The organism is Streptomyces lucensis JCM 4490 (genome assembly GCF_014650035.1).
GTDB classification, from domain to species: Bacteria; Actinomycetota; Actinomycetes; order Streptomycetales; family Streptomycetaceae; genus Streptomyces; species Streptomyces lucensis.
The window spans coordinates 1-56,740 of the sequence record NZ_BMUE01000024.1 but is presented as its reverse complement, the minus strand read 5'-3'; the positions used below and the strand labels follow the sequence as shown (position 1 = coordinate 56,740).

Below are 56,740 nucleotides of genomic sequence, written 5' to 3'. Positions count from 1 at the left end.
GTGGTGTGGCTCCCGCTGAACTCCGCCGGCGCGGGCGTCGCCTCCGACACCGGCGCGCAGCCCGGCTCCCTCGTCCGCATCGGCCCGGCGGCACTCGCCGAAGACGCCCCCAAGGAGGTGGAGGCATGAGCCCGTACCTCGCCGCTGAAGACCTCTCGATGTTCGGCACCGACCCCTGGTGGCTGGTCGTCGTCAAGGCCGTCTTCTGCTTCGCCTTCCTGATGGTGACCGTCCTGTTCTCCATCGTCTGGGAGCGCAAGGTCGTCGCCTGGATGCAGCTGCGCATCGGCCCCAACCGGCACGGCCCCTGGGGACTCCTCCAGTCGCTGGCCGACGGCGTGAAGCTGATGCTCAAGGAAGACGTCATCGTCAAGCGCGCGGACAAGGTGGTCTACGTCCTCGCACCGATCGTCGCGGCCATCCCGGCCTTCATGGCGATCGCGGTGATCCCCTTCGGCCCGGCCGACAACGAGGTCTCGGTCTTCGGTCACCGCACCGCGATGCAGCTGACCGACCTGCCGATCGCGATGCTCTACATCCTCGCGGTCGCCTCCGTCGGCATCTACGGCATCGTGCTGGCGGGCTGGAGCTCCGGATCCACCTACCCGCTCCTGGGCGGTCTGCGCTCCTGCGCGCAGATGATCTCCTACGAGATCGCCATGGGCGCCGCGTTCGCCTCCGTGTTCCTCTACTCGGGGTCGATGTCGACGTCGACGATCGTGGAGCAGCAGCAGGACCGCTGGTACATCCTGCTGCTGCCGGTCTCCTTCATCCTCTACATCGTCACCATGGTCGGCGAGACCAACCGCGCCCCCTTCGACATGCCGGAGTCCGAGGGCGACCTGGTCGGCGGCTTCAACACCGAGTACTCGTCCATCAAGTTCGCGATGTTCATGCTCGCCGAGTACGTGAACATGGTGACGGTCTCCGCCGTCGCGACCACCCTCTTCCTCGGCGGCTGGCGCGCACCCTGGCCGGTCAGCGGCTTCTGGGCGGGCGCGAACCACGGCTGGTGGCCGCTGCTCTGGTTCGTCGTCAAGGTCCAGCTGCTGCTGTTCTTCTTCATCTGGCTGCGCGGCACCCTCCCGCGGGTCCGCTACGACCAGCTGATGAAGCTCGGCTGGAAGGTCCTCATCCCGGTCTCGGTGACCTGGCTGATGCTCGTCGCGACCGTCAGGGCCCTGCGCAACGAGAACTACGACTTCGCCGACATCGCCCTCTACGTCGGCGGCGGTGTCCTCGCCCTGCTGCTGCTCTCCTTCGTCGCCGACATGTTCCGCGAGAAGGCGAGGACGGCGGAGCAGCCCGCCCCCCAGCAGCCCGGCTTCGACCCGATGGCCGGCGGATTCCCGGTCCCGCCGATGCCCGGACAGGAGCTGCCCCCGGTCCCGAGGCGCCGCCCGCGCCGCGAGCGGGAGCTGATCGTCAGTGGCGGACCGGACACTGTCAGTGACGGATCTACGGATGGAAAGGAGGCGTCCGATGGCTGAGGAGCCCACGGAGGCCGGGCAGTCCAAGCCCGGTTTCCAGAACCCCGTGGCCGGCTTCGGCGTGACCTTCAAGGCCATGTTCAAGAAGCGGCTGACCGAGCAGTACCCGGAGCAGAAGAAGACCACCGCTCCGCGGTTCCACGGACGGCACCAGCTCAACCGCCATCCGGACGGCCTGGAGAAGTGCGTCGGCTGCGAGCTGTGCGCCTGGGCCTGCCCCGCCGACGCCATCTACGTGGAGGGCGCCGACAACACCGACGAGGAGCGGTACTCGCCGGGCGAGCGGTACGGCCGCGTCTACCAGATCAACTACGCCCGCTGCATCCTGTGCGGGCTGTGCATCGAGGCGTGCCCCACACGCGCGCTGACGATGACCAACGAGTTCGAGCTGGCGGACTCCAGCCGCGCCAACCTCATCTACACCAAGGAGCAGCTGCTCGCCGGTCTCGAGGACGGCATGGTCGACACACCCCACGCGATCTTCCCCGGCACGGACGAACAGGACTACTACCGGGGCCTGGTCACGCAGGCCGCCCCCGGCACGGTCCAGCAGGTCGCCGTGTCCAAGGGGGAGGCCCCGCAGGAGGCGGCGTCCACCTCCGGCGAGGACGAGCCCGCCTCGGAGAAGGTGATCGGGCGATGACCGCACAGCATCTCGCCGCCTACACCACCTCCACCGGTGAGGCCTTCCAGTTCTGGGTCCTCGGCACCGTCGCGGTGGTCGGCGCCCTGTGCACCGTCTTCATGAGGAGGGCCGTGCACAGCGCGCTGTGCCTGGCCGGCACCATGATCGTCCTGGCGGTGTTCTACCTCGCCAACGGCGCCTACTTCCTGGGCATCGTGCAGATCGTCGTCTACACCGGCGCGATCATGATGCTGTTCCTGTTCGTGGTGATGCTCGTCGGCGTCACGGCCGCGGACTCGCTCAAGGAGACCATCAAGGGCCAGCGCTGGCTGGCCCTCCTGTGCGGTATCGGCTTCGGTGTGCTGCTGTTCGCGGGCATCGGCAACGCCTCCCTGACCGAGTTCAACGGCACCGGCCAGGCGAACGCGAACGGCAACGTGGAGGGCCTCGCGTCCCTCATCTTCACCAAGTACGTCTTCGCCTTCGAGATCACCGGCGCCCTGCTCATCACGGCCGCCGTCGGCGCCATGGTGCTCACCCACCGCGAGCGCACCGAACGCGCCCGGACCCAGCGCGAGCTGTCCGAACAGCGCGTCCGCGAGGGGAAGCACGTCCCGCCGCTGCCCGCCCCCGGTGTCTACGCCCGGCACAACGCCGTGGACATCGCCGGCCTGCTGCCCGACGGCACCCCCTCGGAGCTGACCGTCAGCAAGACGCTGCGCGAGCGCGGCCAGATCCGTGACGTGTCCGCGGAGGCGCTCAACGACCTGCGGGCGCTGGAGCAGCGCGCGGAGGAACGCCTGGAGCGCACGGCGATCGAACCGGCGACGTTCAAGCGGCCCGAGGAGGCGTCGAAGTGAACCCGGTCAACTACCTCTACCTCGCCGCCCTGCTGTTCACGATCGGAGCGACCGGCGTCCTGATCCGGCGCAACGCCATCGTGGTCTTCATGTGCATCGAGCTGATGCTGAACGCCTGCAACCTCGCGTTCGTCGCCTTCTCCCGGATGCACGGCAACCTCGACGGCCAGATCATCGCCTTCTTCACGATGGTCGTCGCCGCCGCGGAGGTCGTGGTGGGCCTCGCGATCATCGTGTCGCTGTTCCGTACCCGCCACTCGGCCTCGGTCGACGACGCCAGCCTGATGAAGCTGTAAGGGGTCGGAAGAATCGTGGAGAACCTGATCGCGCTGCTCATCGCGGCGCCACTGCTCGGAGCGGCCGTCCTCCTGGTCGGCGGCCGGCGGCTGGACGCCGTCGGCCACTGGATCGGCACGTTCCTGTCGGCCGCCTCCTTCGTGTTCGGCCTGATCCTCTTCGCCGACCTGCTCGGCAAGGACGCCGAACACCGCACGCTGACCCAGCACCTGTGGACGTGGATCTCGGTCGGCGGCTTCCAGGCGGACGTCACCTTCCGCCTCGACCAGCTGTCGATGACGTTCGTGCTGCTGATCACCGGCGTCGGCTCGCTGATCCACCTCTACTCGGTCGGGTACATGGAGCACGACGAGCGGCGCCGCCGCTTCTTCGGCTACCTGAACCTGTTCCTCGCGGCGATGCTGCTGCTCGTCCTCGCCGACAACTACCTGCTGCTGTACGTCGGCTGGGAAGGCGTCGGCCTCGCCTCCTACCTGCTGATCGGCTTCTGGCAGCACAAGCCCAGCGCCGCCACGGCCGCGAAGAAGGCCTTCCTGGTCAACCGCGTCGGCGACATGGGCCTGTCGATCGCGATCATGCTGATGTTCACCACCTTCGGCAGCTTCGCCTTCGGCCCGGTCCTCAGCCACACCGGTGACACCTCCGAGGGCAAGCTCACCGCCATCGGCCTGATGCTGCTGCTCGCCGCCTGCGGCAAGTCGGCCCAGGTGCCGCTGCAGTCCTGGCTCGGGGACGCCATGGAGGGCCCGACCCCGGTCTCGGCCCTGATCCACGCCGCGACGATGGTGACCGCGGGCGTCTACCTGATCGTCCGCTCCGGAGCCATCTTCAACGCCGCCCCGGACGCCCAGCTGGCGGTCACCGTGGTCGGCGCGGTCACGCTCCTGTTCGGTGCGATCGTCGGTTGCGCGAAGGACGACATCAAGAAGGCGCTGGCCGGCTCGACCATGTCGCAGATCGGCTACATGGTGCTGGCCGCCGGCCTCGGCCCGATCGGCTACGTCTTCGCGATCATGCACCTCGTCACGCACGGCTTCTTCAAGGCCGGACTGTTCCTCGGCGCGGGTTCGGTCATGCACGGCATGAACGACGAGGTCGACATGCGCAAGTACGGCGGCCTGCGCAAGTACATGCCGGTCACCTTCATCACCTTCGGCCTCGGCTACCTCGCCATCATCGGCTTCCCCGGCCTGTCCGGCTTCTTCTCCAAGGACAAGATCATCGAGGCCGCCTTCGCCAAGGGCGGCACCGAGGGCTGGATCCTCGGCGGCGCCGCCCTGCTGGGCGCGGCCATCACCGCCTTCTACATGACGCGCGTGATGCTGATGACGTTCTTCGGGGAGGAGCGCTGGCGCGACCGGCCCACGCGCTCCCCCGAGGAGCCGAGCGCCGAGCCCGCCGCGGCGCACCAGGGCGGGGCCGCGTCCGGTCACGCCGCCGCCGCGACGGGCGAGCCGCACCCGCACGAGTCCCCGAAGATCATGACGATCCCGATGGTCGTGCTGGCAGTCGGCTCGGTCTTCGGCGGCGCCTTCTTCAGCCTCGGCGACCGCTTCCTGCACTGGCTGGAGCCGGTCACCGGGCACAGCGAGGGCGACTCCCCGCTCAGCGCCGCCACCGTCACCGGCGCCACCATGGTGTGCCTGGTCGTCGGTGTCGCCATCGCCTGGGCCCAGTACGGCCGCAAGCCCGTCCCGGCCCTCGCCCCGCGCGGCTCGCTGCTCACCCGCGCGGCCCGCCGCGACCTCTACCAGGACGACTTCAACCACGTCGTCCTGGTCCGCGGCGGCGAGCACCTCACGCGCTCGCTCGTGTACGTCGACCACACCCTGGTCGACGGCGTCGTCAACGGCACGGCGGCCGGGTTCGGCGGCCTGTCCGGCCGGCTGCGCCGGCTCCAGAACGGCTTCGTCCGCTCCTACGCGGTCTCGATGTTCGGCGGTGCGGCACTCCTGGTCGCCGCGACCCTGCTGATGAGGGCGGTCTGATACCGATGTCCTTTCCTCTGCTGACAGCGACGGCGGCGCTCCCGGCCCTCGGGGCCGTCGCCACGGCCGCCGTACCGGCCGCACGGCGCACCGCCGCCAAGTGGCTGGCGCTGGTCGTCTCGCTCGCCACGCTCGCCCTGGCGGTCGTCGTCCTGGTCCGCTTCGACCCGGACGGCGCCCGCTACCAGCTCACCGAGTCGCACGCCTGGATCAGCGACTTCGGGGTGCGCTGGGAGCTGGGTGTCGACGGCATCGCGGTGGCGCTGGTCGCGCTCACCGCCCTGCTCGTCCCGTTCATCGTCCTCGCGGGCTGGCACGACGCCGACCCGCTGGAGACCGGCAGCCGCCGCTGGCGGCCCACCCAGGGCTTCTTCGCACTGATCCTCGCCGTCGAGGCGATGGTGATCGTCTCGTTCGAGGCCACCGACGTCTTCGTCTTCTACATCTTCTTCGAAGCCATGCTCATCCCGATGTACTTCCTCATCGGCGGCTTCGGGGACCGGGCCCACGAGCACGGCGAGAAGGCGGCCGCGACGCAGCGCTCGTACGCGGCGGTGAAGTTTCTGCTCTACAACCTGGTCGGCGGTCTGCTCATGCTGGCCGCGGTGATCGGCCTCTACGTGGTCGCCGGGAACTTCTCGCTCACCGAGATCGCCGAGGCGCGCGCGAACGGCTCGCTGCACATGGCGACGGACACCGAACGCTGGCTGTTCCTCGGCTTCTTCTTCGCCTTCGCGGTGAAGGCGCCGCTGTGGCCGCTGCACACCTGGCTGCCCAACGCCATGCAGGAGTCCACCGCCCCGGTGGCCGTGCTCATCACCGCGGTCGTCGACAAGGTGGGCACGTTCGCGATGCTCCGCTACTGCCTCCAGCTCTTCCCGGAGGCCAGCAAGTGGGCGACGCCCGTCATCCTCGTACTGGCGCTGATCAGCATCATCTACGGCGCCCTGCTCGCCGTCGGCCAGCGCGACATCAAGCGCCTGGTGGCCTACGCGTCGATCTCGCACTTCGGCTTCATCGTCATGGGCATCTTCGCGATGACCAGCCAGGGCCAGTCCGGCGCCACGCTCTACATGGTCAACCACGGCATCTCCACGGCCGCGCTCATGCTGGTCGCCGGCTTCCTGATCTCCCGGCGCGGCTCGCGGCTCATCGCCGACTACGGAGGCGTGCAGAAGGTCGCCCCGGTGCTCGCCGGCACCTTCCTGATCGGCGGCCTCGCCACCCTGTCACTGCCCGGCCTCGCCCCGTTCGTGAGCGAGTTCCTGGTGCTGGTGGGCACGTTCACCCGCCACCCGGCGATCGGCGTCATCGCCACCTTCGGCATCGTCCTGGCCGCGCTCTACACCCTCGTCCTGTACCAGCGGACGATGACCGGCCCGGTGAAACCCGAGGTCTCCGCGATGCCCGACCTGCGCGTGCGTGAACTGCTGGTCGTCGCGCCGCTGATCGTGCTGCTGATCTTCCTGGGCGTCTACCCGAAGCCCGTCACGGACATCGTCAACCCGGCGGTCAAGCAGACCATGTCCGACGTACACAAGAAGGACCCCAAGCCCGAGGTGGAGGCGGCCAAGTGAGCGCAACAGCCGTCCACAGCCTGTGGACAACCGCGGCCGACCCGATCTCGAAGATCGACGCGCCGAAGATCGAGTACGGACAGCTCTCGCCCACCCTGATCGTCCTGGGCGCGGCCCTGGTCGGGGTGCTGATCGAGGCGTTCGTCCCCCGCAAGTCCCGCTACTACGCCCAGGTGTTCACCGCCGTCGTGGCGCTGTGCGCCGCCTTCGCCGCGGTCGTCGCACTCGCGGCCGACGGGTACGGCACCACCAAGGCGCACGTCGCCGCCATGGGAGCGATCGCGGTCGACGGGCCGTCACTGTTCCTGCAGGGCACGATCGTGCTGGCGGGCCTGGTCGGCCTGTTCACCTTCGCCGAGCGGCGTCTGGACCCTCAGGCGCACGGCAACCGGGTCGACTCGTTCGCGGCACAGGCCGCGTCCGTGCCCGGCAGCGACAGCGAGAAGGCCGCCGTGAAGGCCGGGTTCACCACCACCGAGGTGTTCCCGCTGCTGCTCTTCGCGATCGCCGGCATGCTGGTCTTCCCGTCGGCCAACGACCTGCTGACGCTGTTCGTGGCGCTGGAGGTCCTCTCGCTGCCGCTGTACCTGCTGTGCGCGCTGGCCCGCCGCAAGCGGCTGATGTCGCAGGAGGCCGCGGTCAAGTACTTCCTGCTCGGCGCGTTCGCCTCGGCGTTCACCCTGTTCGGCATCGCCCTGCTGTACGGCTACGCGGGTTCGGTGTCGTACGGGCGGATCGCCCAGGTCGTGGACGGCACCGTCACCAACGTCGACCCGGCGCTGGCCGACACCATGGGCAACGACGCGCTGCTGCTGATCGGCAGCGCCATGATCGTGATGGGTCTGCTGTTCAAGGTGGGCGCGGTGCCGTTCCACATGTGGACGCCCGACGTCTACCAGGGCGCACCGACCCCGGTCACCGGCTTCATGGCGGCGGCGACGAAGGTGGCGGCGTTCGGCGCGCTCCTGCGGCTGCTGTACGTCGTCCTGCCCGGGCTGCGCTGGGACTGGCGGCCGGTCATGTGGGCGGTGGCGGTCGTCACCATGCTGGGCGGTGCGATCGTCGCCATCACGCAGACGGACATCAAGCGGCTGCTGGCGTACTCGTCCATCGCGCACGCCGGGTTCATCCTCGCGGGTGTCATCGCCACGTCGAAGGACGGCGTGTCGTCCGTCCTCTTCTACCTGGCCGGCTACTCGTTCGTGACGATCGGGGCGTTCGCCGTGGTCACGCTGGTGCGCGACGCGGGCGGCGAGGCCACCCACCTGTCGAAGTGGGCGGGGCTCGGCCGCCGGTCGCCGCTGGTGGCGGCCGTGTTCGCGGTGTTCCTGCTGGCCTTCGCCGGCATCCCGCTGACCTCGGGCTTCGCCGGGAAGTTCGCCGTGTTCAAGGCGGCGGCGGACGGCGGTGCGGCCCCGCTGGTCGTGGTCGGTGTGATCTCCTCGGCGATCGCCGCGTTCTTCTACATCCGCGTGATCGTGCTGATGTTCTTCAGCGAGCCGAAGGCGGAGGGCCCGACCGTGGCCGTCCCGTCACCGCTGACCATGGCGGCGATCGGCATGGGCGTGGCGGTGACGCTGGTGCTCGGTGTGGCGCCGCAGTACTTCCTCGACCTGGCCAGCCAGGCGGGAGTGTTCGTGCGCTGACGGCCGTACCGCGCGAGCGCGCGGTACGGCCGTACGGCCCCGGTTCCCGCTCGGGTGGGGAACCGGGGCCGCCGCACGCCGGGTGACGTGCTGGTCAGTGACCGGACATGCCCTTCATGGCCGAGGCAGGGCACTTCACCCTCGGGTTCCACTGGCGGAAGAGACCGTCGGGGTTCTTCTTGTACAGCCACGCGTGCAGGTCGTAGTGGGTGGGCATGCCCGGGTAGTGGCCGGCCATCGGGCCCTGGAAGGCCTGCCCGAACAGATGGGGCCGCTTCATGTTCCTGCCGGTGACCGGGACCACCCACTCCACGCCGACGAGTCGGCGCCCGCCTTTCCCGGTGGCCTCGTAGAGCAGGCCGGCGGGCCTGGCGGGGTCGAGGGAGCCGAAGAGGGACTCGTTGAAGTAGTGGAAGCCCATGCCCCCCTGGGGGCGCTCCAGACACAGGTGCGGCTCGTAGCCGGCGTCGGTCGCCAGCGGCAGGTACTTGTACCGCGCCGTCGCCGCGTACGCCGTGCCCAGCTGCCGGTCGACGGCGGCGTCGCGGCCGCCGGCGTGGGCGGACGCGGGCGCGGAGACGGTGAGGGCGCTGACGAGGGCGAGAGCGGTTCCGGCGAGGCGGCGGGCGATCATGGGACGAGGCTCCTGGGGGCAGGCGGGCGGGGTGGCTCGTGCACTCATGGCAGCCTTTCCCGGGGCGGGCGGCCTCTCCCGGAGCGGGACGGGCGGCCATCCGGAAGCGCCCCGTGGGTTGGGCCAGGGAGGCGTACCGATCCACCTGATCGGCCGCGGGGTCGCCGATATGACAAGCGCATCGCGCCTGTGGACAACGTTCGGGCGCTGTCGGCGCGGGCGCCTATGGTGGACGCAGTGGTCGACGGACGACCGACGGGGGACCAGACGATGGGCGCGACGGGCGGGATCAGCGACATGCCGACAGTGACCGAGGGGCCGGGCACGGCCGACAGCGAGACGCTGGCCACACTGCACCGGGTCTTCGGGTACGAGGCCTTCCGCGGCGAGCAGCAGGAGATCATCGACCACGTGGTGGCGGGCGGCGACGCCCTCGTCCTCATGCCCACCGGCGGCGGCAAGTCGCTGTGCTACCAGATCCCCGCCCTGGTCCGGCCCGGCACCGGCGTCGTGGTGTCACCCCTCATCGCCCTCATGCAGGACCAGGTCGACGCCCTGCGCGCCCTCGGCGTGCGGGCCGGCTTCATCAACTCCACGCAGGACTTCGACGAGCGCCGCCTGGTCGAGGCCGAGTTCCTGGCGGGCGAGCTGGACCTGCTGTACCTCGCGCCCGAGCGGCTGCGGGTGGACGCCACGCTCGACCTCCTCTCCCGCGGCAAGATCTCCGTCTTCGCGATCGACGAGGCGCACTGCGTCTCCCAGTGGGGCCACGACTTCCGGCCCGACTACCTCACCCTGTCCCTCCTCGGCGAGCGCTGGCCGGACGTCCCGCGGATCGCCCTCACCGCCACGGCCACCCGCGCCACCCACGAGGAGATCACCCAGCGGCTGCGCCTGCCGGCCGCCCGCCACTTCGTCGCCAGCTTCGACCGGCCCAACATCCAGTACCGGATCGTGTCCAAGGCCGACCCCAGGAAGCAGCTGCTCGCCTTCCTCCGGGAGGAGCACGCGGGCGACGCCGGCATCGTGTACTGCCTCTCGCGCAACTCGGTGGAGCGGACCGCCGAGTTCCTGACCGCCAACGGCATCGAGGCGGTGCCGTACCACGCCGGCCTGGACGCGGGCACGCGCGCCGCGCACCAGTCCCGGTTCCTGCGCGAGGACGGGCTGGTCGTGGTGGCGACCATCGCCTTCGGCATGGGCATCGACAAGCCGGACGTGCGGTTCGTCGCCCACCTGGACCTGCCCAAGTCCATCGAGGGCTACTACCAGGAGACCGGCCGGGCCGGCCGCGACGGCCTGCCGTCCACGGCCTGGATGGCGTACGGCCTGAACGACGTCATCCAGCAGCGCAAGCTGATCCAGTCCGGCGAGGGGGACGAGGCGTTCCGCCGCCGGGCCGCCTCCCACCTCGACGCCATGCTCGCGCTGTGCGAGACGGTCCGGTGCCGCCGCGGCCAGCTCCTCGCCTATTTCGGCCAGGACCCCGACCCGGCGGGATGCGGCAACTGCGACACCTGCCTGGTCCCGCCGGAGACCTTGGACGGCACGGTGGCCGCGCAGAAGGTGCTGTCGACGGTCGTACGGCTGCAGCGCGAGCGCGGGCAGAAGTTCGGCGCCATGCAGATCGTCGACATCCTGCTCGGCAAGCGCACCGGCAAGGTCATCCAGTTCGACCACGACCAGCTGTCCGTCTTCGGCATCGGGCAGGACCTCACCGAGGCGGAGTGGCGGGGCGTCGTCCGCCAGCTGCTGGCCCAGGGAGTGCTCGCGGTCGAGGGGGAGTACGGCACGCTGGTGCTCACCGGCGAGAGCGGCTCGGTGCTGCGCGGCGAACGCGAGGTGCCCCTGCGCAAGGAACCGAAGAAGCCGGCCGCCGCCCGCTCCCGGTCGGCCGGAGCCGCGGGAGGCGACCGCAAGGCCAGGGCCGCCGCGGCCGAACTGCCCGCGGACCTGCTCCCCGCCTTCGAGGCCCTGCGCGCCTGGCGCGCCGAACAGGCCCGCGAGCAGGGCGTCCCGGCATACGTCATCTTCCACGACGCCACCCTGCGGGAGATCGTCTCCCGGCGGCCCGCCTCGGTCGGCGAGCTGGGCACGGTGAACGGCGTCGGCGAGAAGAAGCTGGCGACGTACGGGGAAGGCGTGCTCGCGGTGCTGGCCGCCCTGGACGCGCCGGACGAGGACCCCGCCGCGGTCCCGGCGGACGCCGCGGCCCCGGCGGACGCGGGGGCCGGCCCGGACGACCACTGGCCCGGGCCGGAGGACGAACCGGAGCCGGACGACTGGATATAGCGACAGCCGGACCGGACCCGGCAGGGCGTGAGACGGCGCGGGACTACAGCCCCCGGGCCGCGTAAGCCCTGACGTCCGCGTCCGAGTCCGCCGTCGCCGTGGCGAGTGCCGCCCGCGCCTCCTCGACGGCCCGGTGCCGGGTCAGCGCCAGGACCGCCGCCTTGCGGACGTCGGCGTTCGGATCGGCGAGGGTCCTGGCGAGGGCCGGGACGGCCGTCCCGGAGGGCGCGGCCGACAGGGCTGTGGCGGCGCCGGACCGTACCTGCCACGCCGGATCCGACAGCGCGGCCACGGCGCGGTCGGTGAGCGGGGCTGAGCAGCCGGTCGTGGCCAGCGCGCCGAGCGCGGCACCGCGCACCAGCGGATCGGTGTCCTCAACGAGCCGGCCCAGGGCGCCGGCGAGCAGCCCCGCGTCGGACGCGGTCAGGGACGCCGAGCCGACGACGGCCAGCGCCTTGGCGACCGTGACCCGGACCTCCCGGGAGGGATCGTCCGCGGCGCCCGACAGTGGCCCGACGGCATCGGCCGAGACAAGCGCTCGTACGGCCTCGATACGGACGGCGATGTCGGGATCGTCCAGCGCCGCCGCGAAGACCCCGGCCTCGCCGAGCCGCAGGGCGCGCAGCACGTCGAGGGCGGCAGCACGGACCACCGGGTCGGGTTGGCCGAGCGCACCGGTGAGGGCGGTGCCCAGACCGGAATCCCGCGGCAGGGCCTCGACGAGTTCACGCAGTGAGGCCGCGGCGGCCGCGCGGACCTCGGCGTCGGGGTCGGCGAGCGCGTCGACCAGAGCCTGCCCGGTGCCGGACGGCACGGTCTCGGTGAGCACTGAGACGGCCGTGCGCCGGACGGCGGGGTCGGAATCGGCCAAGTAGGGCTCGAGCGCCGGGAGCTCAGGCTCCGAATCGGCCAGCTCCAGCAGGCGCAGGAGCCGGGGCGAGGCGGCGCCCCGGGTGCCGGCCCGCTCGACCGGTCCGGCGGCGCGTGCGGAGGCCGGTCCGGCGGCGACCGGAGCCACCTCGCGCGGGCCGGCCGTGGCCACGGACTCGGGCCGGACCTCGCCCAGCCGCCGGGAGGGACCGCCGACAGGCGTGAACTCATCCACCGGCACCAGATAGGGAGCCACGGGACGGGCCGTGAACTCCATCGCACCAGAGGGGGACTTGTGCAGGTCGAGATGGTGGAACCAGGAGGCGTCGTCGCGCCGGGGATGGTCGAGACGGTCGTGGTAGAGACCCCAGCGGGACTCGGTACGGGCCAGGGAGGCGCGAGCGGCCATCTCCGCACAGTCGCGGATGAACGTGACCTCGGCGCAACGCATCAGTTCGTGCGGGGTGCGGGCACCCATCGCGGCGATGTCGGCGCGCATCCGCTCGAATGCCTCCAGGGCGAGGGAGAGCCGCGCACCCGACTTGGGCGGGGCCACGTAGTCGTTCACGAAGCGGCGCAGCTTGTACTCGACCTGGGTCTGCGGCGGGCCGTCCGGATTACGCAGCGGACGGTAGATCAACTCGTGCGCCTCCCGCAGCTGGTCCACCGGCAACTCGCCGGTGTAGGCCGTGTACTGGGCGGCGTCCGCGCCGGCCAGGTCACCGAAGACGAACGCGCCGATCATGTAGTTGTGCGGGACGCAGGCGAGGTCACCGGCGGCGTACAGGCGGGGGACCGTGGTGCGGGCGTGGTCGTCGACGCGGACACCGGAGGCGGAGTGCCCGCCGCAGAGACCGATCTCGGAGATGTGCATCTCGACGTCGTGGGTGCGGTAGTCGTGTCCGCGCCCCGCATGGAAGGTGCCCCGCGTGGGCCGCTCGGTGGAGTGCAGGATCGACTCCAGCGCGGAGATCGACTCCTCGGGGAGATGGCTGAGCTTCAGGTAGACGGGGCCCCGGTCACCCGCGACCTCGGCGGCGAACTCGGCCATCATCTGCCCCGACCAGTAGTCGGAGTCGACGAAGCGCTCGCCGTGCCGGTTGACCTGGTAGCCGCCGAAGGGGTTGGCGACGTAGGCGCAGGCCGGACCGTTGTAGTCCTTGATCAGCGGATTGATCTGGAAGCACTCGATGCCGGTCAGCTCCGCACCCGCGTGGTAGGCCATCGCGTAACCGTCACCGGCGTTGGTCGGGTTCTCGTAGGTGCCGTACAGGTAGCCGGAGGCGGGCAGGCCGAGCCGGCCGCAGGCGCCGGTCGCGAGGACCACCGCGCCCGCGCGGACCGTGACGAACGCGCCGGTGCGGGTGTGGAAGCCGACGGCACCCACGGCCCGTCCCTCGGCGGTGAGGACCCTGACCGGCATCACCCGGTTCTCGATCCGGATCCGCTCCCGCATCTCCCGCCGCCGCAGCTGCCGGTACAGGACCTTTTTGACGTCCTTGCCCTCTGGCATGGGCAGTACGTACGAGCCGGAGCGGTGGACCTGGCGGACCGCGTACTCTCCGTGCTCGTCCTTCTCGAACTTGACCCCGTACGCCTCCAGTCGCTGCACCATGGCGAAGCCGCGGGTGGCGGTCTGCCGGACGGTGGACTGGTCGACGATGCCGTCGTTCGCGCGAGTGATCTCGGCGACGTAGTCGTCGGGTTCGGCGCGGCCGGGGACGACCGCGTTGTTGACGCCGTCCATGCCCATGGCGAGCGCGCCGGAGTGGCGGACGTGGGCCTTCTCCAGAAGCAGGACGTCCGCGCCGCGTTCGGCGGCGGTCAGGGCGGCCATGGTGCCGGCGGTGCCGCCGCCGATGACGAGGACGTCGCAGGACAGCTCCTCGGCGTCGGTGACGGCGGGAATCTCCGTGGAAGTGGGCGCGGGGGTGGTCACCGGGGTGCCTTTCAGGAGCCGAGCGAGGTGAGGATGTCGCGGCGCAGGGCCACGCGGGCCGGGGCGTCGAACGCCGCACGGTCGCGAGGGCGCGGGACGTCGCGAACGGCGGCCACCCGGCCGGAGCCGAGCAGGGCCACGCGGTCGCCGAGGAAGAGGGCCTCGTCCACGTCGTGCGTGACGAAGACGACGGTCGCGCCCGTACCGCGCAACACCTCGACCAGCAGGTCCTGCATGCCCGAGCGGGTCTGGGCGTCGAGCGCGCCGAAGGGCTCGTCCATGAGGACCGCACGCGGGCTGTCGGCCAGTGCACGGGCCAACTGGGCGCGCTGGCGCTGCCCACCGGACACGCGATGCGGCAACTGCCCGGCCTGCGCGGTGAGCCCCACCCGTGCCAGCCAGGCCTCGGCACGGGTGCGCCGTTCACCGCGCGGTACGCCCCTGATGGCGAGTGGGAGCTCGACGTTTCCGCGCAGGGAGCGCCAGGGCAGCAGGGCGTCCTCCTGGAAGACCAGCGCACGGCCGGCCGACGGGCCGGTCAGCGGGCTGCCGTCCGCTTCCGCCGTGCCGTCCAGCGGAGCCAGCAACCCGGCGAGCGTACGCAGCAGCGTGGACTTGCCGCAGCCGGAGGGACCGACGACGGTGATGATCTCGCCCGGCGCGACCTCAAGGTCCACGTCGGAGAGGACCGGGGCGCCGGGGCGGCCGAGCACGGCGCCGCGGAAGGCGAGCCGGGTGCCGCGTACGGCCTCCTGCTCCGGTACGGCCGGAGCGCTGACGCTTTCAGACGAGGTGCTCATCGCGGGCCTCCTCGGTGTGGTTCTCGCCCTGCTGCTCGGGCTGGGTCTTGCGCTCGGAATCGCCGTCGGCGCGCACCGGGGCGGCGAGCGGGCGGGACGCGCGGGGGCGGCCGCCGGGGACGTACGAGCTGCGGGGCAGCCAGTGGGTCAGCCGTCGGCCGAGGAGTTCCACGGCCGTGGAGGTGACCCAGCCGAGCACGCCGATCGTGATCATGCCGACGAACACGCCCGGGTAGTTCACCACCGTGTAGTCCTGCCAGGTGCGGTAACCGACGCCGTACTGGCCGGAGATCATCTCGGCGGAGATCACGCAGATCCACGACACGCCGATGCCGACGGAGAGCCCGCCGAAGATCCCGGGCAGCGCTCCCGGGAGCACGACGGAGCCGAGGATGCGCAGCCGGCCGCCGCCCATGGTGCGTACCGCCTCCTCCCACACCGGGGTGAGCGCGCGTACCGCGTGCCGGGTGGACACCAGGACGGGGAAGAAGGCGGCCGTGCAGGTGATGAAGACGATGCCCTGTTCGTTGGAGGGGAACAGCAGGATCGCGACGGGGACGAGGGCTATCGCCGGGATCGGCCGCACCACCTCCAGGACGGGGCCGAGCAGGTCCTCGGCGAGAGGCGAACGGGCCACGAGTACGCCCGTCGCCACGCCCAGGACCGCTGCCAGCGCGAAGCCGGTGAGGATGCGGGTGAGGCTGTCGGTGAGGTCGGTCCAATAGTCGGCACCGGAGAGCCGACCGGCGAGGGCATGGGCCACGTCGGTGACCGTCGGGAACTGCGAGAAGCGCAACCACAGGTCGATGTCCAGGCTGGTCAGCACCTGCCACAGGCCGAGGGCGGTGGCCAGCGACGCCGCCCGCAGCACATAACGGGCCAGGGGCCGCCGGGTCATGACGCCTGCTCCACGGCCTCGTCGTAGGAGATCGTGCGGGCCCCGCCATGGGCGGACACATAGGCCCGCGCGGTGGCGGGGGCGACGAAGGGCAGCAGCCGGCCGCCGTCGGTCACCCAGACCGCCTTGTCGGCGAACCAGAGGGTACCGGTGGTGGCGTCGGGGACGTAGGCGGCGCGCAGACCGTTCCGGTGGCCGGCCACGTACGCCAGAAGCTGCTTCGGATCCTTGAAGGAAACCGTCTTCTCGCTGCCCTTGGCCCACGCCTCGCTCGCGGCCGGCGCGGGCGAGGCGGCGAGACGCCTGGCGTACGAGGAACCGAGGGCCTTCTTCACGTACTGGTCGTCCACGAAGGAGTCCACGTCGATGTCACCGGTCAGCTTTGCGGCCTTCAGCACGGACACGTCCTGCTTCAACGCGGAGACGAGCTGTGGTTTGACGGCCGGGTCGAAGGTCGCGATGCCGTGGGCGCCGTTGTACAGGTAGACGACCTCGGCGGGCAGATCGGTCTCCTCGGCCACCTTCTCGGCGGCGGTGACGGGATGGCGGTTCAGGTAGTCCGTCGCCTGCGCCTGTGCCTCGAGGAATGCTCCGAGGACAGCCGGATGCTGGTCGGTGAAGTCTTCGCGGGCGGTGACGCCGTGGAAGGTGGGCAGGTTCAGCTGCGCCCCGTCGTACAGGGCTTTCGCCTTCCCCTGGTACGTGAGAAGGCCGGGCCATGCGACGAACTGGGACAGGGCGTCCACACTGCCGCCGGAGAGCGCCGAAGCACCCACGGCGGGCTGCTGGTTGAGCTTGGATATGCCCTTGTCCGGGTCGATGCCGGCACGCCGCAGAGCCCTTACGAGAGTGCCGTCGGCGGCGGAACCGATGCTCGTGGAGACCTTCTTGCCCTTGAGGTCCTTCAACGCGGTGAGCTTGGAGCCCGGTGCGGTGACGACGGTGTTCAGTCCGCCTCGCAGGTTGTAGCCGGTGACCGACACAAGACGGGTGGGGCGGCCGAGCTGTGTGCCGCGGGCCGCGTTGAGCAGCAGCGGGAAGTCACCCATCGAGCCGATGTCGATCTTCCCGGCGGTCATCTGGGCGGTGATCGGGGCGCCGGTGGCGTAGTCCTGCCAGTCGACCTTGTAGGTGTGGCCGTCATGCAGGGAGTTGAGCCGCTTCTCGAAGTAACCGAGTGAGCGCAGCAGAGTGCCCGCGGTGACGGTGTTGATGGTCCGGGACTGGTAGCCGACGGTGACGGTGACCGTGGATCCGCTGCCTGCCTCGGCGCTGCCGCCACAGGCGGACAGGGGAACGAGGAGTGCGGCGGCGGACAGGGCGGCTGCTTGGCGTTTCATGGGGGTTCGGCCTCTCACCGGAGTGGATCGCGAGGGTCAGCGGAGCAGGTAGGGCATGTTGACCGTGACGGCTCCGGTGGGGCAGCGGGCCGCGCACGGACCGCAGTACCAGCACTCGTCGACGTGCATGTACGCCTTGCCGCTGCTGGTGTCGATGGCCAGCGAGTCCAGCGGGCACATGTCCACGCAGAGGGTGCAGCCGTCGATGCACTTCGACTCGTCGATGGTCACGGGCACGTCGGCCCGCTGGGGCGCCAAGGGCATGGCTGTCTCCAGGAAACGTGCAGGCAGGGATTCGTACAGGCGGGGTGGAGGCGGGGCCGTAAGGGGCTACGACCGGTGGAGCAGGCCGCTCATGGTGATGCGGTCGCCTCGGAAGCGGATGAACTCCAGGTCGACGGGCCGCCCGTCGGCGAGGTGGGTGAGGCGTTCCAGCATCAGCACGGCGGCGCCGCGTGGCGCCTGGAGCACGGTGGCCGAGTGGGCGTCGGCGTTCACCGCCTCCAGGGTGATCTCGGCGTGGCCGAGCGGCTGCCCGGTGGTGGCTTCCAGGAGTCGGAAGACGTCCGTGTTCTCCAGGTCGGCGCCCAGCAGGGCGGAGCCGATGTCGAGCGGGATGTAGGTCAGGTCGAGGGAGAGCGGGAGGCCGTTCAGGCGGCGCAGGCGTTCGATGTAGAGGACGTCGGCGCCGGCCGGGACGTGGAGACGCTCGGCGACCGGAGCGGGGGCGGGTGCGGGGCCCATGGTGCGGACCTCGTTGGTGACGCGGCCGTGTTCGCGGAGTGTTTCCGCGAGGCCCATCAGACGGTCGAGCCCGTGGGGGTACTTACGGGCGACGACCACGGTGCCTACTCCGGGCTGCCGCTCCACGAGGCCCTCGGCCCGGAGCAGGTCCAGGCCTTCGCGGACGGTGTTGCGGGAGGTGCGGTAGTCGGTGGCGAGGGTGGACTCGTGGGGGAGGGTGCCGTCCTGGAAGGCACCGGTGAGGAGCTGGTGGCGCAGCAGGTCGGCGAGTTGCCGGGCCCTGTCCGCCCGCAGCCGACGACGCGTGCGGTGGGCGGCGACGGTGGTCGCCGCGCCGTGACCGGCGTGGTCTCGGAGGCGGTCGGTGGGTGGCATGGCTGGAACCATACCGATGTGGTGGGGAAAGAGGTGTTGCTGGATTGTTGCGCCAGGTGACAGGGCGTTGGATCAGTCGCTGACCTGGGGATTCACGGAAGACGGAGGCAAGATCTGCCACCTCGGACGGCGCCCTCGGCCGTCATGAGAGCGCCGTCAGCCCCGGGGCGAAGGTGATCAGCAGCGGGAGCAGGGGGACCAGTGCGGCCGCCGTCGTCGTGAGCGCCCGGTGCCGCGGCAGCAGTCGCGGCGGGGGTTCCAGCAGGCGGTCCACCCGCTCGCCGAGGAGGCGGTGGCTGGAGGCGCAGGACAGGACGCCCCGGTGCTGGTTGAGCTCGATCAGCGCGAGCGCGGTGGTGAGGTGACCGCAACGCCGGGACGCCGTGTCGTCGGCGGCCAGCTCGACCAGCCGGTGCGTCTGCTCGCAGAAGTGGGTGAACAGCGGGACGCGCGGGAAGCCGGTGGCGAGCGCGGTGGACAGGTGCAGCAGCCAGTCGTGGTGGGCGCGGGCGTGCCCGCGCTCGTGCGCGAGGACGGCGTCCAGCTGGTGGTCCGTGAGGCGCTGCAGCGCCCCCGTGGTGACGACGAGCTGCGGCGGATGCCCCGGCATCCACCAGGCGTCCGGGTACTCGTCCTCCAGCACCAGCATGGGCCCGCGTGCCGCCGGCAGCCCGGCCGGCAGGTCGGGGGCGCGTTCGCGCAGGTGCGCCCGGGCCACGACGCGGCCACGGCGGGCCTCGACGAGTTCCCGGGCCAGCATCGCCGTGGTCCAGGCGGCCCCGCAGGCCAGCAGTGCGGTGAGGGCGGTGGCCCACACGGGTGTGGCGGACAGGTCGTAGGCCGCGGTGACGGCGGGCGGCGCCGGAGCGAACACGTGGTCGCGCACGGTGTGGAAGACGGCTGCCGCGCCCAGGACCAGTGCGGTCAGGCAGCACAGCAGGACGGTGGCGACCAGGCACTGCCACACCCACAGCGCGACCACGGGTTCCCGTTCGGGCCAGGCGGCCCGGGTCAGCGCGCGCGGCGCCGGCACGGCGGCCGTCAGGGCGACGACGCTCAGCAGGAGCAGGCAGACGGTCATGCCGGGGCTCCGGTTCCTGGTCGCGGAGTTGGACGTTGAACGGCGGTGCCGGGGGTGCGGCGCGCTGGGGCGCGTCGCGGTGGTGTGTGTCCCCGTCAGTATGACGAAGACGGGCGGCCCGAGTCAGGTGTCCGGTGCCGCCCGCCGTGCGATGTGCTTCGGATCAGCCCGCCACCACGCGTCCGCGGACCTCTCCCAGCCCGACCCGGGACCCGTCCGCCCCGGGGGCCCACGCCGTCAGCGTCACCACGTCGCCGTCCTCCAGGAAGGCCCGCTTGCCGTCCGGGAGCTCCAGCGGGTCGCGGCCGTTCCAGGTCAGCTCCAGCAGCGAGCCCCGCTGGCGCTCCTCGGGCCCGCTCACCGTGCCCGAGCCGTACAGGTCGCCGGTGCGCAGCGAGGCGCCGTTCACCGTCATGTGGGCGAGCTGCTGGGCGGCGGTCCAGTACATGGTGGAGAACGGCGGCTCCGACACCACATGGCCGTTGATGGCGACGGAGATCCGCAGGTCGTAGCCGCCGGGCTCGATCCCGGGGGCCGAGTCGTCCAGGTAGGGCAGCAGCGGGTGCGTGCGCTCGGGAGGTGTCACGCGCGCGTGCTCCAGCGCGTCCAGCGGGGTGATCCAGGCCGACACCGAGGTGGCGAAGGACTTGCCGAGGAAGGGGCCGAGCGGGACGTACTCCCAGGCCTGGATGTCCCGGGCGGACCAGTCGTTGAGCAGGCACAGCCCGAAGACGTGCTCGCGGAAGTCGCCGAGGGCGACCGGCCGCCCCAGCTCCGAGGGCACGCCCACGACGAAGCCCACCTCCGCCTCGATGTCCAGCCGGACCGAGGGACCGAAGACGGGGGCCGGGTCGCCGGGGCCCTTGCGCTGCCCGGAAGGCCGCACGACGTCCGTGCCCGAGACGACGACGGTGCCGGAGCGGCCGTGGTACCCGATCGGCAGGTGCTTCCAGTTGGGGGTGAGGGAGTCCTCGGCGTCCGGGCGGAAGATCTGGCCGACGTTCCGGGCGTGGTTCTCGGAGGCGTAGAAGTCGACGTAGTCAGCGACCTCGAAGGGCAGGTGGAGGGTGACCGAGGACAGCGGGTGGAAGAGCGGTTCCAGGGCCGGCCGGTGCGCGGGGACGGTCACCCACTCCGTCAGCGCGCGCCGCACGTCCGACCAGGCCGTGCGCCCGGCGGCCAGCAGCGGGCCGAGGGTGGGCCGCGCGAGCAGGGAGGCGTGCGGCGAGCCGAGGGCGGAGGCCGCGGCGCCCGCGTCGAGGACGTGGTCCCCGAGCCGGACGCCGACCCTGCGCTCCGTGCTGCCGGAGGGCGAGAACACGCCATAGGGAAGGTTGTGCGGGCCGAAGGGGTCGCCCTCGGGGACGTCGAAGGGGGGCATGAGGGTACTGCCTCACTCTCATCCGGGCCATGCATGGCGATGCGTTCCGTATGGTCGCGCCACACGTTACGGCCGTGATGCGTGTCTTGGGCAGTGTCCTCGGCGGTGCCCGGAGAGAAGATCGGCAACCTGCCCCCAGAGGGCGGGACGGGATATCGAATGGTTGCCCGGGCCTCGCCCGAAGAGTCCGCGATGTCCCGCTGGCCGCTGCCGGAGCGGATGGTCCCGGCCCGGCGGAGCACCTGGCCGCCGCCCACGGCTGAGTGCCCGCACGCCACTTGGGGCCGGGCGGTGCGCAAGTGCGCGCAACGAGCGGTGAGTCGGCGGGGCGGTGGGTCCGTATTCTCTGATCATGGCACCCACCCCCGCGTACGCACTGATCGCCACCGACCTGGACGGGACGCTGCTGCGCGGCGACGACACCGTCTCCGACCGGTCGCTGGCCGCGCTCGCGCGGGTGGCGCGGGCGGGCGCCCGGCACCTGGTGGTGACGGGCCGGCCGGCCCCGCGGGTGCGGCCCCTGCTGGCCGGCCTCGGTTGCACGGGGCTCGCGGTGTGCGGGCAGGGCGCGCAGGTCTACGACGCCGCGAGCGATCGCCTGCTGTGGTCCGTCCGGCTGGACCGGGGCCTGGCCGAGACCGCGCTCGGCAAGATCGAGGCGGAGGTGGGCCAGGTACACGCGGCCGTCGACCAGGACGGCGTGGACGGGCTCACGCTCATCGAACCCGGGTACCTGATGCCCCACCCGACCCTGCCCGCTGTCCGGGTCGGCCGGCGCGACGACCTGTGGCGCGCGCCCATCAGCAAGGTGCTGCTGCGCCACGCCTCCCTGTCCGACGACGAGTTGGCGGCCGTCGCGCGCTCCGTGGTCGGGTCGCTGGCGACCGTCACCATGTCGGGGCCGGGGATGGTGGAGCTCCAGCCCCGCGGGGTGACCAAGGCGACCGGACTGGCGCTGGCCGCCGAGCGGCTGGGCATCGGCCCCGAACGCGCCCTGGCCTTCGGGGACATGCCCAACGACATCCCGATGTTCGAATGGGCGGGACACGGCGTCGCCATGGCCAACGCCCACCCTGAACTCAAGGCGGTGGCCGACGGGATCACCTCGTCGAACGAGGACGACGGCGTCGCCGTCGTCCTCGAAGGACTCTTCCCGACCGACTGACCGGCACTTCAGTAGCCCGCCGCCAGGCCGGAGGCCGGTGCGCGCCGGTCCGTCAGGTGCCGGTGCGCGCCGGTCCGCCGGTTGCGGGGCGCCGGTCCGCCGGGGATCAGTACGCGCCGAACACGTTGTCGATCGAGCCGTACCGGGCGGCCGCGTAGTTGCAGGCGGCGGTGATGTTCGCGACCGGGTCGTAGGGGTCGAACGAGGTGCCGACGACGTGGTAGGCGGCGAAGGTCGGGTCGATGACCTGGAGCAGGCCCTTGGAGGGGATGCCCTTCGCTGCGTTGGAGTCCCAGAGGTTGATGGCGTTGGGGTTGCCCGAGGACTCGCGCATGATGTTGCGGTGGATGCCGTTGTAGGTGCCCGGGATGTGCCTCTCGGCCATGATGGCGAGCGACTCGCGGATCCAGCCGTCGAGGTTGTTCGGGTACCCGGCGGGCGTGGTGGCGGCCGTCGTGGCCGTGCTGGGGGCCGCGGAGGCGGTGGTCGCGCCGACGAGCGGCAGCACGAGGACCGCGGCGCCGGCTCCGACGGCGGTGAGGGCGCGGACGAGGCGGGTACGGCGGGGCTGGGCGACAGCACGCATGGGAAGTTCCTCTCCGGCGCCTGCGAGGTGAGCTGTCGGGTTCGGGCGGGGAGGTGCCCGGCCGCGCCCTGGGAGGCACGGCTTCACCCCTAGTCGGTACCGGTGCGGCGTGTGCCGTACCGGCCCGGCGGCTTACCTGGGTCCCCCGCTCCTGCCGTACGAAATGAGTTCGTCGATGGGTTACGCGGGCGGCGGCAGGATTCGGCGTCCGCCCGACGGCCCGGAACGTATGCGACAGCACATGTCGGGAACAAGCCCCGGAATCGCACAACGCACTATTTGACCTTGGTCTGTGTCATTTGGGGTACTTGATCCTTTGCGGTTGCCAACTCTCAACTCGCCCTTCGGGCAAGGCGGGAAGGGGGTTCGGCGGGAGGGTGGGCCCGAGAGGCGCGAGTGAGCCAACTCACGAAGTGGCAAAGTGCGGCAAAGTAGACATGAGGGATTCGGGTATTTGGTTCCAAGTGTCCCCTTGTGGCGGAATTGGCGGATGGTGACGCGGGCGGGGTGTGTGCGCCGAAGCAGGGCCGTCCGGGTGGATGTCACACGCCTTTGTGCCCTGCGGTTCGCAACAAAATGGGTGAATTCCTGTTTAGTCGATAAATGTCCGTTCTTACTGTCCGATCGGGACCCACCGGTCATGATCCGTTACGGCCCTGGCCTGACCGGTGGGCGCTATCGGTGATCGAAACAGGACCGGATACGCTGACTTGAGTGATGGCAGCGACCTATCGACAAACCGTGTAATCACCGGTGGACACCAGCAGACAGGAGACCCCTCGTGACCGTCGTCGGGCCGTTTGGGCTGAGCGTGCGGGACCAGGCTCTGGAAGCCGATGTCCAGGCCGGATTGACGGCTGTCGAGGAGGGCCTGCTCGAGGCCACCAAGAGTGAGGTCCCGTTCATCACGGAGGCCGCGCAGCACCTCGTGCGGGCGGGCGGGAAGCGGTTCCGGCCGCTGCTCGTGATGCTCGCGGCGCAGTTCGGCGACCCGTACGCGCCAGGCGTCGTACCGTCCGCCGTCGTCGTGGAGCTGACCCACCTGGCCACGCTCTACCACGACGACGTCATGGACGAGGCGACCGTGCGGCGCGGGGTGGAGAGCGCCAACACCCGCTGGGGCAACTCGGTCGCGGTCCTCACCGGTGACTTCCTCTTCGCCCGCGCCTCCCAGATCCTGGCCGACCTCGGGCCCGAGGCGGTCCGGGTGCAGGCCCTCGCGTTCGAACGGCTGGTCACCGGCCAGATCCTGGAGACCGCCGGGCCCGCGGACGGCCGCGACCCGGTCGAGCACTACCTGGACGTGCTCGGCGGCAAGACGGGCTCCCTGGTGGCGGTCTCGTGCCGGTTCGGCGCGATGATGTCCGGCGCCGACGAGAGGGTCGTCGACGTGCTCACCCAGTACGGCGAGCGGCTCGGCGTCGCCTTCCAGCTCGCCGACGACGTCCTGGACATCGCCTCCGACTCCCACGAGTCCGGCAAGACCCCGGGCACCGACCTGCGCGAGGGCATCGCGACCCTGCCGGTGCTCCGGCTGCGCGAGCGGGCCGCCCGGCTGGGGCTGCCCGAGGACATCGCCCTGTGCGAGCTGCTGGACACCGATCTCAGCGACGACGCCCGGCACACCGAGGCGCTCACCGCCCTGCGCGCCCACCCCGCGCTGGAGCAGGCCCGCCGCGACACCGTCCGGTACGCGGAGGAGGCGCGGTCCGTGCTGGCCCCGCTGCGGGAGTGCGACGCCAAGGCGGCGCTGCTCGAACTGTGCGACGCTGTGGTGCACCGCGCCGGCTGAACACGGCAGTGCGCACCGGGCGGTGCCCTCCCCGCACGACCCCTACGGGTCGGAGGAGGCTCCGCCCCCGTGTGTCATACCGCAGGCGTATACGGAGTTGGCTCCGTGGTCTGACGCCTCCTCACGGCCGATTTGGTCAGATGGAAACCACGGAAATCACCACTCCTCACCGATTCGGGTGAGAATGGCGGCTCAGGTGGACCAGTGTGGGGACAGCCGCCGCCGACGACGGAGGTAAGGCACAGATGGCACCGTACGAATCCGACGACGCAACGGCCGCCGCGGCGGACGAGGACCTGCACAGCACGCGCCGCAAGGCCGCCCGGTACGTGGTCCCGGTAGCGGTGGTGGGGGTGGCGGCGGCCACGATCGGGCTGGTCCCGGCGCTCGCCGACTCCGGTGACCCAGACCTGCCGAAGATCAGCGCCCAGCAGCTCATCGAGAAGATCGCCAAGTCGGACGTGCAGCAGCTGTCCGGCACCGTGAAGATCAGCACCGACCTGGGGCTGCCCGACCTCGGCGGCCTGGGCGGCGGCATCGCCCCCGGCGCCGGGAGCGGCTCCGGTGACGGCTCCGCCGCCGACCCGCAGTCCAAGCTCACCGAACTGGTCACCGGCACGCACACCCTGCGTGTCGCGGCCGACGGCCCCGACCGGCAGAAGCTGTCCCTTCTGGAGCGGGGCGCCGAGTACAGCCTCATCCACCACGGCAAGGACGTCTGGGGCTACGACAGCAAGAGCAACGAGGTCTACCACTCCACCGCGGCCGGCTCCGGCCGGCAGCACCGGGCCCAGCCGCCGGCCACGCCGAAGGACTTCGCCGACGAGGCCCTGAAGTCGGTCGACGACACCACCTCCGTGACCGTCGACGGCACCGCGCAGGTCGCCGGACGCGACGCCTACAAGCTGCTGATCAAGCCCAGGCAGTCCGGCACCACGGTCGGTGCGATCAGCATCGACGTGGACGCGAGGACGGGCCAGCCGCTGAAGTTCACGCTGACCCCGAAGAGCGGCGGCGCCGCCGTCCTCGACGTCGGCTTCACCCAGGTGTCCTTCGCCAGGCCGGCCGCCTCCACCTTCGACTTCACCCCGCCCAAGGGTGCGAAGGTCACCGAGGAGGAGAAGGGGGCCGAGGCGCGCCGGCACGCCCCGGGCGCCGGCGAGGAGTTCGGCGGCGGACTGAAGGGCGCCACCGTCCTCGGCAAGGGCTGGACGTCCGTCGCCACCTTCGACACCGGTGCCAAGGGCGGCCTTCCGAGCGGCTCCCAGGGCGGTGACCTCGGCGGCTTCCTCGGCTCGCTCGGCGAGAAGGTCTCCGGCAAGTTCGGCAAGGGCACGGTCTTCTCCACCCGCCTGGTCAACGCCCTGTTCACCGACGACGGCAAGGTGTACGCCGGTGCGGTCACCAAGGACGCGCTGGTGAAGGCGGCGAACGGAGAGAAGTAGTCCTCCGCGCGCAACCGAACGGACAGAGGGGGAGCCGATGGACGAACCGTCCGCCGCGGAGCACCGGCCGGGGGACGCGCCGGCGCACGTCATCGCCACGCGCGGCCTCACCAAGCGCTTCGCCGGCGGACAGCTCGCCGTCGACGGTCTCGACCTGACCGTCCCGGCGGGCAGCGTCTTCGGCTTCCTCGGCCCGAACGGCTCCGGCAAGACCACCACCATCCGCATGCTGATGGGCCTGATCGAGCCGACCGCCGGCACGGCCCGCGTGCTGGGCCGCCCCATGCCCCGGGCGGCCCGTACCGTGCTGCCGCAGGTCGGCGCGCTCATCGAGGGCCCCGCCCTGTACGGCTTCCTCTCCGGCCGGGACAACCTGCTGCGCTACGACGCCGCCGACCCGACCGCCGACCCGCGCACCCGGCGCGTCCGCGCCGCCGCCGCACTGGACCGGGTGGGCCTGACGGCCGCCGCGGGCAAGAAGGCGAGGGCGTACTCGCTCGGCATGAAGCAGCGCCTGGGGCTGGCCGCCGCGCTGCTCCGGCCACGCCGGCTGCTCGTCCTGGACGAGCCGACCAACGGCCTCGACCCGCAGGGCATGCGTGAGATCCGGGCACTGATCCGGGAACTGGCCGCCGACGGCACGACCGTCTTCCTCTCCTCCCATCTCCTCGACGAGATCGAGCATGTGTGCACCCACGCGGCGGTCATGGCACAGGGCCGGCTCGTCACCCAGGGCGCGGTGGCCGACCTGGCGGCCGGGGCGCGCGGCCGGCTGGCGGTGACCACCCCGGACGCGGCCGAGGCGGCCCGGGTGCTGAAGGAGCAGGGGGTGGGGGACGTGACCGCCGACGGCGACCGGGTCACCGGCGAGCCGCCCGCCCGGGATCTCGCCGAGGTGAACGCGGCCCTGGTCGCCGCGGGCGTCCGCGTCAGGGGCTTCACACTGGAGCGCGCCTCGTTGGAGGACGCGTTCGTCGCGCTGACGGGGGAGGGCTTCGATGTCGCGGGCTGAGGCGGCGGCCGAGTCGGCGGAGGAGGCGGGGGCGGCGGCCGACACGGCGGAGGCGGTGGCGGCACCCGCCGCACGGCGGCCGGGGCCCCTGTGGACCTTCGGGCTGCTGCGCAGCGAGATCGCCACCACCGTCCGCCGCTGGCGCACGCTCGCCCTGCTCGGGGTGCTGGCCGCCGTGCCGGTGCTGATCGGGATCGCGGTCAGGATCGAGACGCGCGGAGGCTCCACGGCGGGCGGCAGGCACGGCGAGGGCCCGGCTTTCATCACGCAGATCACCAACAACGGGCTGTTCCTGGTGTTCACGGCACTGGCCGCGACCCTGCCCTTCTTCCTGCCGATGGCCGTCGGCGTCGTCGCGGGCGACGCGATCGCGGGCGAGGCGGGCACGGGCACCCTGCGCTACCTGCTGGTCGCCCCGGCCGGCCGTACCCGCCTGCTGCTGACCAAGTACGCGACCGTGATGGCGTTCTGCGTCCTCGCCACCCTGGTCGTCGCCGTCTCGGCGCTGGCCGTCGGCGCCCTGCTCTTCCCGCTCGGCGACCTGACGACCATCTCCGGCACCCGGATCGGTTTCGCCGACGGACTCGGCCGGGCCCTGCTGATCGCACTGGTCGTCGCCGCCTCACTGGTCGGCGTGGCGGCCCTCGGCCTGTTCGTCTCGACGCTCACCGACAGCGGCATCGCCGCGATGGCCGGCACCGTCGGCCTGCTCATCGCCGTCCAGATCTGCGACCAGATCCCCCAGCTGCACGCGCTGCAGCCGTACTTCTTCCCGCACTACTGGCTGTCCTTCGCCGATTTGATGCGCGACCCCGTCTACTGGGACGACCTGCAGAAGAACCTCGGCCTGCAGGGTCTGTACGCGGCCGTGTTCGGCTCGGCGGCCTGGGCGCGGTTCACGGCCAAGGACATCAGCGCCTGAGGGACGCCGCTCAGGGGGTCTCGTGCGGGAAGCGCGCGAGGGGCGCGTCCTGAGCGAAGAACGTCTTCGCGCGCGCCAGCGCCTCCGTGTCCTTCAGTACGTCGCCGGGCCCGCTGCCGTTGCCCAGCAGGACCCCGCCGAAGCGCATGCGCAGATAGGCGGCCGAGTTGTTGAGGGTGCCGATGTACGGCCCGGCGACGGACGGCTCGTCGTCGGCCAGCGCGGCGATGCCCCAGAGGGTGCGGCCGGCCATCGTCGCCCTGAAGTCGACGCCGGGCGTGCGCAGCCAGGCGGACCAGTGGTCCAGGTAGGTCTTGGTGAGGCTGGACACCGAGTACCAGTACAGCGGCGAGGCGATCACGACGTCGGTCGCCGCGAGCGTGGCGTCCAGCAGCGCGCCGGTGGCGGTGTCCGCCGGCGGGCGTGTGTGGTCGCTGTCGTGCCGCAGGTCAGCGAACTGGGGCAGTGGCTGCTCGGCGAGCCGGATCCACTGCTGGTCGACGTCGCCGGGCAGCTGTTCGGCGGCCCGGCGGGCCAGCAGTTCGGTGTTGCCGTCGGCGCGGGCGCTACCGAGGACGAAGAGGAAGCGGCGGTTCATGAGGTCCCCCGGACAAGGTGGTTTCGCACTACGAATAAAGGCGTGTGCATCTTATGCATACACAAGCATCTGCCGCCAGGGCGCGCCTGGTGCGATGCTGTGACGTCGTGGTGACGCGGAGGCGGGCGGGTAACCGACACACTGGTCGGCAGGGCGCGTACGACCGGATCGCGACTACGCCGGGGGAGTGAGGAAAAACCGATGTCTCGACTCAGTTTCGAGAAGAAGCGGGCGCAGCAGCCCGTGGCGCATCCGGCGGTGGTGTCCGTCCGCGTGTTCGGCGCGACAGACGCGTCCGTGGGCGGGACACCCGTCGCGGCCGCACCGGGCGAACCGATCCAGCAGGCCGTGCTCAACCACCTCCAGCGCCTGGCCATCAGCCTCGGCACCCCCATACGGGCCACGATCCACGACGACCGCGCGGGCTGCGTGGTCCCCCTGGAGGTCGCGGCGGACGGCTCCAGCCAGATGACGGGCGAGCCGGTCCGGGTGGCGCCGAGGCCACAGCCGTGGACACCGGACGCCGTTTCCGGGCCGCGGCCCCTGCCGCTCGGGGCGGTCCAGGTGCCGACGGGGAGTTTCGGCCCCCCGCCCGTCATGGACGCGCCCCCGGTCATCTCCGCAGCAGCAGCAGCAGCAGCCGCCGGCTCCGGCGCACCGGCAGCCGAGGCCCCCGCGCCGGCGAAGCCCTCCGCTCCCGGCCCCGGAGCCGTCCCCGTCGAGCCGGAGTTCCGTCACGTCGCCACCCACACCCCGCCCCGCGGTTTCGACGCCGTCGCCGAGGAGGTGCTCGGGGACGGTCCGCTGACCGAGACCGCGGAGGGCGCCGAGCTGCTCACCGAGCCGATGACGCGGATCAACGAGGCCGTGCGGGCGGGCCGCATCGAGGCGGCGGCGGAACTCGCCGACCGCACCGTCGAGGAGGCGTCCGCCGTGCTGGGCGCCCGCCACGCCGAGGTACTGCACCTGCGCGAACTGACCGCCTACATCGCCTACCTGGCGGGCGACCCGGTCCGCGCCTTCCACCTGTCCCTGGACCTCGCCCGGCTGCGTCGCGACGCGCAGGACGGCGAGGCGGCCTACGACAACGTGCGGAGCGCGGCGACCGCCTGGCGGGCGGTGCGCGACCCCGAGGAGGGCCTGCGTCTCGGCCGCGACCTGATCGACCTGTGGACCGACCTCACCGCCGAGCCGGGACCCGCCGCCGACGACCCGCACCCCCTGGAGTCCGCCCGCGCCCGCATGATCCGCCTGACCGACCGCGCGGCCCGCGCCGCGCAGCCGTGACCGGCCGGAACGCGGGACGGCGCGAACCAGGTGTGCGGTCCGAACCGCACAACTAGTGCACGCAGAACTCGTTGCCCTCCGGGTCCGCCATCAGCACCCACGCGCCGGACGGCTCCCTCACCTCGCGCAGCACCCGCGCGCCCAGCGCCTGAAGCCGCGCCACCTCCTCCGCACGTCGCCCGTCACCGGGGTGCAGGTCCAGATGGAGCCGGTTCTTCACGGTCTTCGCCTCGGGCACGCGCTGGAACAGCAGCCGCCGGCCCAGCCCGGTCCCGGTCTGCGGGTCGTACGGGTCGTCGGGGTGCCGTACGGCGATCAGGTCGCGGAAGGCCGGCCGGCCGTGGTACTCGACGGTGGCCTCGCCGGGCAGCGCGCCGGCGGTCAGCAGCCGTTCGATCAGGGCGCTGTTGTCCTCGGCGGTGTAGCGCAGGGCGGCGGCCCAGAAGTCGGCCTGGGTGTGCGGGTCGCCCGCGTCGATGACGAGCTTCCAGTGCAGCGGGGCGGGTGAGGGCGCGGGGGATGCGGTCATGGTGACCACTTATAGCCGTGGCCGGCCGCTGGACGAGCGGATTCCGCCCCCGCTTTCCGCTCGGCGCGCCGCGGCGGCGGTCGCGCCGTCCCGCTGTCGGCCCGCCCGGTTTTCGGCCCCGTCCTGTTCTCGGCCCGCCCCGGTCGGCTTCGCGCCGGCTCAGCCCGCCTCGGGCTGCGCTTCCCGCACCTCGCCCGCCGCTGCCGGGACGGCCGCGGCGTCCTGTGGGTGCTCGTTCGGGGGCTCCTCCGGGTGCTCCCCGTGGCGCACCTCCGGGTGCTCCGCGGCGCCGGACGCGCCGGACACACCGGACGTCGCGGTCTGTGCGGCGAGCGCCCGGGCCCCCCGGCGGGCGGAGCGCAGCGCGTCGCCCGTGAGGAGGAACAGCGCCACCCAGACCAGCGCGAACCCCGCCCAGCGCTCGAGCGGCATGGACTCGTGGAAGTAGACGATGCCGAGCAGGAACTGGAAGACGGGGGCCAGGTACTGCAGCAGGCCCAGCGTCGACAGGGGCACGCGGATCGCCGCGGCGCCGAAGCAGACCAGCGGCAGGGCGGTGACGACGCCGGTGGAGGCCAGCAGGGCCGCGTGCCCGGTGCCGTCGTCGACGAAGCTGCTGTCGCCGTGCGCGACGAGCCACAGCAGGTAGGCGAGGGCGGGCACGAACTGGATGGCGGTCTCGGCGGCCAGCGACTCGACGCCGCCCAGGGCGACCTTCTTCTTCACCAGGCCGTAGGTGGCGAAGGAGAACGCGAGGCAGAGGGAGATCCACGGCGGGTGGCCGTAGCCGACGGTCAGGACGACGACGGCCGCGAAACCCGTCGCCACCGCCGCCCACTGCACGGGCCGCAGCCGCTCCTTCAGGATCAGCACGCCCATCGCGATGGTGACCAGCGGGTTGATGAAGTACCCGAGGGAGGCCTCGACGACGTGGCCGGAGTTGACCGCCCAGATGTAGACGCCCCAGTTGACGGTGATCACGGCCGCCGCGACGGCGACGAGTGCCAGGCGGCGCGGCTGGCGCAGCAGTTCGCCGGCCCAGGCCCAGCGTCGTACGAAGAGCAGGGCGACGGCGACGAAGGCCAGGGACCACACCATGCGGTGGGCGAGGATCTCCACCGCCCCGGCGGGCTTGAGCAACGGCCAGAACAGCGGGACCAGGCCCCACATGCCGTAGGCGGCGAAGCCGTTCAGCAGACCTACCCGGTGCTCTCCCTTGGATGTCCCGGCCACGGGCCCCTCCTTCTTCGCTCAGGCACGCGAGGACGACGGTAACGCCGGGCACCCCCGCCTGTCATGCCCGTATCGCCTCACGGTCATGACAGGCGGGGCTGGAAGTCCCCCCAGGGAGCCGGGCGAGGGCCTCGGTCCGCAGGGGTCAGCCCTTGAGGGCGGCCGAGACGGCCTCCGCCAGCGGCGTGGTCGGGCGGCCGATGAGACGGGCCAGGTCGCCGGAGGAGACGACCAGCTCGCCCTTCTCCACCGAGGCGTCCACGCCGGCCAGGATCCCGGCCAGCGGCTCGGGCAGCCCGGCGCCGGCCAGGATCCCGGCGAACGCCTCCACGGAGACGGGGTTGTAGACGATCTCCCGGCCGGTCTGCCGGCTCAGCTCGGCCGCGTACTCGGCGAAGCTCCACGCCTCGTCGCCGCCCAGCTCGTACGTCGTGTTCTCGTGCCCCTCGCCGGTGAGCACCGCCACCGCGGCGGCCGCGTAGTCGGCGCGCGAGGCCGAGGAGACGCGGCCGTCGCCGGCCGCCGCGACGACCGCGCCGTGCTCCAGCACCGGCGCCAGGTTCCCGGTGTAGTTCTCGTGGTACCAGCCGTTGCGCAGCAGCGCGTAGGGCAGGCCGGAGGCCAGCAGCGCCTCCTCGGTGGCCCGGTGGTCGTCCGCCAGTGCGGCCGTCAGGGTGCCCGGGGCGCTGGTGTAGGCGAGCAGGGCCACGCCCGCCGCCCTGGCGGCGTCGATGACGACCCGGTGCTGCCGCACCCGGCCCTTGGCGAACTCGTTGCCCGAGATCAGCAGGATCCTGTCGCCGGCGGCGAACAGGCCGTCGAAGGTCTCGGGCGCGTTGTAGTCGGCGACCGCCAGGCGTACGCCGCGGGCCGCGAGGCCGGCGGCCTTCTCCTCGTCGCGCACGACCGCGATGATCTGCTCCGCCGGAACCTTCTCCAGCAGCTGCTCGACGACGTGACGGCCGAGGTGGCCGGTGGCTCCGGTGACGACGATGCTCATGCCGTGGGACTCCTTGCTCGTGGGGTGTGCCACTTACCCTAGGAGCTGCACTAACCAGAGGAAAGTACCCACTTTGAAGTAAGGTACGTACATGGCGGTAAGCGGAAAGTCCGGAGACTCCGAGGAGATGTGCCCCTACCGGCTCGTCCTGGAGCACGTCACCAGTCGCTGGGGCGTCCTCGTCCTGATCGAGCTGCTCGAACGCCCGTACCGGTTCAGCGAGCTGCGGCGGGCCGTCAACGCGTACGGCGGCCGGGGCGTCAGCGAGAAGATGCTGACCCAGACCCTGCAGACCCTGGAACGCGACGGCCTGGTCCACCGGGACGCCAAGCCGGTCATCCCGCCCCGCGTCGACTACTCGCTGACCGGGCTGGGGTGCGAGGCGGCGGAACGGGTCCGGGGGCTGGCGCAGTGGACCGAGGACCGGATGGGCGACGTGGAGCGGGCCCGCGCGGCCTACGACGAGCGCCGGCGGCCACACGAAGAGGCCCGGGAAATCCAGTCCCGGGCCTCGTGACCGCGCGGCCCGCCGGTCGGGCGGGCCCGTACCGCGCCGGCTCAGCCGACGACCGTCCAGGTGTCCCCGCCCGCGAGCAGTGCGGCCAGGTCGCCCTTGCCCTTCTGCTCGATCGCGGTGTCCAGCTGATCGGCCATCGCCGTGTCGTACACCGGCCGCTCCACCGAGCGGAAGATGCCGACCGGGGTGTGGTGCAGGGTGTCCGGGTCGGCGAGCCGCGACAGGGCGAAGGCCGTCGTCGGGGACGCGGCGTGCGCGTCGTGGACGAGCAGGTCCGCCTCGTTCTCCGGGGTCACCGTCACCACCCTCAGGTCGCCCGTATCCCGGTCGCGCACGACACCGCGCGCCCCGTCCGCTCCGAAGCGGACCGGCGCACCGTGCTCCAGGCGGATCAGCGCTTCCTCCGCCCGCTGCTTGTCCTTCAGGGCGTCGAAGGCGCCGTCGTTGAAGATGTTGCAGTTCTGGTAGATCTCGATCAGGGCCGTGCCCGGGTGCTCGGCGGCCGCGCGCAGCACCTCGGTGAGGTGCTTGCGGTCGGAGTCGATGGTCCGGGCGACGAACGACGCCTCCGCGCCGATCGCCAGCGACACCGGGTTGAACGGGGCGTCCAGCGAGCCCATCGGCGTCGACTTGGTGATCTTGCCGACCTCGGAGGTCGGTGAGTACTGGCCCTTGGTCAGACCGTAGATCCTGTTGTTGAACAGCAGGATCTTGAGGTTGACGTTGCGGCGCAGGGCGTGGATCAGGTGGTTGCCGCCGATGGACAGGGCGTCGCCGTCACCGGTGACGACCCACACGCTCAGGTCGCGGCGGGAGGCGGCCAGGCCGGTCGCGATCGCCGGGGCGCGGCCGTGGATGGAGTGCATCCCGTAGGTGTTCATGTAGTACGGGAAGCGGGAGGAGCAGCCGATGCCGGAGACGAAGACGATGTTCTCCCTGGCCAGGCCCAGCTCGGGCATGAAGCCCTGCACCGCGGCCAGGATCGCGTAGTCACCGCAGCCCGGGCACCAGCGCACCTCCTGGTCCGACTTGAAGTCCTTCATCGACTGCTTGGCCTCGGCCTTGGGAACCAGCTGCAGCAGCCCGTTGGTGGCGTCAGTCATCGATGGCCTCCTTCAGCGCCGCGGCGAGCTGTTCCGCCTTGAACGGCATGCCGTTGACCTGGTTGTAGGAGTGGGCGTCGACCAGGTACTTCGCCCGGATCAGGGTGGCCAGCTGCCCCAGGTTCATCTCCGGGACCACCACCTTGTCGTAGCTCTGGAGCACCGCGCCGAGATTGCGCGGGAAGGGGTTGAGGTGGCGCAGGTGCGCCTGCGCGATGGACTCGCCGGCCGCGCGCAGCCGCCGTACCGCGGCCGTGATCGGCCCGTACGTCGAGCCCCAGCCCAGCACCAGCGTCCGGGCGCCGTGCGGGTCGTCGACCTCGAGGTCCGGGACCTCGATCCCGTCGATCTTGGCCTGGCGGGTGCGGACCATGAAGTCGTGGTTGGCCGGGTCGTAGGAGATGTTGCCCGTGCCGTCCTGCTTCTCGATGCCGCCGATGCGGTGCTCCAGGCCCGGAGTGCCCGGCACCGCCCACGGCCGGGCGAGGGTCTGCGGGTCCCGCTTGTACGGCCAGAAGACCTCGGTGCCGTCCGCGAGCGTGTGGTTCGGGCCGGACGCGAAGCGCACCCGCAGGTCGGGCAGCTCGTCCAGGTCCGGGATCCGCCACGGCTCGGAGCCGTTGGCCAGGTAGCCGTCGGAGAGCAGGAAGACGGGGGTCCGGTACGTCAGGGCGATCCGGGCCGCCTCCAGCGCCGCGTCGAAACAGTCCGCCGGGGTCCTGGGCGCGATGACCGGCACCGGGGCCTCGCCGTTGCGGCCGTACATCGCCTGCAGCAGGTCCGCCTGCTCCGTCTTGGTCGGCAGGCCGGTGGACGGGCCGCCGCGCTGGATGTCGACGACCAGCAGCGGCAGCTCCAGGGAGACCGCGAGCCCGATCGTCTCGCTCTTCAGCGCCACACCCGGTCCGGAGGTCGTCGTGACCGCCAGCGAGCCGCCGAACGCCGCGCCCAGCGCCGCGCCGATGCCCGCGATCTCGTCCTCCGCCTGGAAGGTCCGCACACCGAAGTTCTTGTGCCGGCTCAGCTCGTGCAGGATGTCCGAGGCCGGCGTGATCGGGTACGAGCCCAGGAACAGCGGCAGATCCGCCTGCTGGGAGGCCGTGACCAGGCCGTAGGCCAGGGCGAGGTTGCCGGAGATGTTCCGGTAGGTGCCCACGGGGAAGGCCTTCGCGGCCGGGGCGACCTCGTAGGAGACCGCGAAGTCCTCCGTCGTCTCGCCGAAGTTCCAGCCCGCGCGGAACGCGGCGATGTTGGCCTTGGCGATGTCCGGCTTCTTCGCGAACTTGCTCTTCAGGAACTTCTCGGTGCCCTCGGTGGGCCGGTGGTACATCCAGCTCAGCAGGCCCAGCGCGAACATGTTCTTGCTGCGCTCGGCCTCCTTGCGGGAGAGCGCGAACTCCTTGAGCGCCTCCACCGTGAGCGTGGTCAGCGGCACCGGGTGCAGGCTGTAGCCGTCCAGCGAGCCGTCCTCCAGCGGCGAGCTGTCGTAGCCCACCTTCTGCAGGGCGCGCTTGGTGAACTCGTCCGTGTTGACGATGATCTCGGCACCGCGCGGCAGATCGCCGATGTTCGCCTTCAGGGCGGCCGGGTTCATCGCGACCAGCACGTTGGGCGCGTCGCCCGGCGTGAGGATGTCGTGGTCGGCGAAGTGGAGCTGGAACGAGGAGACGCCGGGCAGGGTGCCGGCGGGGGCGCGGATCTCGGCGGGGAAGTTCGGCAGGGTGGAGAGGTCGTTGCCGAAGGACGCGGTCTCCGACGTGAAACGGTCACCGGTGAGCTGCATGCCGTCGCCCGAGTCTCCCGCGAACCGGATGATCACCCGGTCCAGGCGCCGCACGTCCTTGGCTCCGCCCGGTTTGCGCTGCTCTCCCACGACGGTTCCGTCGGTGTGCTCCGCTGGGCTGCTGACCTGGCTGGTCACTGAACTGGACCTCCTTCGAGGCGGCTGTCCGGGGCGTGGTGTACCACGGCCATCCCTGGATCAACCCTACGTCGGTCAGGGGGGCCTTCCCGAGGTCATCCGTGGAATGAGACGACATTTCGAGACGGCCTGTCGCGCTGGATTTCCATGATGTCCCGCATGGCTGAAGCGCCGGTCAAGACGCTCCCCGAACGCCCTCCGGTTCTCCCGTCCGGGTACCCGCCCCGTGCGCGGGACCGACGCGCGGGCGGGCGTGAAGGACGCGGGGGGCACGGTGACGTTCGCGGCCGGACGGGGTGACGGACGCAGGGGAAGAAGTGCGACGGTTCCGGCCACCGTGCGCGGACGTCACGGACGCACGCCGGGCCCGGAGCGGGCCCTCACGAGTTCAGGTACGTGAGAACGGCCAGAACACGCCGGTGGTCGCCGACGCTCGGGGCCAGTCCGAGCTTCAGGAAGATGTTGCTGACGTGCTTCTCCACCGCCCCGTCGCTGACCACCAGCTGCCGGGCGATCGCCGAGTTCGTCCGGCCCTCGGCCATCAGGCCGAGCACCTCGCGCTCGCGCGGGGTGAGCCCCGCCAGCACGTCCTGCTTGCGGCTGCGGCCGAGCAGCTGCGCGACCACCTCCGGGTCCAGCGCCGTGCCCCCCTCGGCGACGCGCACCACCGCGTCGACGAACTCCCGCACCTCCGCGACGCGGTCCTTGAGCAGATAGCCCACTCCCCGGCTGGAACCGGCCAGCAGCTCCGTGGCGTAGCGCTCCTCCACGTACTGCGACAGCACCAGCACCCCGAGCCCCGGGTGCGCCCTGCGCAGGGCCACGGCGGCCCGCACGCCCTCGTCGGTGTGCGTCGGCGGCATCCGCACGTCCGCCACCACCACGTCGGGCAGCGCGCCCTGTCCGTCGAGGTCGGCGATGGTCTTCAGCAGCGCGTCCGCGTCCCCGACGCCGGCCACCACGTCGTGCCCCCGGTCGGTCAGCAGCCGGGTCAGGCCCTCCCTGAGCAGCACCGAGTCCTCGGCGATGACCACGCGCACTCTGTTCTCCACGATCTTCCGGCCCCCCGAGCCCGATCCCGCGACGGCGTCCGTCCGCTGCGTGCGTCCGTGACGTGCGTCCGTACGGAGGTCCAGCATTCCAGCAATCGGGCCGAGCCGCCGCAGCACCCCGGGGGAACGCGGGCCGGGCCGGGCGGAGTTCCGGATTCCGCGGCGCTGCCGTTCGGCGCCCGCGGCGTGGTGGGTGGCGCGGCATGGTGGTGGGGGTGGGGGGAGCGGCGTGACGGGCGGCGCGGCGCGGTGGGTGGCGCCTGCGCCCCCGGGTGTCAGGCCGCGGGCCGCCAGGGCAGTTCCGCGACGACCTGGGTCGGGCCGCCGGCCGGTGACTCCACCAGGAGGAGGCCGTCCACCGCGTCCAGGCGCCCGGCGAGTCCGGCCAGGCCCGAACCCCGGGCGGCGTCCGCGCCGCCCACGCCGTCGTCGGCGACGCGCAGCATCAGCCGGTCGTCCGAGCGCCACACGTCCACCGACGCGGACCGGGCCCCGCTGTGCTTGCTGATGTTCTGGAGCAGCTCGGACACCGTGTAGTAGGCGATGCCCTCGATGGCCGGGGCCGGCCGGGCCGGGAGGTCGACCTCGACCCTCACCGGCACCGTGCAGCGGGAGGCGACCGCGGACAGGGCCGCGTCCAGGCCGCGGTCGGTCAGCACGGCCGGATGGATGCCCCGGGCTAGATCGCGCAGCTCCTGCAGCGCCGTCTTCACCTCGCCGTGGGCCTCCTCCACCATCCGGGCCGCCGCCCGCGGATCCTCCCGGAGCTTCTCCTTCGCCAGCCCCAGGTCCATCGCCAGGCCGACCAGCCGGGCCTGGGCCCCGTCGTGCAGGTCCCGCTCGATGCGCCGCAGATCGGCGGCGGCCGTGTCGACCACGACCCCCCGGTCCGACTCCAGCTCCACCACCCGCGCCGACAGCGGCGACGGCCCGAGCAGCCCCCGCACGAGCAGCCCGTCCACCGTCGTCAGGGCCCGGACGAGCCACGGCGTGACCAGGGTGAAGAGCAGCCCGACCAGCGCGGTCACGGTGATCTCGAACGGGTTGTCGAGGTAGACGCTGTGGTGCTGGTCGCCGTACAGCTGCACGCCGCCGGTGCCGGCGTACGCCGGGAACACCCAGAACCACAGCGGGTACGACAGCAGCGTCCAGCCGACGGTCCAGAAGCTCAGCGCCACCGAGAACGAGAACACCGCCCAGGGGAACTGAACCACCGCGTACGCCAGGTGCCGCCAGGAGGCGCCGCTCTTGAGGACCGCGCCCATCCAGGCCATCGCTCCGGGCCCGCGCGTCCGCAGGGGCTCGGGGTCGGGCACGTCCAGGCGGAGCAGCCCGCGCGCCCGCGCCCGCTCCAGCACGCCGAAGCCACGGCAGCCGGCGAGCGCCGCGGCCAGCACCGGGACGCCGAGGAAGGTCACCAGCAGGCCCGCCCCGAGCGCCACCATGGTCACCGCCCAGGTGAACAGCACGATGGAGACCGGCAGGCTCAGCAGCACGTAGCCGAACTCGCGCCAGCTGCGCCGCTCGAACGGCGCCCGCAGCGCGGCGGGCAGCCGGTGGCCGGTCCCGGCGGGCCGCCCCTGCCCCAGGCCGTACCCGTGTTCCAGCCCTGGTCCGTATCCCGTGGCCATCGAATGTCGTCCCGTTCTCCTCGTCCGAGCGGCGGATCAGCCGTACCACCAGGGTCGTCCGCGCCGCGCAGCCGGACCATGAAGGCCGTCGGCGTCTTGGCCCGGGGGTTTTCCCCACCCCTGGAGATCCCCGGAGACCCCTGGAGCGTGCGTGACCCCGAAGTGCCTCCGGGTGCGGTTCCGCCGTGGTCCCGCCCCGAAGCGCAGCCGGGTGCGGCTAGGCCTTGCGGTCCCGCCACGGCAGTTCCGTGGTGACCACGGTCGGGCCGCCGGCCGGGGAGTCGACGGCGAACAGGCCGTCCACCGCGCCCAGCCGCTCCGCGAGGCCCCGCATGCCGCTGCCCCCGTCCAGCCGGGCGCCGCCCCGGCCGTCGTCCCGGACCTGGATGAGCAGCCGGTCGTCCGAGCGCCAGACGTCGACGGAGGCGGAGCGGGCCCCGCTGTGCTTGCTGACGTTCTGCAGCAGCTCCGAGACCGTGAAGTAGGCGATGCCTTCGATGGCCTCCGCCGGCCGCGCCGGCAGGTCCACGGTCACCGTCACCGGCACCGTGCAGCGGGTGGCGACCGACGACAGGGCCGCGTCCAGACCCCGGTCCGTGAGCACGGCCGGATGGATGCCCCGGGCCAGGTCCCGCAGCTCCTGCAGGGCCAGCTTCACCTCGCCGTGCGCCTCGTCCACCATCGCCGCGGCGGCGTCGGGGTCCTCCAGCAGCTTCTCCTTGGCCAGACCGAGGCCCATGGCCAGGTTGACCAGTCGGGCCTGGGCGCCGTCGTGCAGGTCCCGCTCGATCCGCCGCAGATCCGCCGCCGCCGTGTCGACCACGACTCCGCGGTCGGACTCCAGTTCGGCGATCCGCCGCTCCAGGGTGTCCGACGGCGACAGCAGGCCGCGCACCATCGCCCGGTCGACGTTCGTCAGCGCCCGCGCGAGGTAGGGCAGCACCGGCCACAGCACGAACAGCGACGCCAGCACGGTGCAGAAGGTGAAGACGCCCCACGGCAGCCGGATGGCGTCGTACAGCAGCGTCCGCCAGCCCACCGGGTCCTTCAGCGCCATCCACAGCCGCTCTCCCGGGCCTCCGCCCCTGGCCAGCGGCAGCGGGGTGGGCTCCTCCACCCGGACCCCGAGGAGCCTCCTGGCCCGGGCCCGCTCCAGCTTGCCGAGCTGCCGGGCCCCCAGCAGGCAGAGCGCGAGCAGCGGCAGGCCGATCACGGTGAGGGTCAGGGTTCCGCCGGTGACCAGCGCCGTGATCGCGTAGACGAAGCCGAACACCGCCACCGGGAGGTTGAGCAGGAGATGCGCGATCTCCTTCCAGGTGTGCGCCTCATAGGCGAGCCGGGGCGGAGGCAAGCGGTCGGCGCCGTCGGTGCGGGGGACCCCGGCAGGCCGGTCGGTCCCGTCGGGCAGGGCGATTCCGTCGGGCAGTGCGGTCTCGTCGGGCAGGGCGACTGCGCCGGGTCGAGCGTTTCCGTCGGGCCGGTCGAAGCCGTCGGCGTGGTCTGTGCCATCGGTCCGGCCGGCGGAACTGGGAGCGGTCATGACGGCCAGACTGCCGTGCGCCACCCCCCTCGCGCCATGCGGTACGCCGCCCTCCGCCGGCGGGGGAAAACCCCACCCCAGGCCCCGGCGGGACGCCCTCGCGCGTCTCAGGGCGTGATGGGCTGCTTACCGCTTCTTTAGCAGGGCCTAGACTCCCGTGCGTACAGATCCTCGAATCACGTCACATCACAGAGTTCACCTAGGTCACGAGGTCAGGGAGCGAGGGACGCACGGTGCCGGAGACGTTGGGGCACTCGACGGGCGCCGCGGCGAACGTGATCGCGGCCGGCTACTTCCGGTCCTACTCGGCCGTGGGACTGCTCGCCCTCATCGGCGTGCTGTTCGTCGCGGTCGCCTTCGGCGCGGGCCGCCTGCTGCGGCCGGTCGTGCCCACCCCGGAGAAACTCCTCACCTACGAGTGCGGCGTCGACCCCGTCGGCGAGGGCTGGGCCCACACCCAGGTCCGCTACTACGTCTACGCCTTCCTCTACGTGATCTTCGCCGTCGACTCGATCTTCCTGTTCCCCTGGGCGACGGTCTTCGCCGCGCCCGGCTACGGCGCGACGACCCTCGTGGAGATGTTCCTCTTCCTCGGCTTCCTCGCCGTGGGCCTGCTGTACGCCTACAAGAAGGGGGTCCTGGCATGGACGTGACCCCGTCCGCTCCCGAGCCCACGCCGCTCCCGGAGCCCAAGCGGCTGGGGGCGCTGGCCCGGCTCGCCCCCGAGCCGATGAAGGTGGTCCTGAACTGGGGCCGCCGGTACTCGCTCTGGGTGTTCAACTTCGGCCTCGCCTGCTGCGCGATCGAGTTCATCGCCGCGTCGATGGCCCGGCACGACTTCATCCGGCTCGGCGTCATCCCCTTCGCCCCGGGCCCCCGCCAGGCCGACCTGATGGTCGTCTCCGGCACGGTCACGGACAAGATGGCCCCGGCGGTCAAGCGCCTGTACGAGCAGATGCCCGAGCCGAAGTACGTCATCTCCTTCGGCGCCTGCTCCAACTGCGGCGGCCCGTACTGGGACTCGTACTCCGTCACCAAGGGCGTCGACCAGATCATCCCGGTGGACGTCTACGTCCCCGGCTGCCCGCCGCGCCCCGAGGCGCTGCTCCAGGGCATCCTCAAGCTCCAGGAGAAGATCGCCCGCGAGTCCCTCGGCGAGCGGTACGGCGACGGGCCCGCCCGCCCGTCGGCCGCGGCCCTGCAGAGCGGTCTGGTGAAGCCACCGGCCCCGGCCGGTGAGGGGGACCCCCGATGAGCGCGGCCGGCTGGCTGCCCGCCCCGGCCGAGGAGCTGTTCGGCGCGCAGGCCACGGCCGAGGAGTCGTACGACGTCCTGACCGTGGACGTACCGCCGTCCGCCTGGCTCACCGCCCTGGAGACGGCCCGTACGACGCTGTCGTGCACCTACTTCGACTGGCTGAGCGCCGTCGACGAACCGGGCACGGGCTTCCGTGTCTGCGCCCACGTCGCCGCGCTGAACCCGGTCCGCCGGCTCCTCGTCCGCACGACCGTCCCGCACGAGGCCCCCGCGCTCCCGTCGGCCGTCGGCGTCTACGCGGGCGCGGCCTGGCACGAGCGCGAGACCCACGAGATGTTCGGCGTCGTCTTCGACGGCCACCCGGGGCTGGAGCACCTGCTGCTCCCCGAGAACTTCGAGGGGCACCCGCTGCGCAAGGACTTCGTGCTCGCCGCCCGCGTCGCCAAGGCGTGGCCCGGCGCCAAGGAGCCCGGGGAGTCCGCGGCGGGTGCGGGCCACGGCGGCCCCAAGCGCCGGCAGATGCTTCCCCCCGGCGTTCCCGACCCGAACGAGTGGGGTCCGCTCAAGGGCCAGCTGCCCGCCGCCCCGGCGCGCCCGGCGCGGGGCGCGGGGCGTGCGGCGGGAGAGCGGCCCGCACGCGCGGCGGCCGGCGAGCGCCCGGTACGGCGCACCCGTACGGCGGCGGAGGGCTCCGCGAGCCAGAGCGAGGCCGCCGGGCCTGCGACGGGAGCCGTCGGCGCCGCTGGTGCCGCCGAGGCCGGCGGTGCCCCCGGAGCGCCCGGACCTGCCGGAGCCGCCGCCCGTCCGCGCCGGACGCGGAGCGCGAGCGAAGGCTCGGTGAGCCAGACCGCAGCACCGTCCGAGGACACGGCGACACCGTCCGAGGACGCGGCGACACCGTCCGAGGACGCGGCGACGCGGAAGCAGAGCGCGGCCGAGGGTGACGCGACCCGGGCCTCGGCGGCGGAAGGACCGGCCGCCGAGGCGTCGGTGGCGCACGAACCCGGCCCGGCACAGGCCCCCGCGGCGTCCCCGGCCCGACCGCGCCGCGCCCGCAGCGCCTCCGGGGGCTCGGCCTCCCAGCGCACCGGCACCCCGGAACCGGCACCGGCGCAACCCGAACCGGCCGAACCGACACCGGCCGAACCGACACCGGCCGGGCAGGACGGCGCCGCGCCGGCCGCGCGGCGGAGTCCGGCTCCGCGCAGCTCGGACGCGCCCTGGCACCACGCACGCCCCGCCTACGACGAGCCGCGGCCGACGCCGCCCGAGCCCCGCCCGCAGCAGCCCGCCGAATCCGGGGGAGCCGCCGAACAACCGGCGGAACCAGTGGAATCGGCGGAACCAGTCGAACCTGCGGAATCGGTGGAACCTGCCGAGGCACCGGAACGCAGGGACACCGCGGAACCCCGCAAGACACCGGAGCCGCCCGCAGCCCCCCGGGAAACCGAGCGCCTGCAGGGACCCGGCACCACGGACGAGCCCGGCGACCGCTCCACCGACGACCCCACAGGAGGCCCGCAGTGAACGACGCGCTGGACGTCGCCCTGCGACTCCTCGCCGTGTTCGTCGTCTTCCTCACCTTCCCGCTGATCGTCGGCCAGACCGAGCACAAGGTGATGGCCCACATGCAGGGCCGGCTCGGCCCGATGTACGCGGGCGGCTTCCACGGCTGGGCCCAGCTGATCGCCGACGGCGTCAAGTTCGCCCAGAAGGAGGACGTGGTCCCGGCGGGCGCCGACCGGCGCGTCTTCCAGCTGGCCCCCGCCGTGGCCCTGCTGCCCTATCTGCTCGTCCTGCTCGCCATCCCCATCGGCCCCGGCGAGGGCGCCGTCGGCCAGGTCCTCGACGCGGGCGTGTTCTTCGTGCTCGCGGTGATGGGCGTCGGCGTGCTCGGCTCCCTCATGGCCGGCTGGGCCAGCGCGAACAAGTTCTCCCTGCTCGGCGGCCTGCGCACGGCCGCCCAGCTGCTCGCCTACGAACTCCCGATGCTGCTGGCGGCGGCCTCCGTCGCGATGGCCGCGGGCACCGTCTCCCTCCCGGGCATCCTGCACGCCTTCCACTGGTGGTGGCTGCCCTGGCAGATCGTCGGCGCCATCGTCTTCTTCGTGGCCGGACTCGCCGAACTGCAGCGCCCGCCGTTCGACATGCCCGTCGCCGACTCGGAGATCATCTTCGGCGCGTACACCGAGTACACCGGCCTGCGCTTCGCCCTGTTCCTGCTCGCCGAGTACGCGGGCATCGTCGTCCTGTGCGGCCTGACCACCGTCCTCTTCCTGGGCGGCTGGCACGGCCCGTGGGGCGCGGACGGCCTGGGCTGGGTGTGGACCCTGCTGAAGACCGCGCTCCTCGCGTTCGTCGTCATCTGGCTGCGGGTCACCTACCCCCGGCTGCGCGAGGACCAGCTACAGAAACTGTCCTGGACCCTCCTCGTCCCCCTCTCCCTCGCCCAGATCGCCCTCACCGGCATCGTCAAGGTGGTGATCTCCTGATGCCTCCCATCCCCGGCTCCGGCCTGGCCAAGGGCCTGGCCGTCACCCTGCGCACGATGACCAGGAAGACGGTCACCGAGCAGTACCCGGACGCGCAGCCCGAACTGCCGCCCCGCACCCGCGGCGTGATCGGCCTGTTCGAGGAGAACTGCACGGTCTGCATGCTGTGCGCCCGCGAGTGCCCGGACTGGTGCATCTACATCGACTCCCACAAGGAGACCGTCCCGGCGGCGAACCCCGGCGGCCGCGAGCGCAGCCGCAACGTCCTCGACCGGTTCGCGATCGACTTCTCCCTGTGCATGTACTGCGGCATCTGCATCGAGGTCTGTCCCTTCGACGCCCTCTTCTGGTCCCCGGAGTTCGAGTACGCCGAGACCGACATCCGCGACCTCACCCACGAGCGCGACAAACTCCGCGAGTGGATGTGGACCGTTCCGGCACCGCCGGCCCTGGACGCGGCGGCGGAGGAGCCCAAGGAGATCGCCGCAGCCCGCAAGACCGCCGAGAAACTGGCCGCCGCCCAGGCCGAACCGCAGCAGGAGGAGTCGTGAGCCCCGCCGCAGCCGCCACCGCGGCGCACGCCACGACCGCCGCCGCCGGAAATGGTCACGGCTTCCTGTCACCGACCGGCGTCGAGATCGCCTTCCTCCTCGTCGGCCTGGTCACCCTCGGCGCCGCGCTGGTCACCGTCACCACCCGGCAGCTGGTGCACGCCGCCCTGTGGCTGGTGGTCGCCCTCGGCGGCCTGGCCGTGGAGTACCTGCTGCTCACGGCCGAGTTCATCGCCTGGGTGCAGGTCCTGATCTACGTCGGCTCCGTCGTCGTCCTCCTCCTGTTCGGACTGATGCTCACCCGGGCCCCGATCGGCCGCTCCCCGGACGCCGACTCAGGCAACCGCTGGGCCGCCCTGGTCGTCGCGGCGGCCGCCGCCGGCGCCCTGGTCTGGGTCGTCGTCGACGCCTTCCGCACCACCTGGATCGACCTGGACGGCCCGGCCGCCGGCACCACCCGCGTCACCGGCCAGAGCCTCTTCCAGAACTGGGTCCTGCCGTTCGAGGCCCTGTCCGTGCTGCTCCTCGCGGCCCTGGTCGGCGCGATCGTCCTGTCCCGCAAGGCCACGGCGGAGACCACCCCCGACACCCCCGCGGCCGCCGGCGCCCCCGGCGACAAGGAAGGCGCCCGCTGATGCACCTCGCCTACCCCGCCGTACTCTCCTCCCTCCTCTTCTGCACCGGCGTGTACGGCGTCCTCGCCCGCCGCAACGCGATCCTCGTCCTGATGTCGGTCGAGCTGATGCTCAACGCCGTCAACCTCAACCTGGTCGCCTTCGACGTCTGGCTCAGCCGGGCCGCCGAGGAGACCCTGCACTCCGGCCAGGCGCTGACCCTGTTCACCATCGCCATCGCCGCCGCCGAGATCGGCATCGGCCTGGCGATCGTCCTCGCCGTCCACCGCAACCGCGGCACCGCCGACATCGACAAGCTCCGCGACACCGCCGAGGGCCCCGAGACCGAGCGCCCCGACTCCTCCGCGGCCGAGAAGGCTGAGGCCACCGCGTGACCACGACCACCCTCGCCGTCCTCGTCCCGCTCCTGCCGTTCCTGGGCGCCGCGGCGGGCCTGCTCCTGGGCCGCACCGCCCCCGGATTCGTCCGACCGCTCGCCGTCCTGCCCCCCCTCGCCGCGCTCGTCCTGGCCGCACTGGTCGCCGTACGGCAGGGCGGCGGCCAGGCCATCACCTCCCACACCGAACTGACACCCACCGGCTCCGTCCCGATCGAGCTGGCCCTCGACATCGACGGCTTCGCCGCGCTCGTCGCCGTAGTGGTCGCCTTCGTCGCGACCTGCGTGCAGATCTACTCGACGGGCTACCTGCGCGACGACCCCCGCTACCCCTCCTACGCCGCCCTCGTCTCACTGTTCACCTCCGCGATGCTCCTGGTCGTCTACTCGGGCGACCTGATCGTGCTGCTGGTCGGCTGGGAGGTCATGGGCATCTGCTCCTACTTCCTCGTCGGCCACTACTGGGAGACCCCCGAGGCCCGCGCCGCCTCCCTGAAGGCGTTCCTGGTCACCAAGCTCGGCGACGTGCCGTTCCTGATCGGCCTGTTCGCCCTCGGCACCGACGCCGGGTCGTTCCGCATCACCCGCGTCCTCGGAGCCGTCACGAGCGGCGGCCTCGACCACCCCACAGTCATCGCCCTGCTGCTGCTCGCCGGCGTGGCCGGCAAGTCGGCCCAGTTCCCGCTGCACACCTGGCTCCCGGACGCGATGGCGGGCCCGACGCCCGTCTCGGCGCTGATCCACGCCGCGACGATGGTCGCCGCCGGTGTCTACTTCATCGCCCGTCTCCTCCCCGTCTTCGAGGCCTCCTCGGCCGCGATGGTGGTCCTCGCCGTCATGGCCGCCGTCACGATGGCCGGCTCCGGTGTCGCCGCGCTCGCCCAGGACGACATCAAACGCGTCCTCGCCTACTCGACGATCGGCCAGCTCGGCTACATGACCGGCGCCCTCGCCGTCGGCGACCGCGGCGCCGCCGTCTTCCACCTGATGTCCCACGGCGCCTTCAAGGCACTGCTGTTCCTCGCCGCCGGTGTGATCATCCACGCCGCCGGCACCAACTCGCTGGCCGCCATGTCCCGCATGCACGGCCTGCGCGACCGCGTCCCGGACGCCTACTGGACGATGACCGTGGCGCTGCTGGCCCTCGCCGCGATCCCGCCCTTCAGCGGCTTCTTCTCCAAGGAGTCCGTCCTCGGCGCCGCCGAGCACGCCGCCGACGGCCACACCGCGCACGTCCCCGGCGTGACAGGCTGGATCGTCCTCGTCGCCGGCCTGGTCACCGCCCTGCTCACCGCCGCCTACGCCACCCGGCTGTGGCTGCTGGCCTTCCGGGGCCGGGGCGCCGAAGCCCCCGACCACGGCCGCCAGCCGCTGACGATGACCGTGGTCCTCTGGGTGCTCACGATCCCGTCCCTGGCCTTCGGCGGGTTCGCCTACCGCTCGCTGCCGGACTGGTTCGACGGCCGCGACCTGACCCCGACCCTCCTCACCTCCATCCTCGGCACGGGCCTCGCCCTGGTCGGCGGGCTGCTCACCTACGGCGCCTGGCAGCGCACCACCGCGCTCGCCGCCCGGGCCCCGCTCGGCGCGGTCGCCGCCCACCCCGAGGGCGACGCCGGACTGGTCGAGGCCGAGGCCATCGCCACCCACGAGCCGGCCTACGGCGACATCGCCTACGCCCCCGACCCGGCCGACCCCGGACGGCTGCTGCTCGGCCCGCTGCACCGGCACGCGGCCGCCGGCTTCCACCTGGACGCCGTGTACACGGCGCTGTTCGTCCGCCCGGTCCAGGCCGGAGCGAGCCTCGTCCGGTTCCTCGACCGCGAGGTCGTCGACACCTACGTACGCGGCGCCGCCGCCCTGCCCCGGCTGCTCGGGGCCGCCGTACGGCGCGCCCAGACCGGCAACGTGCAGACCTATGTGAGCGCGCTGCTCGCCGGCACCGTCGTCCTGGCGGTCGCCGTCCTCCTCGTCGCCACGGGAGCGTGAGCAGGCGTGATCGATATCAGCGAGTCCGTGATGCAGTTCCTTCTGGCATTCGTCGTCGTCGGCCCGCTCCTCGGCGCGGCCGCCGCCCTCCTCCCGGCCCCGCCCGGACTGAAGGGGAAGTCGCCCGGGCAGGCCGTGCTCCGCCACGGCGTCACCGTGACCGGCGTCGTCCTCGCCGCCGCGATCGTCCTCGCGCTCGGCTTCGACCACGACCACCCGTCGAAGATGCAGGCCACGACCGACATCAGCTGGATCCCCGCACTCGACGTGCGCATCCACCTCGGCATCGACGGCATCTCCCTCCCCCTCGTCGTCCTGACCGCGCTGCTGACCTTCCTGTGCGCGCTCTACTCCTACTTCAAGCCGCCGACGGGCCCGTCCCCGAAGGCGTTCGTCGCCCTGCTGCTCCTCCTGGAGTCCGGCACCCTCGCGTCCTTCGCCGTCCTCGACCTGCTGCTGTTCTTCCTCGCGTTCGAGACCGTGCTCATCCCGATGTACTTCCTCATCGCCCGCTGGGGCGGCGAGGGCCGGACCCGGGCCGCGTGGAAGTTCATCCTGTTCACGCTGCTCGGCTCCGTGGTCATGCTCCTCGGCCTGCTCCTGATCGGGCTCAAGGCGGGCACGTTCGACATGGTGGCACTCGCCACTGACAACGGCCGGTCACTGACCGCGTCCGTGCAGGTCATCGCCGTTCTCGCGATCGGGATCGGGCTCGCGGTCAAGACCCCGATGTGGCCGCTGCACAGCTGGCTGCCCGACGCCCACACCGCCGCCCCGACCGTCGGCTCCGTCCTGCTGGCCGGCGTCCTGCTGAAGATGGGCACGTACGGCTTCGTCCGGATCCTGCTGCCGGTCGCGCCGCACGGGATGCAGACCTTCGCGCCCTACCTCGCCGCGTTCGCCGTCGTCGGGATCATCTACGGATCCCTCGCCTGCCTGGCCCTGGCCAAGCAGGGGGCGAAGGGCGACCTGAAACGGCTGATCGCCTACTCCTCCGTCGGCCACATGGGCTTCGTCCTGCTGGGCATCGCCACCATGACCCCGACCGGCGTGAACGGCGCCCTGTTCGCCAACATCGCCCACGGCCTCATCACCGGCCTGCTGTTCTTCCTGGTCGGCGCCCTCAAGGACCGCACCGGCAGCACCGACCTCGACACCCTCGCCGAGGAGACCGGCGCCGCGCTGTACGGCAGGGCGCCCCGCCTCGGCGGCCTGCTCGCCTTCGCCGCCGTCGCCTCGCTGGGCCTCCCAGGACTCGCCGGGTTCTGGGGCGAGATGCTGGCCCTGTTCGGGTCGTTCGAGCCCGCCGCCGGCCTCAGCCGGCCCGCGTTCCTCACCTTCATGGCGATCGGCGCCTTCGGCACCCTGCTGACCGCCGCGTACATGCTGGTCGTGGTCCGCCGGGTCTGCATGGGCGGCAAGGAGCGGGAGACCCCCGCACTCGCCGACGTGCACGGCTACGAGTTCGCCGCCTGGACCCCGCTCGTCACCCTCACCGTCCTCGCCGGACTGTGGCCGAAGGCCCTGCTCGGCCTGACCGACCCGGCCGTGCAGCAGCTCCTCGCAGGAGGCACCCGATGAGCGCCCAGCTCGCCGAGTCGCTGGTCCAGTCCGTCGACTGGCTCGCGATCGCCCCGCCCACGATCGCCGCCGCCGTGGCGCTCGTCGTCCTCGTCGCCGACCTGTTCCTGCCCGAGCCCCGCAAAGCCGTCCTCGGCTGGGTCTCGGTCGCCGGACTGGCCGCCGCCGCCCTGATGCTCCTGCCCCTCCTGGGCGGCGACCGCAGCACCTTCTGCCTCACCGGCGGCACGCACGCGTGCAGCTACACCGCCGACCGGTTCACCCTCGTCATCCAGTTCCTGGTCCTCGGCGGCGCCCTGCTCGCGGCTCTGCTGTCGGTCACGAACCTCGACGACGACCGACGGCGCGTCCCGCCCGGCGAGTTCTGGTTCCTGCTGCTGTCCTCCGCGGCCGGCGCCGCCCTGCTGCCCGCCTCCCGCGACCTGGCCACCCTCGTCGTCGCCCTGGAGGTCGCCTCCCTGCCCGCCTTCGCCCTCGTCGGCATCCGGCACGGCGACAAGCGGTCCTCCGAGGCCGCCCTGAAGTTCTTCCTGTCCTCCGTCACCGCCACCGCGGTCAGCCTGATGGGCATCAGCTTCGTCTACGGCGCCACCGGCACCCTCTACCTCACCCAGGTCGCCCAGCGCCTGGCGCACGTCGACGGCCAGCTGCACACCCTCGCCCAGACCGGTGTCGTCCTCACCCTCGTCGGATTCGCCTTCAAGACGGCCGCCGTCCCCTTCCACTTCTGGGTGCCCGACACCTACGTCGGCGCACCCCTGCCCGTCGCCGCCTACCTGTCCGTCGTCGGCAAGGCGGTCGGCTTCTCCGGCCTGATCCTCGTCACCGTCGTCGCGTTCCCGTCGTACGCCGACGTGTGGGGGCCCGCGCTCGCCGTACTGGCCGCCCTCACCATGACCGTCGGCAACGTCGGCGCCCTGCGCCAGCGGGCCACGCGCGCCTACAGCGCCGTACGACTGCTCGCCTGGTCCTCCGTCGGCCAGGCCGGCTACCTCCTGGTCCCGATCGCCGCCGCCGGACACGCCGAGGACCCGCAGAAGGCGATCGGATCGACGGTCGCCTACGCCCTGATGTACGCCGCCGTGAACCTCGGCGCCTTCGGCGTCGCCGCCCTGGTGGGCCGCACCCGGTCCGCCAACCGGGTCAGCGACTACCGGGGCCTGTACGCCACCAACCCGCTCACCGCGCTCCTCCTCGCCTTCTTCCTGCTGTGCCTGGCCGGGCTGCCGCCGGGCGTCATCGGCCTGTTCGCCAAGGTCACCGTCTTCTCGGCGGCCGTCGACGCGGGCCTGGGCTGGCTCGCCGTCGTCATGGCGGTCAACGTGGTGATCGCGCTCTTCTACTACCTGCAGTGGACGGCCCTGCTGTTCCGCGCCCCCGAGGGCGAACCCGCACGGCACCGCGTCCCGGCCCCCCTCACGGCCGCCATCGCCCTCACCGGAGTACTCGGCGTCGCCCTGTCCGGAGCACCTCAGCTGGTGCTCCGCTTCGCGGCCACCGGCCTGTTCTGAGGAGTCGCCACGCGCGCGTGGGGCACCCGTGCCGCCACGGCGCGTGAGGCCGAACCCGCACGTCACCCGTACGGCCGAGCCGCGCCTCCGCACCCACCGGGGAACTCGCGACCGCCGCCTGGCGTTGTCACAAGCGGGAGGGTCCACTGGACCAAAGTGTTCCCCAGCTGCACGACTTGGAGGACGCACCGTGCACCGCCGGCACAACGGGCTCAGGACCGCAGTACTCCTCGGGGGACTGTCCGCACTCATCATCGTCATCGGCAGCTTCTTCGGCCGCGCCGGACTGATCGTCGCGGTCCTGGTCGCCCTCGGCACCAACGCCTACGCCTACTGGAACAGCGACAAGCTGGCGCTGCGCGCCATGCGCGCCCGCCCGGTCAGCGAGTTCGAGGCCCCGGCGCTCTACCGGATGGTGCGCGAGCTGTCCACGCAGGCCCGCCAGCCCATGCCACGGCTGTACATCTCCCCGACGGAGGCCCCCAACGCCTTCGCAACCGGCCGCAACCCCCGCAACGCGGCCGTGTGCTGCACCGAGGGCATCCTGCGCCTGCTGGACGAGCGCGAGCTGCGCGGCGTCATCGGCCACGAGCTGAGCCACGTCTACAACCGGGACATCCTCATCTCCTCGATCGCCGGCGCCCTCGCCTCGGTGATCATGTTCCTGGTGAACTTCGCCTGGCTCATCCCCATCGGCCGATCGGACGACGACGACGGCCCGGGCCTGCTCGGCATGCTCCTGATCATGATCCTGGGCCCGCTCGCCGCCGGCCTCATCCAGCTGGCCATCAGCCGCTCCCGGGAGTACGAGGCCGACGCCTCGGGGGCCCAGCTCACCGGCGACCCGCTCGCCCTCGCGAGCGCACTGCGCAAGCTGGAGACGGGCACCAGGCAGCTCCCGCTGCCCCCCGAGCCCCGGATCGAGACGGCGAGCCACATGATGATCGCCAATCCCTTCCGCCCCGGACAGGGACTGTCCAAGATGTTCTCCACCCACCCGCCGATGGCGGAGCGCATCGCCCGGCTCGAGAAAATGGCAGGTGGACGATGAAGACCATCCTGAACGTCATCTGGCTCGTCCTCAGCGGCTTCTGGCTGTTCCTCGGCTACCTGCTGGCCGGTGTGCTGCTGTGCGTCACGATCATCGGCATCCCGTTCGGCATCGCCGCCTTCCGCATCGGTGTCTACGCCCTGTGGCCCTTCGGGTACACCACCGTCGAGCGCCGCGACGCGGGCGCCGGTTCCTGCCTCGGCAACGTCCTGTGGCTGGTCCTGGCCGGCTGGTGGCTGGCACTCGCCCACATCGTCACCGGCCTCGCCCTGTGCCTCACGATCATCGGCATCCCGTTCGGCGTGGCCAACTTCAAGCTGATCCCCGTCTCCCTGCTGCCGCTGGGCCGGGAGATCGTCCCGACGGACGAGCCGTTCGCGGCGCGCTGAACGGACCGCCGGCCGGCGCGCGGGTGCGGTCGGCGCCACGGGGGCGTCCGCTGCGGTGAGCGGTTGCGGCGTCACTCCCGTACGGGAGCCTCAGCTCCCCGAGGTACGCCGCTCCGCCCACCACCGCCGCACGCCGTAGGCCGCCGCGCCCGCAGCCAGGACGCCTGCACCCACGGTCACGGAGGCCACGGGCAGCGCGGACGCGAGCGTGGCACAGCCCAGCAGGCCCACCGCCGGCACGACGCGGGCGCGCGGTGCCGGACTCAGCGTCCAGGCCGAGGCGTTGGCGACGGCGTAGTAGGCCAGCACGCCGAAGGAGGAGAAGCCGATCGCGCCGCGCACGTCCACCGTCGCGGCCAGCACGGCGACCACCGCGCCCACGGCCAGCTCCGCCCGGTGCGGTACGCGGAAGCGCGGGTGCACGGCGGCCAGCGTCGTCGGCAGGTGCCCGTCCCGGGCCATGGCGAGCGTCGTACGGGACACACCGAGGATCAGGGCGAGCAGTGAGCCCAGCGAGGCCACCGCGGCTCCCACCCGCACCACGGGCACGAGACCCGGCGCCCCGGCCACCCGCACGGCCTCGGCCAGTGGCGCCGCCGCGTGCCCGAGCCGGTCCGCGCCGAGGACGGCGAGCACCGCGACGGCCACGCACGCGTACACCACCAGAGTGATCCCCAGGGCCAGCGGGACGGCACGCGGAATCGTCCGCGCGGGGTCGCGCACCTCCTCGCCGAGCGTCGCGATCCGCGCGTACCCGGCGAACGCGAAGAACAGCAGCCCCGCCGCCTGGAGCACCCCGCCCACGCCCGTGGGCAGTTCGGGGCCGAGACGACCGGCGCCGGCCTGCCCGGAGGTGAGGCAGACGACGACCACGGCGGCGAGAACGGCCAGCACGACGGCCACGACGACCCGCGTCAGCCACGCCGACTTCTGGATCCCGCCGTAGTTCACGGCGGTCAGTGCCACCACGGCCGCGACCGCCACGGCGTGGGCCTGTCCCGGCCAGACGTACGCGCCCACGGTGAGCGCCATGGCCGCGCAGGACGCCGTCTTGCCGACCACGAACGCCCAGCCCGCCAGATAGCCCCAGAAGACGCCCAGCCGCTCGCGCCCGTACACGTACGTGCCGCCGGAGGCCGGGTAGCGGGCGGCGAGACGGGCCGAGGACATGGCGTTGCAGTACGCCACCACGGCCGCGACGGCGAGTCCTGTCAGCAGCCCCGTACCGGCCGCGCGAGCGGCGGGCCCGAGCGCCGCGAAGACACCGGCCCCGATCATGGAGCCGAGGCCGATGATCACGGCGTCCCGCACGCCGAGGCTGCGGCGCAGAGCGGTACCGGTGCTTGTCATGCGCCGAACCCTACTGACCACCGGAACCGGACGGTGGACCCGTGACGTCCTCCACATCGACGCAGCGCGAACACCCGCCACGCCGGACGGCCGGTCCTCACCGGAATGTCATCGACCGGACAGTGCGGACACAGCGCGGAAGGGCAGGTTCACGGCATGAGCATCATCGGTTGGATCATCCTGGGACTGCTGGCCGGAGCCATCGCCAAGGTCCTGCTGCCGGGCCGTGACCCCGGCGGCTTCATCGGCACGACCCTCATCGGCGTCGCGGGCGCGTTCATCGGCGGCTGGATCTCGGCCCGCTGGCTGGACCACCCGGTCACCAAGGACTTCTACGACGGCGCCACCTGGGCCGCGGCCATCGGCGGCTCCCTGGTGCTGCTGATCGTCTACCGCATCCTGTTCGGCAACTCACGCGACTGAGCCCCGCGTGAGCGGCGACGCGAGCGGGAGGGCGGGCACCCGGTGCCCGCCCTCCCGCTCACGTCATACCGGTGTCCTGCCGGCGCCCTACCGGTAGTTCACGAACTGCAGCGCGAAGTCGAAGTCCTTGCCCTTGAGCAGGGCGATCACGGTCTGCAGGTCGTCGCGGCTCTTGGAGCTGACCCGCAGCTCGTCACCCTGGACCTGGGCCTTGACGCCCTTGGGGCCCTCGTCGCGAATGATCTTCGCCACCTTCTTGGCGTTCTCCTGGGAGATGCCCTCCTCGATCGAGGCGAAGATCTTGTACTCCTTGCCGGAGAGCTGGGGCTCGCCCGCGTCCAGTGCCTTGAGCGAGATACCGCGCTTGATCAGCTTGGACTGGAAGACGTCGAGGACAGCCTTCACCCGGTCCTCGGAGTTCGCCTCCATGAGGATCTTGTCACCGGACCACGAGATCGAGGCACCCACGCCCTTGAAGTCGTAGCGCTGCGAGATCTCCTTGGCGGCCTGGTTGAGGGCGTTGTCGACCTCCTGCCGCTCGACCTTCGAGACGATGTCGAAACTGGAGTCGGCCATGTCCTGTGGCTCCTTGTATCGGGGTGCTGGTCGGGTGCGTGCCGGCGTGCGCGGCGGCGGCCGCCGGACCCGGCGTCCTGCCGGGCCGCATCCGCACCAGCCTAGCCACCCCGGGAGCCGAGGGGTGGAGATCAACCGGGTGGCGAAGCACCCCTCCGTATCGGGTATTGTTTACGTCGTTGCCGGAGAGCACCGCCGAAAGCGGGTTCGATGAGCAGCACAACCCGGCGGTGTGGCTCAGCCTTCCCAGGTTCGAATCCTGGCGCCGCCACGCTGAGGGAAACCCCCTCTGATCAGCCCCCAGGGCAGGTCGGAGGGGGTTTCTTCGTTTCCGGGCCGCCCCGCTCTCCGACTCACCTGACTCACGCCCTCGCCCGTCGGCGGTACGCAGCCGGTTCCCGGGATGTGCGGTATGCGGGGCACGGCGGGGTGCGTGCGTCCTAGTCTCGGTGGGCGGAAGGACGGGGCGCTGATGCGGGGGTGTCCGGATGGCGGGTGGGGTGCAGGTCTTCGTTTCGCATGCCGGGGCGGACCTGGCGTGGGCGGAGTGGGTGGCCTGGCAGCTGAAGGACGCCGGGTACGAGGTGGAGCTGGACGCCTGGCACTGGGGGGCGGGGGAGAACTTCGTGCTGAACATGGACCGGGCACTCGCCGCGGGGCCGATGGTGGCGCTGTTCTCGGCCGCGTACTTCGATCCCGGGCGGTGGACCGGCGAGGAGTGGGCGGCGAAGCTCGCCGGTCGGGGCAAGGTGATTCCGCTGCGGATCGAGGAGTGTGTGGCGCCGCCGATGCTGCGGGGCCTGATCGCGCCGGCACTGTTCGGGCAGGGGGAGGAAGAAGCGCGGAAGGTGCTGCTGGGCGCGGTGGCGGGGCCGGCCGGGCCTCCGGAGGTGCGGCCGGGGTTTCCGGGCGGCGGGGCGGGCCGGTTACGGAGCGTGGGGGCGACGGGGCCGCGGTTGCCGGGGACGTTGCCGCGGGTGTGGAACGTGCCGGCGCGCAACGCCGGGTTCGTGGGCCGGGACGGCCTGCTGGTGGAGGTGCGTTCCCGGCTCGCCGGCGGCCGGACGGTGGCGGTGGTGGCGCTGGACGGCCGGGGCGGGGTGGGCAAGACGCAGCTGGCCGCCGAGTACGCGCACCGTTTCTGCGGGGAGTACGAGCTGGTGTGGTGGGTGCGGGCGGAGGATCCCGCACTGATTCCCGACCAACTGGTGCGATTGGCGGTGGAGACCGGGGCAGCGCGGCCGGACACGCCTCCTGAGGAGGCGGTGCAGGCCCTGTGGGCGGAGCTGCGGTCGAGGGGGCGCTGGCTGGTCGTGTTCGACAACGCGGAGGATCCGGCGGAACTGGCCGGGTCGGTGCCGTCCGGGACGGGGCATGTGCTGATCACCTCCCGCAACCCCGACTGGCACGGCCTGGCGTCGCCGTTGGACGTCGATGTCCTGGCCCGGCGGGAGTCGGTCGAATTGCTGCGCAGCCGCACTCCGTGGCTGTCGAAGGCGGACGCGGGGCGGCTGGCGGAGGCGCTGGACGATCTGCCGCTGGCACTGGTCCAGGCGGCGGCGGTGCTGACCACGACGGCTGTGGAGGAGTACCTGGAGCTGCTGGCGAGCAGTGCCGATGAGGTGGCCGACGAGGGACGGCCACTGGACTACCCGTGGTCGCTGGCCACGCAGATCCGGCTGAGCATGGAGCGGCTGCGGGACCAGGACGCGGAGGCGGCCGCGGTGATGAACGCCTGTGCCCTGCTGGCGCCGGAACTGTTCACCCTGCCCGCCGGCACCGGGCAGGAGGACGGCGAGGCGTCGCCGGTCGACCGGGTGGTGACCGACCAGCGCGTCAGACGCCGTGTCCTGTCGGCACTGCACCGGCACGGGCTGGCCCGCGTGGCGGGCGGCAGCTTGCATCTCCACCGCCTCACCCAGGCCGTCCTCAGGGACCAGCTCTCCACCGAGGAACGCGCCACAGCGGCACGCAGCGCCAGCGTCCTTCTGGCTGCCGCGTATCCAGGTCGGGCAAGAGATCTTGCTGCATGGACTGCCTGGCCCAACCTGCTGCCTCACCTGCTGGCGATCGCCCCAACCGACCTGGTCACCGTGGGCACCCGCTTCGCGGCTTGTGAAGCCTGCCTCTATCTCGTGGATCACGGAAGCGCACCGGCGGTCTCGGCCCGCCTCGGTGACCTTCACCAGGCCTGGACTGCCCTGCTGGGCCCCGATCACACGCACACCTGGTGGGCTGCCAACTACCTGGCCCAGGCTCTCGGCGCCGTCGGTAGACATCAGCAGGCCTACGCACTGGTCCGAGACCTACTCGACCGGCAGCGGCGGGTGTTGGGGGAGGAGCATCCCGAAACCTTGCGCACCACGTCCCACTTGGCGGTGTGGTTGGC

Annotated in this window: 51 protein-coding genes, 1 tRNA gene and 1 riboswitch (1 of these 53 cut by a window edge); of the genes, 31 read left to right on the top strand and 21 right to left on the bottom strand. The window is 72.0% G+C overall.

Translation table 11 applies throughout. The features are described 5' to 3' along the window. The 8 genes in view from IE177_RS33055 to nuoN are tightly spaced (at most 15 nt apart) and all read left to right on the top strand, a layout consistent with a single transcriptional unit that may run on beyond the window. Positions 1–129, top strand: partial view of an NADH-quinone oxidoreductase subunit G gene (locus tag IE177_RS33055; protein WP_190019165.1) — the final stretch only. 2,376 nt of this gene lie to the left of the window's left edge; only the last 129 of its 2,505 coding nucleotides appear in the window; its start codon lies beyond the left edge, outside the window; its stop codon occupies positions 127–129. Next, a complete protein-coding gene (nuoH, locus tag IE177_RS33050) occupies positions 126–1,490 on the top strand; it encodes an NADH-quinone oxidoreductase subunit NuoH (protein ID WP_190019164.1) in 1,365 nt (454 codons plus the stop codon). Before IE177_RS33055 ends, nuoH begins: the two co-directional genes overlap by 4 nt. Then, entirely contained in the window at positions 1,483–2,133 is a 651-nt protein-coding gene (nuoI, locus tag IE177_RS33045; protein ID WP_190019163.1) for an NADH-quinone oxidoreductase subunit NuoI, read from the top strand. The genes nuoH and nuoI overlap by 8 nt, the downstream gene beginning before the upstream one ends. Further along, complete coding sequence (locus IE177_RS33040) at positions 2,130–2,975, top strand: NADH-quinone oxidoreductase subunit J (RefSeq protein WP_190019162.1); 846 nt, start codon at positions 2,130–2,132, stop codon at positions 2,973–2,975. Before nuoI ends, IE177_RS33040 begins: the two co-directional genes overlap by 4 nt. Next, entirely contained in the window at positions 2,972–3,271 is a 300-nt protein-coding gene (nuoK, locus tag IE177_RS33035) for an NADH-quinone oxidoreductase subunit NuoK (protein WP_028420845.1), read from the top strand. The genes IE177_RS33040 and nuoK (IE177_RS33035) overlap by 4 nt, the downstream gene beginning before the upstream one ends. 15 nt (positions 3,272–3,286) lie before the next feature. Next, on the top strand, positions 3,287–5,260 hold the full coding sequence (nuoL, locus tag IE177_RS33030; RefSeq protein WP_190019161.1) for an NADH-quinone oxidoreductase subunit L: 1,974 nt from the start codon (positions 3,287–3,289) through the stop codon (positions 5,258–5,260). 5 nt (positions 5,261–5,265) lie between these two features. Continuing rightward, positions 5,266–6,837: an NADH-quinone oxidoreductase subunit M gene (locus IE177_RS33025; protein ID WP_190019160.1), complete on the top strand. Its 1,572-nt coding sequence runs from the start codon at positions 5,266–5,268 to the stop codon at positions 6,835–6,837. Next, positions 6,834–8,483 (top strand): NADH-quinone oxidoreductase subunit NuoN, encoded by a 1,650-nt coding sequence (gene nuoN, locus IE177_RS33020; protein ID WP_190019159.1) that lies wholly within the window; start codon positions 6,834–6,836, stop codon positions 8,481–8,483. Before IE177_RS33025 ends, nuoN begins: the two co-directional genes overlap by 4 nt. Positions 8,484–8,577: 94 nt before the next feature. Here nuoN and IE177_RS33015 read toward each other — a convergent pair whose 3' ends face one another. After that, positions 8,578–9,165, bottom strand: a complete 588-nt coding sequence (locus tag IE177_RS33015) for a hypothetical protein (RefSeq protein WP_229816373.1) — start codon at positions 9,163–9,165, stop codon at positions 8,578–8,580. A gap of 222 nt (positions 9,166–9,387) precedes the next feature. On the opposite strand from IE177_RS33015, the gene recQ reads away from it, so the two are divergent. Continuing rightward, positions 9,388–11,409: a DNA helicase RecQ gene (gene recQ, locus IE177_RS33010; protein ID WP_190019177.1), complete on the top strand. Its 2,022-nt coding sequence runs from the start codon at positions 9,388–9,390 to the stop codon at positions 11,407–11,409. A 43-nt stretch (positions 11,410–11,452) separates the two neighbouring features. On the opposite strand, the gene IE177_RS33005 is transcribed toward recQ, so the two are convergent. From IE177_RS33005 to fahA, 8 genes are all read right to left on the bottom strand, one after another. Next, positions 11,453–14,218 carry a fumarate reductase/succinate dehydrogenase flavoprotein subunit gene (locus tag IE177_RS33005; RefSeq protein ID WP_190019157.1) on the bottom strand — a complete coding sequence of 922 codons (2,766 nt, stop codon included), beginning with the start codon at positions 14,216–14,218 and terminating at the stop codon, positions 11,453–11,455. A gap of 11 nt (positions 14,219–14,229) precedes the next feature. Further along, positions 14,230–15,018 carry an ABC transporter ATP-binding protein gene (locus IE177_RS33000; RefSeq protein WP_190019156.1) on the bottom strand — a complete coding sequence of 263 codons (789 nt, stop codon included), beginning with the start codon at positions 15,016–15,018 and terminating at the stop codon, positions 14,230–14,232. Then, positions 15,002–15,916 carry an ABC transporter permease gene (locus IE177_RS32995; RefSeq protein ID WP_229816372.1) on the bottom strand — a complete coding sequence of 305 codons (915 nt, stop codon included), beginning with the start codon at positions 15,914–15,916 and terminating at the stop codon, positions 15,002–15,004. Before IE177_RS32995 ends, IE177_RS33000 begins: the two co-directional genes overlap by 17 nt. Next, complete coding sequence (locus IE177_RS32990) at positions 15,913–17,256, bottom strand: ABC transporter substrate-binding protein (RefSeq protein WP_190019155.1); 1,344 nt, start codon at positions 17,254–17,256, stop codon at positions 15,913–15,915. The genes IE177_RS32995 and IE177_RS32990 overlap by 4 nt, the downstream gene beginning before the upstream one ends. A 36-nt stretch (positions 17,257–17,292) precedes the next feature. Continuing rightward, complete coding sequence (locus IE177_RS32985) at positions 17,293–17,520, bottom strand: 4Fe-4S dicluster domain-containing protein (RefSeq protein WP_018568287.1); 228 nt, start codon at positions 17,518–17,520, stop codon at positions 17,293–17,295. A gap of 66 nt (positions 17,521–17,586) precedes the next feature. Then, positions 17,587–18,375, bottom strand: coding sequence for a GntR family transcriptional regulator (locus IE177_RS32980; RefSeq protein ID WP_190019154.1), 789 nt, complete (start codon positions 18,373–18,375; stop codon positions 17,587–17,589). 142 nt (positions 18,376–18,517) lie between these two features. Next, positions 18,518–19,456 carry a M56 family metallopeptidase gene (locus IE177_RS32975; protein WP_190019153.1) on the bottom strand — a complete coding sequence of 313 codons (939 nt, stop codon included), beginning with the start codon at positions 19,454–19,456 and terminating at the stop codon, positions 18,518–18,520. 163 nt (positions 19,457–19,619) lie between these two features. Continuing rightward, positions 19,620–20,837, bottom strand: a complete 1,218-nt coding sequence (gene fahA / locus IE177_RS32970) for a fumarylacetoacetase (protein ID WP_190019152.1) — start codon at positions 20,835–20,837, stop codon at positions 19,620–19,622. A 352-nt stretch (positions 20,838–21,189) separates the two neighbouring features. Between fahA and IE177_RS32965 the strand changes: the two genes are divergently transcribed. Further along, on the top strand, positions 21,190–22,002 hold the full coding sequence (locus tag IE177_RS32965; RefSeq protein ID WP_190019151.1) for an HAD family hydrolase: 813 nt from the start codon (positions 21,190–21,192) through the stop codon (positions 22,000–22,002). A gap of 106 nt (positions 22,003–22,108) precedes the next feature. On the opposite strand, the gene IE177_RS32960 is transcribed toward IE177_RS32965, so the two are convergent. Next, positions 22,109–22,588, bottom strand: coding sequence for a transglycosylase SLT domain-containing protein (locus IE177_RS32960; protein ID WP_190019150.1), 480 nt, complete (start codon positions 22,586–22,588; stop codon positions 22,109–22,111). Positions 22,589–22,590: 2 nt separating this feature from the next. Next, positions 22,591–22,773, bottom strand: a riboswitch (cyclic di-AMP (ydaO/yuaA leader). Positions 22,774–23,369: 596 nt separating this feature from the next. Here IE177_RS32960 and IE177_RS32955 point away from each other — a divergent pair. The 4 genes from IE177_RS32955 to IE177_RS32940 all read left to right on the top strand — a co-directional run bounded on the left by IE177_RS32955 (position 23,370) and on the right by IE177_RS32940 (position 27,759). Then, entirely contained in the window at positions 23,370–24,380 is a 1,011-nt protein-coding gene (locus tag IE177_RS32955; protein WP_190019149.1) for a polyprenyl synthetase family protein, read from the top strand. A 245-nt stretch (positions 24,381–24,625) separates the two neighbouring features. After that, positions 24,626–25,825, top strand: coding sequence for a LolA family protein (locus tag IE177_RS32950; RefSeq protein WP_190019148.1), 1,200 nt, complete (start codon positions 24,626–24,628; stop codon positions 25,823–25,825). Positions 25,826–25,862: 37 nt separating this feature from the next. Continuing rightward, entirely contained in the window at positions 25,863–26,837 is a 975-nt protein-coding gene (locus tag IE177_RS32945) for an ABC transporter ATP-binding protein (protein ID WP_190019147.1), read from the top strand. Then, positions 26,824–27,759: an ABC transporter permease gene (locus tag IE177_RS32940; RefSeq protein WP_190019146.1), complete on the top strand. Its 936-nt coding sequence runs from the start codon at positions 26,824–26,826 to the stop codon at positions 27,757–27,759. Before IE177_RS32945 ends, IE177_RS32940 begins: the two co-directional genes overlap by 14 nt. 10 nt (positions 27,760–27,769) lie before the next feature. Here the strand turns inward: IE177_RS32940 and IE177_RS32935 are convergent, their stop codons facing one another. After that, the gene (locus IE177_RS32935; protein ID WP_190019145.1) at positions 27,770–28,357 is read right to left on the bottom strand and encodes a flavodoxin family protein; all 588 of its coding nucleotides are present in this window, start codon (positions 28,355–28,357) and stop codon (positions 27,770–27,772) included. Between the two features lie 201 nt (positions 28,358–28,558). Here IE177_RS32935 and IE177_RS32930 point away from each other — a divergent pair, with 201 nt between their 5' ends. Continuing rightward, positions 28,559–29,644 carry a hypothetical protein gene (locus tag IE177_RS32930; RefSeq protein ID WP_190019144.1) on the top strand — a complete coding sequence of 362 codons (1,086 nt, stop codon included), beginning with the start codon at positions 28,559–28,561 and terminating at the stop codon, positions 29,642–29,644. 52 nt (positions 29,645–29,696) lie between these two features. Here IE177_RS32930 and IE177_RS32925 read toward each other — a convergent pair whose 3' ends face one another. The 3 genes from IE177_RS32925 to IE177_RS32915 all read right to left on the bottom strand — a co-directional run bounded on the left by IE177_RS32925 (position 29,697) and on the right by IE177_RS32915 (position 32,406). After that, the gene (locus IE177_RS32925) at positions 29,697–30,173 is read right to left on the bottom strand and encodes a VOC family protein (RefSeq protein ID WP_190019143.1); all 477 of its coding nucleotides are present in this window, start codon (positions 30,171–30,173) and stop codon (positions 29,697–29,699) included. A 159-nt stretch (positions 30,174–30,332) separates the two neighbouring features. Beyond that, positions 30,333–31,406 (bottom strand): EamA family transporter RarD, encoded by a 1,074-nt coding sequence (rarD, locus tag IE177_RS32920; RefSeq protein ID WP_190019142.1) that lies wholly within the window; start codon positions 31,404–31,406, stop codon positions 30,333–30,335. Between the two features lie 145 nt (positions 31,407–31,551). Next, entirely contained in the window at positions 31,552–32,406 is an 855-nt protein-coding gene (locus tag IE177_RS32915) for an SDR family oxidoreductase (protein ID WP_190019141.1), read from the bottom strand. A 91-nt stretch (positions 32,407–32,497) separates the two neighbouring features. Between IE177_RS32915 and IE177_RS32910 the strand changes: the two genes are divergently transcribed. Then, positions 32,498–32,923 carry a winged helix-turn-helix transcriptional regulator gene (locus IE177_RS32910; RefSeq protein WP_190019140.1) on the top strand — a complete coding sequence of 142 codons (426 nt, stop codon included), beginning with the start codon at positions 32,498–32,500 and terminating at the stop codon, positions 32,921–32,923. A gap of 41 nt (positions 32,924–32,964) precedes the next feature. Here the strand turns inward: IE177_RS32910 and IE177_RS32905 are convergent, their stop codons facing one another. The 5 genes from IE177_RS32905 to IE177_RS32885 form a co-directional block, all read right to left on the bottom strand. Continuing rightward, entirely contained in the window at positions 32,965–34,026 is a 1,062-nt protein-coding gene (locus tag IE177_RS32905; RefSeq protein ID WP_190019139.1) for a 2-oxoacid:ferredoxin oxidoreductase subunit beta, read from the bottom strand. Then, positions 34,019–35,947, bottom strand: coding sequence for a 2-oxoacid:acceptor oxidoreductase subunit alpha (locus IE177_RS32900; RefSeq protein WP_190019138.1), 1,929 nt, complete (start codon positions 35,945–35,947; stop codon positions 34,019–34,021). Before IE177_RS32900 ends, IE177_RS32905 begins: the two co-directional genes overlap by 8 nt. A gap of 380 nt (positions 35,948–36,327) precedes the next feature. Beyond that, on the bottom strand, positions 36,328–36,987 hold the full coding sequence (locus IE177_RS32895; RefSeq protein ID WP_308431609.1) for a LuxR C-terminal-related transcriptional regulator: 660 nt from the start codon (positions 36,985–36,987) through the stop codon (positions 36,328–36,330). Positions 36,988–37,274: 287 nt separating this feature from the next. Beyond that, a complete protein-coding gene (locus IE177_RS32890) occupies positions 37,275–38,630 on the bottom strand; it encodes a sensor histidine kinase (protein ID WP_190019136.1) in 1,356 nt (451 codons plus the stop codon). Positions 38,631–38,847: 217 nt separating this feature from the next. Beyond that, positions 38,848–40,170: a sensor histidine kinase gene (locus IE177_RS32885; protein WP_229816371.1), complete on the bottom strand. Its 1,323-nt coding sequence runs from the start codon at positions 40,168–40,170 to the stop codon at positions 38,848–38,850. A gap of 233 nt (positions 40,171–40,403) precedes the next feature. Here IE177_RS32885 and IE177_RS32880 point away from each other — a divergent pair, with 233 nt between their 5' ends. The 12 genes from IE177_RS32880 (at position 40,404) to IE177_RS32825 (ending at position 52,002) form a co-directional block, all read left to right on the top strand. Further along, the gene (locus IE177_RS32880) at positions 40,404–40,823 is read left to right on the top strand and encodes an NADH-quinone oxidoreductase subunit A (RefSeq protein WP_190019135.1); all 420 of its coding nucleotides are present in this window, start codon (positions 40,404–40,406) and stop codon (positions 40,821–40,823) included. Beyond that, positions 40,814–41,425, top strand: coding sequence for an NADH-quinone oxidoreductase subunit B (locus IE177_RS32875; RefSeq protein WP_190019134.1), 612 nt, complete (start codon positions 40,814–40,816; stop codon positions 41,423–41,425). Before IE177_RS32880 ends, IE177_RS32875 begins: the two co-directional genes overlap by 10 nt. Further along, positions 41,422–42,954 (top strand): NADH-quinone oxidoreductase subunit C, encoded by a 1,533-nt coding sequence (locus IE177_RS32870; RefSeq protein ID WP_190019133.1) that lies wholly within the window; start codon positions 41,422–41,424, stop codon positions 42,952–42,954. Before IE177_RS32875 ends, IE177_RS32870 begins: the two co-directional genes overlap by 4 nt. Continuing rightward, complete coding sequence (locus tag IE177_RS32865; RefSeq protein WP_190019132.1) at positions 42,951–43,919, top strand: complex I subunit 1/NuoH family protein; 969 nt, start codon at positions 42,951–42,953, stop codon at positions 43,917–43,919. The genes IE177_RS32870 and IE177_RS32865 overlap by 4 nt, the downstream gene beginning before the upstream one ends. Further along, entirely contained in the window at positions 43,919–44,470 is a 552-nt protein-coding gene (locus IE177_RS32860; protein ID WP_190019131.1) for a NuoI/complex I 23 kDa subunit family protein, read from the top strand. Before IE177_RS32865 ends, IE177_RS32860 begins: the two co-directional genes overlap by 1 nt. Beyond that, on the top strand, positions 44,467–45,105 hold the full coding sequence (locus IE177_RS32855) for an NADH-quinone oxidoreductase subunit J family protein (RefSeq protein WP_190019130.1): 639 nt from the start codon (positions 44,467–44,469) through the stop codon (positions 45,103–45,105). The genes IE177_RS32860 and IE177_RS32855 overlap by 4 nt, the downstream gene beginning before the upstream one ends. Then, the gene (nuoK, locus tag IE177_RS32850; protein ID WP_190019129.1) at positions 45,105–45,479 is read left to right on the top strand and encodes an NADH-quinone oxidoreductase subunit NuoK; all 375 of its coding nucleotides are present in this window, start codon (positions 45,105–45,107) and stop codon (positions 45,477–45,479) included. Before IE177_RS32855 ends, nuoK (IE177_RS32850) begins: the two co-directional genes overlap by 1 nt. Next, positions 45,476–47,470: an NADH-quinone oxidoreductase subunit 5 family protein gene (locus IE177_RS32845; protein WP_190019128.1), complete on the top strand. Its 1,995-nt coding sequence runs from the start codon at positions 45,476–45,478 to the stop codon at positions 47,468–47,470. Before nuoK (IE177_RS32850) ends, IE177_RS32845 begins: the two co-directional genes overlap by 4 nt. Positions 47,471–47,476: 6 nt before the next feature. After that, positions 47,477–49,051: a complex I subunit 4 family protein gene (locus IE177_RS32840; RefSeq protein WP_190019127.1), complete on the top strand. Its 1,575-nt coding sequence runs from the start codon at positions 47,477–47,479 to the stop codon at positions 49,049–49,051. After that, positions 49,048–50,562 carry an NADH-quinone oxidoreductase subunit N gene (locus IE177_RS32835; protein WP_190019126.1) on the top strand — a complete coding sequence of 505 codons (1,515 nt, stop codon included), beginning with the start codon at positions 49,048–49,050 and terminating at the stop codon, positions 50,560–50,562. Before IE177_RS32840 ends, IE177_RS32835 begins: the two co-directional genes overlap by 4 nt. Before the next feature lie 190 nt (positions 50,563–50,752). Beyond that, complete coding sequence (htpX, locus tag IE177_RS32830; protein WP_190019125.1) at positions 50,753–51,613, top strand: zinc metalloprotease HtpX; 861 nt, start codon at positions 50,753–50,755, stop codon at positions 51,611–51,613. After that, a complete protein-coding gene (locus IE177_RS32825) occupies positions 51,610–52,002 on the top strand; it encodes a YccF domain-containing protein (RefSeq protein ID WP_190019124.1) in 393 nt (130 codons plus the stop codon). Before htpX ends, IE177_RS32825 begins: the two co-directional genes overlap by 4 nt. A 90-nt stretch (positions 52,003–52,092) precedes the next feature. Here the strand turns inward: IE177_RS32825 and IE177_RS32820 are convergent, their stop codons facing one another. Beyond that, positions 52,093–53,352, bottom strand: coding sequence for an APC family permease (locus IE177_RS32820; protein WP_190019123.1), 1,260 nt, complete (start codon positions 53,350–53,352; stop codon positions 52,093–52,095). A gap of 156 nt (positions 53,353–53,508) precedes the next feature. Between IE177_RS32820 and IE177_RS32815 the strand changes: the two genes are divergently transcribed. Then, positions 53,509–53,775 (top strand): GlsB/YeaQ/YmgE family stress response membrane protein, encoded by a 267-nt coding sequence (locus IE177_RS32815; RefSeq protein ID WP_190019122.1) that lies wholly within the window; start codon positions 53,509–53,511, stop codon positions 53,773–53,775. Between the two features lie 87 nt (positions 53,776–53,862). On the opposite strand, the gene IE177_RS32810 is transcribed toward IE177_RS32815, so the two are convergent. Beyond that, a complete protein-coding gene (locus IE177_RS32810) occupies positions 53,863–54,351 on the bottom strand; it encodes a YajQ family cyclic di-GMP-binding protein (protein WP_039656297.1) in 489 nt (162 codons plus the stop codon). A gap of 138 nt (positions 54,352–54,489) precedes the next feature. Between IE177_RS32810 and IE177_RS32805 the strand changes: the two genes are divergently transcribed. After that, positions 54,490–54,622: transfer RNA gene (locus IE177_RS32805), tRNA-OTHER, on the top strand. A 229-nt stretch (positions 54,623–54,851) separates the two neighbouring features. Continuing rightward, positions 54,852–56,740, top strand: a 1,889-nt coding sequence (gene fxsT / locus IE177_RS32800) for an FxSxx-COOH system tetratricopeptide repeat protein (protein ID WP_229816370.1), incomplete at its 3' end; no start/stop codon positions are given.

Bases quoted from the DNA above. Each gene is read 5' to 3' on its own strand.
- nuoH (WP_190019164.1), top strand. From the start codon at position 126: ATGAGCCCGTACCTCGCCGCTGAAGACCTCTCGATGTTCGGCACCGAC.
- nuoI (WP_190019163.1), top strand. From the start codon at position 1,483: ATGGCTGAGGAGCCCACGGAGGCCGGGCAGTCCAAGCCCGGTTTCCAG.
- IE177_RS33040 (WP_190019162.1), top strand. From the start codon at position 2,130: ATGACCGCACAGCATCTCGCCGCCTACACCACCTCCACCGGTGAGGCC.
- IE177_RS33025 (WP_190019160.1), top strand. From the start codon at position 5,266: ATGTCCTTTCCTCTGCTGACAGCGACGGCGGCGCTCCCGGCCCTCGGG.
- IE177_RS33015 (WP_229816373.1), bottom strand. From the start codon at position 9,165: ATGAGTGCACGAGCCACCCCGCCCGCCTGCCCCCAGGAGCCTCGTCCC.
- recQ (WP_190019177.1), top strand. From the start codon at position 9,388: ATGGGCGCGACGGGCGGGATCAGCGACATGCCGACAGTGACCGAGGGG.
- IE177_RS33000 (WP_190019156.1), bottom strand. From the start codon at position 15,018: ATGAGCACCTCGTCTGAAAGCGTCAGCGCTCCGGCCGTACCGGAGCAG.
- IE177_RS32995 (WP_229816372.1), bottom strand. From the start codon at position 15,916: ATGACCCGGCGGCCCCTGGCCCGTTATGTGCTGCGGGCGGCGTCGCTG.
- IE177_RS32990 (WP_190019155.1), bottom strand. From the start codon at position 17,256: ATGAAACGCCAAGCAGCCGCCCTGTCCGCCGCCGCACTCCTCGTTCCC.
- IE177_RS32985 (WP_018568287.1), bottom strand. From the start codon at position 17,520: ATGCCCTTGGCGCCCCAGCGGGCCGACGTGCCCGTGACCATCGACGAG.
- IE177_RS32980 (WP_190019154.1), bottom strand. From the start codon at position 18,375: ATGCCACCCACCGACCGCCTCCGAGACCACGCCGGTCACGGCGCGGCG.
- IE177_RS32975 (WP_190019153.1), bottom strand. From the start codon at position 19,456: ATGACCGTCTGCCTGCTCCTGCTGAGCGTCGTCGCCCTGACGGCCGCC.
- fahA (WP_190019152.1), bottom strand. From the start codon at position 20,837: ATGCCCCCCTTCGACGTCCCCGAGGGCGACCCCTTCGGCCCGCACAAC.
- IE177_RS32965 (WP_190019151.1), top strand. From the start codon at position 21,190: ATGGCACCCACCCCCGCGTACGCACTGATCGCCACCGACCTGGACGGG.
- IE177_RS32960 (WP_190019150.1), bottom strand. From the start codon at position 22,588: ATGCGTGCTGTCGCCCAGCCCCGCCGTACCCGCCTCGTCCGCGCCCTC.
- IE177_RS32950 (WP_190019148.1), top strand. From the start codon at position 24,626: ATGGCACCGTACGAATCCGACGACGCAACGGCCGCCGCGGCGGACGAG.
- IE177_RS32945 (WP_190019147.1), top strand. From the start codon at position 25,863: ATGGACGAACCGTCCGCCGCGGAGCACCGGCCGGGGGACGCGCCGGCG.
- IE177_RS32940 (WP_190019146.1), top strand. From the start codon at position 26,824: ATGTCGCGGGCTGAGGCGGCGGCCGAGTCGGCGGAGGAGGCGGGGGCG.
- IE177_RS32935 (WP_190019145.1), bottom strand. From the start codon at position 28,357: ATGAACCGCCGCTTCCTCTTCGTCCTCGGTAGCGCCCGCGCCGACGGC.
- IE177_RS32930 (WP_190019144.1), top strand. From the start codon at position 28,559: ATGTCTCGACTCAGTTTCGAGAAGAAGCGGGCGCAGCAGCCCGTGGCG.
- IE177_RS32925 (WP_190019143.1), bottom strand. From the start codon at position 30,173: ATGACCGCATCCCCCGCGCCCTCACCCGCCCCGCTGCACTGGAAGCTC.
- IE177_RS32915 (WP_190019141.1), bottom strand. From the start codon at position 32,406: ATGAGCATCGTCGTCACCGGAGCCACCGGCCACCTCGGCCGTCACGTC.
- IE177_RS32910 (WP_190019140.1), top strand. From the start codon at position 32,498: ATGGCGGTAAGCGGAAAGTCCGGAGACTCCGAGGAGATGTGCCCCTAC.
- IE177_RS32905 (WP_190019139.1), bottom strand. From the start codon at position 34,026: ATGACTGACGCCACCAACGGGCTGCTGCAGCTGGTTCCCAAGGCCGAG.
- IE177_RS32890 (WP_190019136.1), bottom strand. From the start codon at position 38,630: ATGGCCACGGGATACGGACCAGGGCTGGAACACGGGTACGGCCTGGGG.
- IE177_RS32885 (WP_229816371.1), bottom strand. From the start codon at position 40,170: ATGACCGCTCCCAGTTCCGCCGGCCGGACCGATGGCACAGACCACGCC.
- IE177_RS32875 (WP_190019134.1), top strand. From the start codon at position 40,814: ATGGACGTGACCCCGTCCGCTCCCGAGCCCACGCCGCTCCCGGAGCCC.
- IE177_RS32870 (WP_190019133.1), top strand. From the start codon at position 41,422: ATGAGCGCGGCCGGCTGGCTGCCCGCCCCGGCCGAGGAGCTGTTCGGC.
- IE177_RS32860 (WP_190019131.1), top strand. From the start codon at position 43,919: ATGCCTCCCATCCCCGGCTCCGGCCTGGCCAAGGGCCTGGCCGTCACC.
- nuoK (WP_190019129.1), top strand. From the start codon at position 45,105: ATGCACCTCGCCTACCCCGCCGTACTCTCCTCCCTCCTCTTCTGCACC.
- IE177_RS32835 (WP_190019126.1), top strand. From the start codon at position 49,048: ATGAGCGCCCAGCTCGCCGAGTCGCTGGTCCAGTCCGTCGACTGGCTC.
- IE177_RS32825 (WP_190019124.1), top strand. From the start codon at position 51,610: ATGAAGACCATCCTGAACGTCATCTGGCTCGTCCTCAGCGGCTTCTGG.
- IE177_RS32820 (WP_190019123.1), bottom strand. From the start codon at position 53,352: ATGACAAGCACCGGTACCGCTCTGCGCCGCAGCCTCGGCGTGCGGGAC.
- IE177_RS32815 (WP_190019122.1), top strand. From the start codon at position 53,509: ATGAGCATCATCGGTTGGATCATCCTGGGACTGCTGGCCGGAGCCATC.
- IE177_RS32810 (WP_039656297.1), bottom strand. From the start codon at position 54,351: ATGGCCGACTCCAGTTTCGACATCGTCTCGAAGGTCGAGCGGCAGGAG.